The organism is Cryobacterium sp. Y82 (assembly GCF_002929495.1).
GTDB lineage: Bacteria > Actinomycetota > Actinomycetes > Actinomycetales > Microbacteriaceae > Cryobacterium > Cryobacterium serini.
Genome location: NZ_PJJJ01000031.1, coordinates 57,672 through 115,342 on the forward strand (window position 1 = coordinate 57,672; position 57,671 = coordinate 115,342).

The following is a 57,671-nucleotide window of genomic DNA, read 5'->3' on the forward strand; positions in this document are numbered from 1 at the left end:
CTGGTCGTATCCCTCACGAAACTTGGTCGACTGAAACCTTTTGTTGACTACATCTTCCGGAGTTAGCGCCATGGCTTTCCACCCTCAAAACTTGTATTTATTGTGAACATTTGACTGACTCGAGGCGATGAGTGCCTCAAGTGTTGGCTTGACTACGGGCTACCGACGAGCGAGTACAGGCTCGGGGCGAACCAGTCATCCGACAAGGATACATGCCTCCCTAGGCCCGTTGTATTATTCCTGCCACGGTCATGCCGACGATGCAGCAAAGCATCGTCAGCGTGAAGCCGAAATCCAGCGCGATTGGCCCGATGCGAAGTGGGGGGACCAAGCGACGGAAGAAGCGTACCGGCGGGTCCGTCAGCGTGTAGACGAGTTCGATCAGAACAAGCAGGAATCCCTGAGGACGCCAGGCCCGATTAACACCGCGCACGAGGTCGATGATGAATCGACCCCAGAGTACGAGGAAGTACATGAAGAAGAGGAAATAGAGAAGATTCCCCAGAATTGATAAACCAGCCACGCTGAAGTCTAGCCTTGCGCGAAGAAGGAGCTGTCCTCAGCGCCCTCTTCGGTGGTGCTGTCGCCGGAGACGACGACGTGGGACGGCGAGAGCAAGAAGACCTTGGCCGTGACGCGCTCGATCTTGCCATAGAGGCCCTGCGACAGGCCGCTGGCGAAGTCGATGAGGCGGCGAGCGTCACCATCGCTCATCTGTGACAGGTTGATGATGACGGGAATGCCTTCACGGAAGGATTCAGCGATGACCTGGGCGTCTTTGTAGGCGCGCGGGTGAACCGTGAGAATTTCATTCATTTCAGACGCAGCCACATTCTGGGGGGTCGAAGTTTTGCGCAGGGGGGTGACCGGTGCACGACCGGCAGAGTTCTGGCTCGCGTTGGAGGGTGCGCCGTTGCCGTGCGGCGCGTTGTCGTGACCGCGGGATGGAACGGCGCTCACGTGGTTGGAAGCGGCAGCACTCTGGGCGCTGGCGGGCGCCTGGTACTCCAGCTCTTCGTCTGCCAGACCCAGGTAGACCATGGTTTTCTTGAGCGGGTTGGACATGTCGACCTCCGTGTTGGTTTGCTACTTCGAGATTATTAGAGCACCGGGCGATTGCCGGTGATTGCCGTGCCAATTCTTAGGTGTGTCGCCCCTTCGAGCACGGCAGCCGCGTAGTCCTGGCTCATTCCCATCGACAGCGCGGTGGCCGACGGGGCCTGCTTACGGATCTGTTCGCTGAGTTCGCGAACATAGGCGAAAGCACGCCGCGGCTCTTCGCCCAACGGAGCGACGGCCATGAGCCCGAGCAGACGCACGCCGGGGGCGGCGAGAGCGCTGTCTACCAGGGCCGACAGGTTCGTGGGAGGAACGCCTCCGCGCGCCGCGTCATCCGTCAAATTCACCTGGATGAAGCAATCAATCGTCGATTCTTCAGAGGCAAGTGCGGTCACGAGAGACTCGCGATCGACCGAGTGGATGACGTTGGCGTACGCCCGCACCTGGCGCGCCTTCTTACCCTGTACCTGCCCGACAAAATGCCAGACCAGGTCGAGATCGGAAAGCGACGCGGCCTTGGACTGCGCTTCCTGGTGCCGGTTCTCCCCCATGTTGCGCACACCGAGCGCATAAAGCTCTTCAAGCAGTGAGACCGGGTGGAATTTGGTGACAACGATCGTGGTGATGTCCGCCGGCTCGCGGCCCGCTGTTCGGGCAGCATCGACGACACCAACGCGCACTGTGTCCAAACGGGTTGCCAGATCGCGCGGTGCTGACGTGTTCGATGCCGGTTCCAAGGGTGCTCCGTTAGGAAATTCCAGGCTCATGCTGCTCTGTCCGTTGCGTGCGGCCGATGCGTGTGGTTCGAGTGGTGAAGAAAAAGGTGTATCCCGGAGCCGACGTGCTCGGCTCCGGGAGTACCTGACATCGACTTATTTGAGGAAGTCGGGGATGTCCAGGTCGTCGGCCTCTTCTTCAAAGGCCGGGTCGGCAACGGTCACGCCGTTACCAGCGTCAGACCCTCCCCAGACGGAGGCTGCGAGCTCGCCGTCGCTGTAGCTGCCAGAGTCGGTCGCCGGGGCTCCCGTGGCGCTGAGCGCGGATGCTGCCGCGCCGGCCGTTGCGGACCCGGCGCCGGCTGCAATTCCAGCGGCCACCAGGTCGGCACGACGCACCTCGACCGCTTTGGCGCCGGGCTCACCACCGTCGAAGCCGGCAGCGATAACGGTGACCCGTACCTCGTCGCCCAGGGTGTCGTCGATGACAGCACCGAAAATGATATTGGCTTCGGGGTGCACGGCTTCCTGCACGAGGCGGGCCGCATCGTTGATCTCGAAGATTCCCAGGTTGGATCCGCCCTGGATCGACAGGAGTACGCCGTGTGCGCCGTCGATCGAGGCTTCAAGCAGGGGCGACGCGACGGCGAGTTCGGCTGCCTTGATCGCACGGTCGGCTCCGCGAGCCGAGCCGATGCCCATGAGGGCCGAGCCAGCGCCCTGCATGACCGACTTGACGTCGGCGAAGTCGAGGTTGATCAGGCCGGGAGTGGTGATCAGGTCGGTGATGCCCTGCACACCGGCGAGGAGCACCTGGTCAGCGGTCGCAAAGGCCTCGAGCATACTGATGCCGCGGTCGCTGATTTCAAGCAGGCGATCGTTGGGCACGACGATAAGGGTGTCGACCTCGTTCTTGAGCGAGGCCACACCGGTTTCGGCCTGGGCCTGGCGGCGCTTGCCCTCAAAGCCGAACGGCTTGGTGACAACACCGATGGTGAGCGCGCCGATCGACTTGGCGATACGGGCGACGACGGGGGCGCCACCGGTTCCGGTGCCACCACCCTCGCCGGCGGTGACGAAGACCATGTCGGCCCCGGCGAGGGCTTCCTCGATCTCCTCGGCGTGATCCTCGGCGGCGCGCCGACCCACCTCAGGGTCTGCGCCGGCACCGAGGCCGCGGGTGAGGTCACGACCGACGTCGAGTTTGACGTCGGCGTCGCTCATGAGCAGGGCCTGGGCATCCGTATTGATGGCGATGAACTCGACACCGCGGAGGCCCAATTCGATCATGCGGTTGACGGCGTTGACACCGCCACCGCCGATACCGACAACCTTGATGACGGCTAGATAATTTTGATTGTTTGACACGTCCGGCCTCCGGGTGGAACTCTAAACCTCTAGTCGAGGTTTAAAGTTATGCTGAGTATGCAATTCCTGATTACGAAAGTATGCGGGCGCGGCTTGTCGCTGGGGAGGTGCGCCCGCGTGTCGCGAAGAACGCGCAGAATCCGTGGCGAACTAGCGCAACACCGCGCTGTCGGGCGATGACACGTCGTACTCATTGACCGTGCCGGCGGGGTGCCCGACCAGCAGGGCGGCGAGCACGATGGCTTTGTACTCGGATTTTTCCGGGCTGCCCCAGACCACCCGCTCACCACCGAGCAGGCTCAGTGTGACATCGTCGGTGGTAACGGCAGTCACCGCGTCCAACTGGGTACGGATGCTTTCGGGCAGCACTGCGAGAACCGCGGCGGCCGCCTTGAATCCGGCGCTCGAGCTTCCGTCCGGCGCGTCGATGAGAGGGTAGCCCGCCGTGCGCTCCGGCGTCGTTTCAATGATCACCCCGGCGGCGTCGACGAGGTCGAATCCGGTCGGACCGGCGAGCACACCCACGGGTACCCGTTCGACGATGCGCACCACGAGTGTGCCCGGCGGACGACTCTCGGTGACGTAGCTCTGAATCAACGTGAACTGAGACAGTTCACGCTTGACCAGGTTGCTGTCGATCAGGGGCAGCGGGGTTCCGAGCTCCTCGGAAAGCGCTGCCACCACATCCGCCGCCGCAATGCGGCTCGTGCCGACAACCTCTATGGTACGCAGAGCCATCAGGGGTGAATAGGCCGCCCCGATGATGAGCGCGAAAGCGAGAAGAATTGAACCGACACCGAGAATCCACGCGGTGCGCCGACGACGCGCGCGCCCGGTAAACCGCCGCACTTCGGCCCGTTCGAACCGTTTCCGAGCGCGCTGGGCCGCCCGCAGTAACGACCGGGCCGCGCGGGCACCTGCACTGCCGCCGGAGGGCTCCTGGGGCCCGCCTGCCTGCATCGAAACAGCAGGCACCGCGTGAGGCAAAACCGACACGGGCGCAGCGGATGCGTCTCCCCCAAAGAGAACGATCGGCTCCGTCGTCGTGTCGGACGCGTTGAACGGCTTCGGCGCGCGCTTCGCTGGAGCGGCGCCCCCTCCGCGCGCAGCCTTCGGCGCTCTCGACGAGAAAAGCTGCTTCCGTGGCGGCCCCGCTGGCGCCCGCGCCGCGTCAGTATCCGTCGGCGGCGTGGACGTCGGTTTAACTCGCGGCGAGTCCGCAGCCCGTTTCGGGGCAGGAGCGGCCGGGCGAGCCGACTCGGTAGGCGGCTGGCCCGGCCGATCGAAGCTGGCCGGTCGCCTCACCGCCGCCTCATCCGCGTACTTTTTCGAGCGAGGCGAGCAGCTGGGGCACGATACGGTTCACGTCGCCGCAGCCGAGGGTCACGACGAAGTCACCGTCGCGGGCGATACTGGCGAGGTAGTCGGCGGCATCCTGCCAGTCGGGCACGTAGGCCACGTGGGACGGGTCGCGGAACCGTTCGGAGACAAGCGCGCCGGTGACACCGGGTTCTGGGTCTTCGCGGGCGCCGTAAACGCCGAGCACGATGGTCTGGTCGGCGAAGGTCTCGAGGGTCTCGGCGAATTCCTGGGCGAACAGGCGGGTGCGGCTGTACAGGTGCGGCTGGTGCACGGCGATGATGCGGCCAGCACCGACGACGGTGCGGGCTGCGGCGAGAGCGGCGGCGACCTCGGTCGGGTGGTGGGCGTAGTCGTCATAGACGCTGACGCCGCCGACCGTACCGTGTAGTTCGAACCGACGCTGGGTGCCACCGAAGCCGGCGATCGCGTCGAGGCTGGCGGCGGGATCGAAGCCGAGGCCGACCAGCACAGCGAAGGCGCCGGCCGCATTGATCGCGTTGTGTTTGCCGGGGATGCGCAGAGTGGCGCTGTAATCCTGGCCTCGCCAGGCAACGCTGAAGCTGACCGGACCGGTCGTGGTGATGGAGTGCACGCGCACTGTGGAATCGGGGTGCTCGCCAAACGTGACCACGCGGGCAGCGGCATCCGCGTCGCTCAGGCCGGCAATGAGGGCCGCGGTGACCCTCACCGCGCCGACGTCGTCGGAGGAGATGACGACGAGTTCGCTGGCATTCCGACTGAATTCGACGAAAGCGGCCTCAAAGGCTTCGAGCGAGCCGTAGTGGTCGAGATGGTCGGGGTCAACGTTTGTGACCAGGGCAACTGCCGTGTCGTACAGTAGAAAAGAACCATCGGATTCGTCGGCTTCGACCACGAACAGGTCGTCGGCGCCACTCGCGGAGCTCACCCCGAGCGATTCGATCACGCCACCATTGACAAAGCTCGGGTCCTGGCCGAGGCCGAGCAGACCGGTGACGATCATGCCGGTGGAGGTGGTCTTGCCGTGTGCGCCGGCGACCGATACCAGGCGGTGCTGGCGGATGAGCCAGGCCAGGGCCTGCGCGCGGTGCAGCACCGGCAGGCCGCGTTCATTCGCGAGCACGTACTCGGGGTTGTCCTGCCAGAGGGCGCCGGTGACAACGAGCGAGTCGGCGGTGCCGACGTTGGCGGCAGTATGCCCGATGTACACGGTCGCGCCGAGTTCCCGCAGGGCCTTCACGTTCGGTGAATCCTTCGCATCCGACCCGGTGACCGTGTAGCCCCGGTTCAGGAACAGCCGAGCGATGCCACTCATGCCGGATCCGCCGACGCCCACGAAGTGCACACTTCCGAGCTTGTCGGGAATGATCAGGTTGAGGTCTGGTTTGATCACCGTGGTGCGCTCTTCTCGATTGAAGCTAAAAAAACAGTTCGTGTGGGCACTACGTTACGCGTGCCAACCGGCGTTCAGGTCGTGAGCGCCTCGTGAATCAGATCGATCATCTGCGCGGTGCCGTCCAACACGCCAACGGATGCCGCAGCTCTCCCCATTGCCGCCAGCCTTGCTCGGTCACCCAACAGGGTCACCAACTCACCCTGGACGAAGGCCGGCACGAAGTCCTTGTCGTGGACCAGGATGCCCCCACCGGCCGCCAGCACCGGCGCAGCGTTGAAACGCTGTTCGCCATTGCCGACCGGGTAGGGCACGTACACGGCCGCAATACCGAGCGCACACAGCTCGCTCACCGTCGCCGATCCGGCCCGCGTCACGGCGAAATCAGCCGCCGCGAGGGCGAGATCCATGCGGTCGCAGTACGCGACCAGGTGATAGTTCGGCAGGTGCGGGTCGGTAACCTCGGCCGTCGACCCGGTAATGTGCAGTACCTGCCAACCCGCCGCGACGAGGTCCCGCGCGGCAGCGACCATGGTGCCGTTGAGCTTGCGTGCACCAAGTGACCCGCCGGTGACGAGCAGTACGGAACGCTCAGGGGCTAGCGAGAAGAAGGCCAGGGCCTCTGACCGGGTCGCCGCGCGGTCGAGGTGTTCGATCTCGGGGCGCAGCGGCATGCCCACGAACCGCGCGTGCCGAATCGGGGTGCCGGCGAACGCGACCCCGACGTGCCGAGTCAGGCGTGCGCCCAGCTTGTTGGCCAGGCCCGGCTTGGCGTTCGCCTCGTGGATAACGATCGGCACACCGACACGGCGGGCGGCGAGGTACGCCGGCGTCGAAACGTAGCCGCCAAAACCAACGACGACATCGACCTTTCGAGACCGAATGATTGTGGCCACCCTGCGGACGGCGGCGTTGAACTGCGGCAGAAAATCGAGGGCTGCCCGATTTGGGCGGCGCGGAAACGGCACCTTGGGCACGACGATAAGTTCGTAACCACGGGCCGGAACCAGGCGTGCCTCGAGACCCTCAGCCGTGCCGAGAACCAGCACCGTGGCATCCGCTTCGACACTGCGGATGCGGTCGGCGACGGCGAGTAGGGGGTTGACGTGGCCGGCGGTTCCGCCGCCCGCGAGTAAGTACGTGGTCATGCCCGGTCAGCCTCGTTGTCGTCGAAATCATTCTCTGCTTGGCTTGAGCGGTCGCCGCGCGCAAAAGAGAGCACGATGCCGATCGCCACGAGGGTAGTGAGCAAAGCGGTGCCACCGGCCGAAATCAGCGGCAGCGGTACGCCCAGCACGGGGAACACTCCGAGCACCACGCCGATGTTGACGAAGGCCTGGCCGATGATCCAGACCATGGCGGCGGCCGTGGAGACTTTGGCCTGCACGGTCGTGGCCGTTCGCATGATGCGCAAAAAGGCGAAGGCCAACAGAATGAACATGCCGAGCACGACGATGCAGCCGATCAATCCGAGCTCTTCGCCGATGATGGCGAAGATGTAGTCATTGTCGGCGGCCGGCAACCAAGACCATTTGGCCTTCGAATTGCCAAGGCCCACGCCGAAGACTCCACCGTTAGCCAGCGCCCAGGTGCCATGCAGTGGTTGCCAGCAGCTGGCGGAGATTTCCCCGCTCAGCTCGGTGCAACCCTCCTTGAGAAAGCTCATGATGCGAGTCAGACGATTGGGGCTCGCGACGGCGAGCACGATAGCGCCAGCGACACCGACCAACAGGGGTACGGCGAGCAGACGCAGTTTGACTCCGGCGAAGAACAGGGCGCCGAACAAAATGCCGGCCATGATCATGGTGGTTCCGAGGTCGCCGCCGATCATGACGAGCATCGTGGCGCCGCCGCCCACCCCGAACACCGGGATGAATACGTGCCTCCAGTTGTCGAGTTGATGCTGTTTTTTCGACAGGATCATGCCGAGCCAGATGACCAGTGCCACCTTGATGCCCTCAGACGGCTGAAACTGGATGCCAAAGATGTTCAGCCAGTTGGTGTTGCCTCCGGTGCCGCGGCCGAGTCCGGTGGCCACCACCAGAAACTGAAAGAAACAGGTGAGCAGCAGTGACGGCCAGGCCATGCGCCGCCAAAACGCGAGCGGCAGCCGGCTGGCGACGAGCATGAGGGGAATGCCGATCAGCGCGAACATGCCCTGACGGAGCAGCCCGCCAAAGAATCCCATGTCGGCCAGAAAGGAGTCGACCGACGACGACGACAGCACCATGACGAGGCCGAAGATGACCAGAAAGAGGGTGGTGCCCAGCAGTAGAAAGTAGTTGCCGCCCTCAGCCTTGAACACTCGACCGAGGTGGATTCGAACCTGTGGTCCGCCCGGCGTTTGCGCCTCGGCCCGCTGGACGGATGCCAGCGTCGGGCGCCCGGAAACAGGCGCGGTGCGGGTGACCGGGCGTGACGTGGTGCGGGAGGAGGGGTTACGCGGCACCTGTACCATCCGCGTCACCTGCCTAGTAGATCGTGTACTGCCTGATTGAAAAGCCGGCCCCGTTCGGCATAGCTCTCGAATTGGTCCATGGACGCGGCCGCCGGTGCGAGCAGCACCGTATCCCCAGCCTTGGCGATTTCGGCAGCAAGCCGGACCGCCACCGTCATCACCTGTTCGGCGCCGTTGGATACAGTGTCGTCCGGGTCGATCTCGAACACGGTCAGGTCGGGGGCGTGTCGCGCGAATGCCTGGCGTAATGCCAGGCGATCGACGCCGATGATGATCGCGCCGCGCAGGCGGCCCACGTGCTTGCGCACGAGTTGATCGATGTCGACCCCCTTGAGCAACCCGCCGACCAGCCAGACGACTGACTCATAGGCGGCCAGGGAGGCATCGGCCGCATGCGGATTAGTCGCTTTGGAATCGTCGACCCACTCCACGCCGTCCCCGATAGCGACCGTCTCGATGCGGTGCGCGTCGAGGTGGAAGGTCTCCAGCGCCGTGTGGATGGTGGCCGGCGCCACGCCGAACGACCGCGCGAGGGCGCTCGCGGCGAGCACATCCATGATCACGTGCGGGGCGCCGAGGCCGGCCGATACGAGGTGCGGAACGGTGGTCAGTTCGAGGGCGCGTTCGAACCGGTCCGGAAGGAAGGCGCGGTCGCAGACGATGCCGTCGACGATACCCAATTCGCTCGGTCCTGGCACGCCGAGGGCGAAACCGATCGCCCGCGCACCGTCCTGCACGTCGGCTTCCTGCACCATTTCCCGGGTGGCGGCATCCGCTGTGTTGTAGACGCAGGCAACGGCGGTGTTCAGATATACCTTGGCTTTGGCAGCGCGGTAGGCGGCGGCCGAACCGTGCCAGTCCAGGTGGTCGTCAGCGACATTGAGGCAGAGGCTCGCCCAGGGCGCCAGCGCGCCCGGACCGCTCTTTGGCAGGTGGTGCAGTTGGTAGCTGGAGAGTTCGACGACGAGCACGTCCCACCCGGCAGGATCGCGGATGGCGTCGAGCACGGGCACGCCGATGTTGCCGCAGGGGGCAACGCGGCTGCCGTGGGCGGCGAGCATGGTGGCGGTGAGTTGCACGGTGGTGGTTTTGCCGTTGGTGCCGGTGACGAGCATCCACTCGGCAGGAACACCGACCTTGTCGCGCAGCCGCCAGGCAAGTTCGATGTCACCCCAGACTGGAATCTGATTCTCCGCCGCCCAATTGAGCAGCGGATGGTCGGGATGGAAGCCGGGCGACACGATGATCAATTCCGGGATCTGCGCTGCGAGTTCCGCGGGCACCTCCCGCAGGTCAGCCTGCACGAACGGCACTCCAAGCACCGTGAGCAGGTCGAAGCGTTCGTCGGGGCCGACAGACGCCAGAACAAGCACGTCGGCGCCGAGTTCGGCGAGGGTGTCGGCGGCGGCGAAACCGGTCACTCCGAGGCCGAGCACGGCAACGCGCAGGCCCTTCCAGTCCGCGTGCCAGCTGGTGAGGTCATCCAGGCGGTCGTTCGTAGCGGCGTCATCGCTCATTAGCGGCTCAGCCACTCGAGGTAGAACGAGCCGACACCGGCCGCGACGAGCAGTCCGCCGATGATCCAGAACCGCACGACGACCGTGACTTCGGCCCAGCCCTTGAGCTCAAAGTGGTGGTGGATCGGACTCATTAGGAAGATGCGTTTACCGTGGGTGATTTTGAAGTAGGCACGCTGCACGATCACCGATCCGGCTTCCATGACGAACAGTCCGCCGATGAGCACCAGGAGCAGTTCGGTGCGGCTGAGAATGGCGAGGGCAGCCAGCGCCCCACCGAGGGCGAGCGAACCGGTATCACCGAGGAAGATCTTGGCCGGCGAGGTATTCCACCAGAGAAAGCCGATCAGGCCACCGACGATGGTCGCCGCGACGATGGCGAGGTCGAAGGAGTCGGGGCCGAGGTAGCACTTGTACTGGTCGGCGGCATCCGATCCGCCGAAGCAGCTCTGGTTGGACTGCCAGAAGCCGATCACCACGAAAGACCCGATGGCAAAAATGGATGCCCCGGTGGCGAGGCCATCGAGGCCATCCGCGACGTTAACGCCGTTCGACGTCGCGGCCACAATCAGGCAGATCCAGAGCAGAAACACGGCGATGCCGATGAACGTGCCCAATTTGAGAAAGTCGAGGGGTAGATCGCGAATGAACGAGATGCTGGTCGAGGCGGGGGTCTGGCCGTTGCGGTCGACGAATTGCAACGACAGGACACCGAAAGCGCCAGCGACGATGACCTGCCCGAGAACCTTGGACCAGCCACCAAGCCCGAGACTGCGCTGGTGGCGCGTCTTCAGGAAGTCGTCGAGAAAACCAACAAGCCCGAGGCCCACCATCATGAACAAGACAAGCAACGGTGACGGAGTGAACGGCCGTTGCTCGATCAACATGGCCGTGAAATAGCTGATCAGCACACCCAGAATGATGATGATTCCACCCATGGTGGCGGTACCGCGCTTGGCATGGTGACTCTTGGGGCCGTCGTCACGAATGAACTGGCCCCAGCCGAGCTTTTTGAACAATCGAATAAACAGCGGCGTCAGAAACAGGGTGAACGCGAGCGAAAACGCTCCGGACAGCAGCAGGACTCTCACGAGAACAAGTCTCCCAGTCGATCGCCGAGGAATCGCAGACCCGCGGAGTTGGATGACTTCACGAGCACGGTGTCCCCCGGATTCACGCTGTTGCGCACCAGTTCGAAGGCTTCGTCCGGCGTGTCGACATAGGCCGACTCACCGTCCCAGGATCCCTCATTGATGGTGCTGATGTGCATGCGGCGAGCCCGCTGGCCCACCACGATCATCTGGGAGATGTTCAGCCGCACAGCGAGTAGCCCGATGCGATCGTGCTCTTCACCGGCTAGTTCGCCGAGTTCGGCCATCTCCCCGAGAACCGCGATGGTTCTCCGGCCGGGAATGCCGATCTGGGCGAGCGTCTTGAGGGCTGCGCTCATCGAGTCGGGGCTCGCGTTGTAGGCGTCATTGATGATCGTGACGTCGTCCTTTCCGCCGAGCACCTCCATGCGCCAGCGTTCGGCCCTGGTAGTAGCTTGTAGCGCGGCGACGATATCGCGAAGCGACACCCCGAGGACTTCCGCGGCGGCCGCGGCGGCGAGGGCGTTCATGACGTGGTGCTCACCGAGCACCGGGAACACAACCGGGGCGCTCTGCCCGTCGGCGAGGTGCAGGGTGAACGTCGTTCCGGTGCGCCCGGAATGCACATCGCTGGCGCGCACGTCGACCTGCCCATACTGGCCGAACCGCACGACGCGTGCGGGGGTGATCGCGGCCATCTGCGCGACGCGCGGGTCGTCGGCATTCAGCACCGCGACATCCGTGGGAAGCAGGTCGGTGACCATTTCGGACTTAGCCCGCACGGTGCCATCAAGATCGCCGAACTCACCGGCGTGGGCAAGGCCGATGGTGAGCACGATGCCAACGTCGGGTCGGGCCAGGCGCACGAGGTTAGCGATGGCGCCCTCGCTGCTGGCGCCCATCTCGATCACCAGGAAACGGGTGTCGTCGGTGACCTCGAGCATCGTCATCGGCGCCCCGACCTGGTTGTTGAAGGATCCTCGAGGGGCGACGGTGGGGCCAACCCGTTCGAGCATGCTGCGCAGCAGGTTCTTGGTGGTGGTTTTGCCATTGGACCCGGTGACGGCCACAATCTTGAGCGTCCCGGCGGCGCGCACCCTGGCGACAACGGTGGATGCCAGGGCGCCGAGCGCTGCAACGGCGTCGGCGACGACGATTTGGGTGACCGGCAGGTCAAGCAGTCGTTCGACGATGAGCAGCGCGGCGCCCTGGGCTGCAGCGACCGGCGCGAACAGGTGCCCGTCGGTGACCGCGCCGGGCTTGGCGACGAAGATCGAGCCGGGTTCGATCAGGCGCGAATCGGTCTGCACTGATCCGTTGACGAGATCCGATGGCGCGCACGCGCCGGCGAGGTGCAGGGCACCATCGACGACCTGGCTGATTTCGGCCAGGGAGAGTGCGATCATTTACAGCCACCCCGCTTCGCGCAGCGCCTGGCGGGAGTCGTCCCTGGCCGAATACGGCAGTTTCACGCCCTGTACCTCGTGGTAGTCCTCGTGACCGGGGCCCGCGTACAAAATGGTGTCTCCTTCGTGTGCGAGTGACAACGCCGTGCGGAATGCCGCACGCGGGTTGGCCACCTCGTAGAACTCGCCGTCCGGCACGGCTTCGCGCGCTGCTTTCAGTAGAACGGCACGGATGCTCGCGGCGTCTTCAAACCGCGGGTGAAAGTCGGTCACGACCACGATATCGCTGCCTTGGGCGGCGATCCGACCCATATCGGCGCGTTTCGTGGTGTCGCGGTCGCCGTCGGCGCCGAAGAGCATGATCAATTTACCCGGGGTAAATTTGCGCAGTGCCGCGAGCGTATTGAGGAAGGCATCCGGGCTGTGCCCGTAATCGATGTAGACGAGCGGCCCTCGATCACCGGAGATGCGCTCCGCGCGGCCCGGGATGAACGCGACAATGCCGCCGTCGCGGGTCAGCGTGTGCTGAATGGCACCGAGGTCGAATCCGCTTTCCACAAGCATGACGATGGCCAGAGCGGCGTTGGCGGCCATGTACCAGCCGAGCAGCGGCACCCGGGTGTGCAGGCGACGGCCATCGGGGCCGTCGAGCACGAAGTCGGTGTGCGTGGCGGACTCCCCCACAACGGTCATGTGCCAGTCGGCATCGACGTCTGCCCGATTGCTGATGGTCGTCACCGGGATGCGGCATTCGTCGGCGAGTCGGCGCCCCCAGTCGGTGTCAACGGTGACGACGCCACGGTGCGAGCGGTCGGGTTGGAACAGTTCGAGCTTGGCCTGAAAGTAGTCGTCCATCGCCGGGTAGTCGTCGAGGTGGTCGTGGCTGAGGTTGGTAAACGCAGCGATATCGAAGACGAGGCCGTCGACCCGGTAGCGGCTGAGGGCTTGCGCCGATACCTCGATGCCGACGGCGCGCACCTCGGCCTCGTTCATACGGGCCAACAGGGCGTGCAGTTCGCTGGCCTCGGGCGTGGTGAGCGAACTCGTGACGGCGAGATCACCGATGCGGCGTTCGGCGGTCGAGGTGAGCCCCGAGACGACGCCGAGTTGGTTCAGGATGCCGAATAAAAGGTAAACGACGCTGGTTTTGCCGTTGGTGCCGGTGACGGCGAACAGGGTCGCCGGGTTGTCGTCGGTGCGATAAATCCAGGCGGAGACGGCGCCGAGCGCGGCGCGGGCATCCGGTGTGACCAAAACCGGCAGACCGCTGGCCGCAGCGAGCAATGCTCCGGCCTCGTCGGTCAAAATGGCCACCGCCCCGGCCTCGGAGGCCGCGGCGGCGAAGGTCGCGCCGTGCAGGTGCGCACCGGGAACGCCGACATAGAGGTCGCCGGGTTGCACCGTGCGCGAGCTCAGGCTCACTCCGGTGACTTCGAGACCGTCGATGTCTCCACGAAGTTCTAGATCAAATTCGGCAACCAATCCCGACAACGACCGCGGAACGGGATGCTCGGGACGGAGAGCCGACGGCGCCAATTCAGACACGCAGGGCTCGCTTTCTTACCAGGTGGAAGGGAGGTCAGGCGCAGTCGCGCCTGAGGGAACCGCCCGGTACTTTTTCAACACCTGGCTCATGATCTCCTGGAAGACCGGAGCCGGTGCGGCAGATGTGTTCAGTTTAACAGGGTCGGCGATGCTGACCGAAACGACGTACTGCGGATCGTCGGCCGGAGCGTAGCCCGACACCGACACCAGATACCCGTCGGAGTACCCACCCTGACCGTCGGGCATCTGCGCTGTTCCGGTCTTGGCGGCGACCCGATAACCGGGGATGTTCCACTTGCTATGCACCCAACTTTTTTGATAAACCATTTCGAGTACATCGCTGGTCTCGTTTGCTGCCTTCTCTGACAGCACCCGCGTGCCGACCTGGTCCGGCACGTTCGTCATGGTGCCGTCGGCCTGCCTGCAGCCCGCGACCAACTGCACCGGCATGCGCACGCCATCATTGGCGATGGTCTGGTAGATGCTCGCAACCTGCAGCGCGGTCGTGGTCAGACCCTGCCCGAACATGGTCGCGTAGTTGGTCTGGTTGTCCCACTCGTCGAACGGATGCAGAATGCCGCCGTCTTCACGGGGAAAGCCCGTCTCGGTAGGTGTGCCAACACCGAACGCTTTCATGTAGTCGTAGCGCTGCTGGTCGGTGAGCATCTCTCCAAACTTGGACATGCCGGTGTTGCTGGAGTCGATCAGCACACCGGTCATGGTCATGTTTTGGTCGGGGTGGGAGTGACTGTCGTTGATATTGGCGCCGTTGGCCGGCAGGTATCGGTAGGGCGCGACAATCCCGGTTTCCAGGGTGGCCGCTCCGGCATCGAGAACGGATGCCGCGGTGAGCGCCTTGAAGGTCGAGCCGGGTTCGAAGGACTGGGTGAAGGCGCGGGAGCCGCGATCATCCGGGTTCTCGGTACCACCGACGTTGTTCGGGTCTACCGAGGGGTAGTCGGCCACGGCGAGGAGCTTGCCGGTCTTGGCGTCCTGCACCACCGCGGTCGCCCAAGCGGCACCCGTTTCCTGCGCCCGGGCCGCGAGAGTCTGTTGCACGAACCAATTCAGGTCGGAGTCGATGGTGGTGACGACGTCTCCGCCATCGGTGGCGGCGGTGCTCGTGACGCTGCTGCCGGGAATACGTACGCCGTCGGCGCCCTTTTCATAGGTTTCCGAGCCGTCGGTGGACGCGAGGCAGGCGTCCTGCCCGGATTCGAGCCCAGCCTGCGGAACACCCTCCCCCGACAGGTATCCGAGCATGTTGCCAGCTACGGCGCCGTTCGGGTACACCCGGCTCGGGCTGTTCTCGGAGTAGGTCCAGGGAATGTGCAGGTCTTGCACGGCACGCAGCACATCGACGTCGACCTTCTGGGCGATATAGGCGAAGTTCGCCTCAGCATTGGCCGTCAGTGCAGCCCCAATTGTCTGCAGGATGGCATCACCGGTTTGACCGGTTACTGCGCCGATCTCGGCAGCGGCGTCAGCCACCGAAATCTCAATCGTTTTGCCGTCGACGGTGCGCTTGAAAGGCGTCGCATTCACCGGGGACATGGTGATGTTATAGCGCATAACCGTTGCAGCGAGCACGACGCCGTCGGCGTCGATGATCTCGCCGCGCGAGCCGTAGACCACCTGGCCGACCGAGCGGTTTCCCACGGAGTCTTTGGTGAGCGAATCGGCCTGTACGACCTGGATATCCACCAAGCGCACGAGGAATACTGCGATCACAGCGAACAGCACAAGGATGGTGAAAACAGTACGCTGGCGGCTGGACCGAGAGTTGGTCGGATTGCTTCGGGCACTGCTGGTTCGGGCACTACTGTTGCGCACGCTCATCTGCCCATCATTGTCGACTCGAGGTAACTATCGGGTAGTGGGCGCCGCGAGTCCCGCCGGAACTATCGGTGCGCTCGTAATCGCCACGGTTCCGCCGGTCCTCGCCGCATCATCCGGAAGCGCCGAGAGCGGGGTGCTACCGGCCAGCAAGGCGTTGGGAACAAGACTGGCCGCTCCGGCCTGCGAGCCAGACGCTGAGGCCGGAGCGCCCAAAACAGCGCCGTCGGACAGGCGGAGGAAGACGGGGTTGGCATTGCTGACCATGCCCAGGCCCTCGGCATTGGAGGCGAGGCTCTGCGGGGAGGATAGCCGCACGAGGTCTTCACTGACGCTGGCGGCCGTGCGGCCAAGCTCAGACCGGCTGGACTGCAGGCTGGAGATTTCATAGGCACCCTGGGAGATGCCGACGCTGAGCAACAGCTGGGCCAGGATGATGGCTGCCATGCCGGCCACCGCGGTGAGGGCGTAGAAGATGCGCGGGCGCGCCCGGCGGTTCGGAGCTGCTGAGACAAGGCGAAATCCACGCCGCGCCGGCGCCTCGACAGGTTCACGTTCGATGGAAAATGATACGCGTGCCAGGTTGTCGCTCATGCGGCGGCCCTTCTCAGTCGAACAGCAGCGCGCAGCCGAACCGGCGTCGCGCGGGGGTTGAGTGCTTTTTCTTCGTCCGAGGCCAATTCGGCGCCACGCAGCAGAAGGGTGAAGAGCGGTTTATGTTCGGGCAGTTCCACTGGAAGACCGGCGGGGGCTGTTGAGCCGGATGCCGCGGCGAAGGCCCGCTTGACGATGCGGTCCTCGAGAGACTGGTACGCCATGACGACGATGCGGCCGCCGACTTGCACGCGCTCGAGCGCGGCCGGAATAGCCCGTTCCAGTACGGCCAGTTCCTGGTTGACCTCGATGCGCAGGGCCTGGAACACGCGCTTGGCCGGGTGACCGAGGCGCTGGACGGCGACCGGGGTGGCCTTGGTGATGACGTCGACCAGTTGCGCTGACCGAACGAAGGGAGTCGCTTCGCGGGCTTCGACGATGGCCTTGGCGTAGCGGGCGGAAAGTTTCTCTTCGCCGTAGTCCTGAAAGATGCGTTTGAGGTCGCGTTCGCTGTAATCGGCGAGAATGCTCTCAGCGGTCAGGCCAGCGGTGCCGTCCATGCGCATGTCGAGCGGCGCATCTTTTGAATAGGAGAAGCCCCGCTCGACGCGGTCGATCTGCAGGCTGGAGACGCCGAGGTCGAAGAGTACGCCGGCAACCTCGCTGATGCCGAGGTCGTCGAGGGCTTCGCCGATGCCGTCATAGACGGTGTGCACCAGGTGCACCCGGTCTGCGAAGCTCTTGAGGCGATCCTCGGCGATGGCGAGAGCCTCGGTGTCGCGGTCCAGGCCAACCAGGATGAGTTCGGGAAAACGCTTCAGGATAGCTTCAGCGTGGCCACCCATGCCGAGTGTCGCGTCGACGAGAACGGCACCGGGCTTAGTGAGGGCCGGAGCGAGCAGCTCAACGCAGCGTTCCAGCAGTACCGGGGTGTGAATTTCGTTGCTGACCATAATACCGGGCTAGGCCCTGAGGCCTGATTCCCCTCCATTTTGACCTGGCACGGGGGAAGTGTGTCAGGGCAAAAACGGCTGGGAGTCAGGCACCAGGGGCTAGAAGAGTCCCGGAATCACCTCCTCCGTCGTGTTGGCGTACGAGGTTTCCTGCTCGGCGAGGTACGTGGCCCACGCTTCGCTGTCCCAAATCTCGACTCGGCTGCCAGCACCGATGACGGTCAATTCCCGGTCAAGCCCCGCATAACTGCGGAGGTTGCCGGGGATGGTGACGCGGTTTTGTTTGTCCGGTGTTTCTGAACTCGCGCCCGACAAAAACACTCGGAGGTAGTCCCGAGCTTGCTTGCTCGTGACGGGTGCCTGGCGGATTTTGTCGTGCAGGGTTTCAAATTCGCGGGTACTGAACACGTAGATGCAGTGTTCCTGCCCCCGCGTCATCACCACACCAGTGGAGAGCTCATCCCGAAACTTCGCGGGAAGAATAATGCGACCTTTTTCGTCGAGCCGGGGGGCGTAGGTGCCAAGGAACACGCTCACCCCTTTCTTCCGGCCAGATTCAGGTGTAGCTCCACTTTACTCCACCTTCAACCACCAACCTAAGTTTTTTCGGCGAATGTTCCAAATTAGGCGCCAAGAACCCATCACGCTATTGAAGAATCAGGGTGGAGGAAAATGGAGCAATATTTCTAAGAATGCAGGTTGCCGGTGCGTTTTTGGGTACAAAAAAAGGGCCGATCAAATGATCGGCCCTGCGGAACTGCGAATTCTTGAGTTATAACCGCCCGGTAAAGGGCTCGAAATCGGTCGAGCTACTGCCCGTCTTGCCGGCGGTCCCAACGATCATTCAATCGGTCCATGAAGCCCTGGTTGGACTTAGCTTGGGCCGGGCGACGACCGGGCGACGACGGCCCGGGAACCGAACGAATGGCCCTGCCGGGCGTCACGGCGATGAGTACGCCGCCAAACATGACGACGAAGCCGAGAATGCCGAGCCACAATTGCGCAATCGCTACACCGGCGATGAGTGCAACAATGCCAGCGACGGCGAGCAACACACCAATCGCTATGGAACGATAATTCGGGCGAAGCCTCGACGCTCCAACGCTGGCCACAAAATCGGCATCGTTGTGATAGAGGCTGCGCTCCATCTCTTCAAGGAGTCGCTGCTCTTGTTCCGAAAGCGGCATCTCATTCCCTCCAGTTTCGGGATCGAGCGGGTGGTTTGACAAAGTCGGACCGGGCAAGCTCGTCTAGCCTCAGTCTAGCCCCGCCGGGATGGCTAGGCTATACGCGTGCCTGAAAGCAAACGCCTGGTCGACTTGGTTCAATCTCGCATCGACGCGTACCTCATGTCCCGCGAACCAATTGTGACTCTGATCAGCTCCGATTTGACTGCTCTCATCGACTACTCACGGCAGTTTCTCAGCGGTGGAAAACGGTTCCGCGCCCAGTTTTGTTACTGGGGGGCGCAGAGTGTTTTACCGCCTGATTCCGGCCTGGAATCGGTTATGCAAACGACGGGCTTGCCAGCCCCAGCAGGGTTGGCCGCGGTCGTATCAGCCGCCAGCGCTCTCGAAATTTTTCACGCGGCGGCACTCGTACACGACGACATCATCGACAATTCCGATACCCGTCGAGGTGCGCCGAGCGCCCACAAGCTGTTCGAACGCTTACACGAGCGTGAAGGCTGGGCTGGTGACCCCGTCTCGTACGGCCGCGCGTCGGCCATTCTGCTCGGCGATCTGCTGCTGGGCTGGAGCGATGAGCTGCTCGATGAGGGGCTCGATGAACTCACCGATCGATCCTCGGCCCGGCGTGCCAGGCTCGAATTCAACTTCATGCGCACCGAGGTCACCGCTGGCCAATACCTCGACATTCTCGAGGAACGAGCCTGGCTGGCCCAGCCGGAGGCGGAACTACTCGATCGGGCCCTGCGCGTGATCGTCTACAAGTCGGCGAAGTACAGCGTTCAGGCTCCGCTCGTGATTGGGGCGGCGCTGGCAGGCGCCTCGACCGCTCAGCTGGATTCGCTGCGGGCATTCGGCCTGCCGCTCGGTATGGCGTATCAGCTGCGCGACGACCTGCTTGGAGTGTTCGGCGACGCCGCCGTGACCGGCAAGCCGAGCGGCGACGACCTGACGGAGGGCAAGCGAACGGTGTTGATCGCACTAGCGCGGGAACGCCTGAGCACCACCGACCGAGCATCGCTCGATGCGCAGCTCGGTGACGCAACGCTCGATGCCGCACAGATTCGTGCCCTCCAGCAGCTCCTCACAGCCAGTGGCGCCGTCGACCGGGTTGAGGCGCTCATCGCATCCCAGGTTGCCGAGGCACTGACGGCTCTGCACAGCGCGCCGATCAGCGTCGTTGCCCGGCAAAAGTTGCTGGACCTGACCGATCGGGTGACACGTCGAGCGTTTTGATCGACGGCCATGCGGCCGATTTAGGCGATCGCCTGCTTCGGCGAACGCCTGTTCAGGCTAGGGCTTGTGCGACCCGTCGTACTTCGGCCTTGCGACCGGCCCGAAGGGCTTCGATCGGGGGTACTCCCAGGCTGTCATCGACTTCGAGCAGCCAGGTCATGGCCTGCATGTCCGTGAAGCCGTCGTCGGCCAGCACGAACAGCGTGCCGCGAAGTTCGGGGACGGGAGCGCCGTCACGCAGAAACAGGGACGGAACCGACACGACATTGTCGCGCCGGATAGCCAGGAGGTATTTGTCGTCGATCAGGTGTCGAACGCGGCTCTGGCTCATTCCGAGCAGGTTGACTAGGGCAGGGATAGTAAGCCACTCGGGCTCTGAAGACACATCGCTCACTCCTGTAGCCTCCCATGATTTGGTGCCGCGACAAAACTTCCCGGCACTTTGCACACGTGATCGGACCAACTCAGCGCGCCTGATCAATTGACTCCGTCTCCTAATTGTGAAAACCTCGCAGTGGGGATTGCTGCATTCGACCCGATACTGTACGACCTTGCTGGCTGGATCGCGCGTGTGCGCACAATGAACGGAGCACCATGTCGACCAGGGTGAAAACGAATACGGCGGATGCTGCGGCGTCCGCCGCTCGAAATACGACCGTTGACGAGGCGGTCAGCGTCGCTTTTTCTGGTGCTGGTTTCTCCGGTATTAGCACCGCGGCGAAGCGGCGTGCGAAGAAGCCCAGTGATCTGCGTTCCCTGCCGGCATCGCTGACCGTGCCAATCGTGCTGGTCAGCACCCTCGCGATCAGCCTCAATCTGGCTGCTCCGGCCCAGGCTCAAGTTCTGGCGAAGAAGCCGCTCAAGTCGAAGCTCGCCGAGGCCGCTCCCGTCGTGACGGTGGCCGCAGCGGCCGTCCAAGTTGCGCCAGCCCAGTACCCGGTCGTGGACGGTGACACCGTCAGCGGCATCGCTGCCCGGTTCGGCTTGTCGACGGCGGCCGTGCTGGCATTGAACGGTCTCGATTCCCGGGCTCTGATCTTTCCTGGACAGACTCTAACCCTGACCCCGGCAGCGGCGCCAGCCACCGTCGTGGCCGCGCCGGCGGCATCCGCTTCGTATTCGGTGCAGAGCGGCGACACCATCAGTGGCATCGCTGCTGCTCACTCACTGAAGACCGTCGACGTTCTCACTGCCAACGGACTTACCGGGGACAGTGTTATCCACCCCGGACAGGTCATCCTCTTGTCGGCGTCCCCAGCACTGGAGTCGGCGGCATATGTCGTGCCGGTCGCCGAGATCGCCGCTGCAGCCACCCACACCATCGCCAGCGGCGAGACCATCACCGCCGTGGCCAACGCGGCCGGGGTGAGCGTGCAGGCAGTGCTCGACGCCAATGGCCTTGGCTGGTCGAGCATCATCTACCCCGGACAGGTCTTGACCCTGCCGACCACGCCGGCACCGGCCTCCGTTTCTGTAGCCGCAATTATTCCAGTGGCGACGGCGGGTGTGGTAACTCCGATGTCGGAGGAAATGCGACAGAACGCCCAGAAGATCGTGGCCGTCGGCCGGGGCGCCGGTGTGAGCAATGCCGGTCTCGTCATCGCGCTAGCCGCGGCCGCCCAGGAATCCGGGCTGCGCAATGTGAACTACGGCGATCGGGATTCCCTCGGCCTATTCCAGCAGCGCCCGAGTGCCGGCTGGGGAACGCCGGAGCAGGTGATGGATCCCGTGCGGGCCAGTCTTGCCTTCTTCGGCGGCGCGAGCAACCCGAACCCCAACGTGACCCGCGGTCTGCTCGATATCGCGGGCTGGGAGTCGATGACTGTGACCCAGGCTGCCCAGGCCGTGCAAATCTCGGCCTACCCCGACTATTACGCAAAGTGGGAAACGTCAGCGCAATCTTGGCTGAGCGAAATCGGCTAGCCCGGCAGTTGAGTCCCTGGGTCCCGACCTGGATGGCCCCCGTCTGCGCGCCGCGCGCCGGTGCCGCCGCCGAATTCCGTAGAATCTAGGAGTGACCGTTCCTTCGACCGACCCGACGATAGGCCGTCTTATCGACGGCCGGTATCAAGTGCGCTCGCGCATTGCGCGCGGCGGCATGGCCACGGTCTATCTGGCCACTGACCTGCGCCTCGAACGCCGGGTCGCCATCAAGATCATGCACGGCCACCTCGCCGACGACAGCGCGTTCAAGGTCCGTTTCATTCAGGAGGCCAGGTCGGCTGCCCGACTCGCCCACCCGAACGTCGTGAACGTCTTCGACCAGGGCCAGGACGCGGACATGGCTTACCTCGTGATGGAATATCTTCCCGGGATCACCCTTCGTGACTTGCTCAAGGACTACGGTCGCCTCACCCCCGAGCAGACACTCGATATTCTCGAGGCCGTGCTCAGCGGGCTGGCGGCCGCCCACAAGGCGGGCATCGTGCACCGCGATGTCAAGCCGGAGAACGTGCTGCTCGCCGATGACGGCCGCATCAAGATCAGCGACTTCGGCCTGGCGCGCGCGGTCAACAACAACACAGCGACCGGCCAGGCCCTGCTGGGAACCATCGCGTACCTTTCCCCCGAGCTCGTCACCCGCGGTATCGCCGATGCACGCAGCGATATCTATGCCCTCGGCATCATGACCTTCGAAATGCTTACCGGTGAGCAACCCTATGTGGGCGAGGCGCCGATGCAAATTGCTTACCAGCACGCCAACGACACTGTACCGATGCCGAGCAGCAAGGTCGCCTCCGTTCCCCACGAACTCGACGAACTCGTGCTCTGGGCCACTGCGCGCGACCCGGAAGACCGCCCCCGTGACGCCAGAGTCATGCTCGATCAACTGCATGACGTAAGCGCGCTGGTGCGCGGCGGTACTCAGGAATTGGCTCTGCAGTCGACCATGGTGCTACCTGTCAGCCTGCGCACCGGCGCGAACCCGGTCGCGGATGCCGAAACGCAGGTTCTCGGTGCCAAGCTCGCTCCCACAAAACCTCCCGCTGCAACCCTGCTCGGAATTCACCCGATCGGCACCGGTCCGGTCGGTCCGGCCGACAACGGTGATCTACTGAGCAAAAAAGTGGACAAGCGCAAGGGCCGCGGATTCTGGCTTTTCGCCCTCGTTCTTCTCATCGCGGCTGCCCTCGGCGGTACCGGTTGGTATTTCGGCTCGGGCCCCGGGTCAGACGTGTCCGTGCCCGACGTCGCGTCGGCCTCCCCCGAGGCCGCGTCGACACAACTGACCAAGCTCGGCCTCACGCCCGAGCTTGGTGGTGCCTTCAGCGCGACAATCGCCGAAGGGCTCGTCATCGGCACCGATCCGGATGCCGGCAGCCGGGTTCCACAAGACAGCGCGGTCACGATCATCGTCTCCCAAGGCCTGCAGCCCATCACGCTGCCGGCCCTGGCCGGTTTGGCGCAGGAGGCGGCATCCGCTGCCATCACCGATCTGAAAGCCGTCTTGGGCAGCGTCGACCCAATCTTCAACGGTGACGTGGCCGCAGGCTCCGTCATCTCTGCCAGCAAGGAATCCGACGGCGCCGACGTCTCGGCTGGCGGCGAGTACTTCGAAGGCCTCACCGTGAATCTCGTCGTGTCGCTCGGCTCCATTCCAAACGTCGACGGCAAAACCGTGGCCGAGGCCACCGACATCCTGGTCGGCAAGACCCTGATCGTGGTCTCGGGCGAGCAGACGTACAGCGACACGGTCGCAGAGGGCGACGTCATCACTGCGCAGGTGCCTGATGGCACAATTCGCGAGGGTGCCACCCTCACCCTGGTCATCTCCCGCGGGCCCGAGCCGGTCACAGTGCCCAATGTCGTTGGCATGTCCTGGAACGAGGGCAAAGACACCCTGACCGCGCTCGGTTTCGTTTTGAGCTACAACCTTGGCGCTGACGCGATCGCCGCGCTCCTCGACGTTGCATCCACGAACCCTGTCGCTGGTACGGCAGCAGCCAAGGGCAGCACGATCACGCTCAAGCCGACGAACCCGTTCGGCTGATCTCGGGCCCACCTTACGACTCTGGGCCCAGTTTATAAACTGGGCCCAGGGACCGGGCCCGGGCCCCTCCAAGAGGGGGCTAGCGGGCGGCTAGCTCCTCGGCGACCAGGAACGCTAGCTCGAGGGACTGCATGTGGTTCAGGCGCGGGTCGCAGAGGGACTCGTACCGGGTCGCGAGGGCGGCCTCGTCGATGTGCTCAGAGCCGCCGAGGCACTCGGTGACATCGTCGCCGGTGAGCTCGACGTGGATTCCACCGGGGTGCGTTCCCACGGCACGGTGTGCCTCGAAGAAGCCCTTGACCTCGTCGACGACGTCGTCGAAACGACGCGTCTTGTAGCCAGTCGGCGTCGTGACACCGTTGCCGTGCATTGGGTCGCTGACCCACAGCGGCGTGGCTTCGCTGGCCTTGATGGCCTCGAGCAGCGGGGGCAGGGCGTCGCGCACCTTGCCGGCGCCCATGCGGGTGATGAAAGTGAGGCGGCCGGGTTCGCGGTTCGGGTCGAGCTTGTCAACGAGTCGCAGCATGTCGTCCGTCGAGGTGGTCGGGCCGAGCTTGACACCGATCGGGTTGCGTACCCGGGACAAGAAGTCCACGTGAGCGCCGTCGAGGTCGCGGGTGCGCTCTCCGATCCAGATGAAGTGGGCTGAGGTGTTGTACGGCGTTCCGGTGCGGGAGTCGATGCGGGTCATCGGGCGCTCGTAGTCCATCAGCAGGCCCTCGTGGCTGGTGTAGAACTCGGTGCGCCGCATCGCTTCGAAGTCAGCGCCGCAGGCGATCATGAACTTGATCGCGCGGTCGATCTCCTTGGCCACCTTCTCGTACTGCTGGTTGGCCGGGTTGGCGGCGAAGCCCTGGTTCCAGCTGTGTACCTGGCGCAGGTCGGCGAAGCCACCCTGCGTAAACGCACGAATGAGATTGAGGGTTGAGGCAGAGGTGTGGTAGGCCTTGACGAGCCGGTCAGGGTCGGCCTCGCGCGACTCGGGCGTGAACGGGTAACCGTTGACGATATCGCCGCGGTACGCCGGAAGCGTTACACCGTCGCGGGTCTCGAAGTCGCTCGAGCGGGGCTTGGCGAACTGGCCGGCCATGCGCCCCATCTTGATTACCGGCATCGACGCACCGTAGGTGAGCACAACGGCCATCTGCAGCACGGTCTTGACCCGGTTGCGAATCTGATCGGCCGTAGCGCCGCTGAACGTCTCGGCGCAGTCGCCGCCCTGCAACAGAAAACCCTGCCCACCGGCGGCCTGAGCCAGCCGGTCGCGCAGAATATCGACCTCACCGGCGAAGACCAGCGGCGGCTGGGTCGCCAGCTCAGCGGATGCCGCCGCCACCTTGGCGGCGTCGGGCCAGGTCGGCTGCTGCTTGATCGGCAGCGTGCGCCAGTGGTCGAGACCCGTGATGACAGAGGCTTCTGCGGCAACAATGGGCTCGGTGGGGTCTACCACGGGATGGTTCCTGTTTTCTCTGCTGGGCCGTACGAGGCGTATCGACCCGAAATGGATGAGGTGCTGCACCGTCACACGCGCAGACAGCACTTCAAGCAGCTTATCGCGAAAGGCTGGCCCGCTTCTCCTTGACCGAGGAAGCGTAGACGTCGACGTACTCCTGCGTGCTGAGTCGCTGCAACTCGTACATGAGTTCGTCGGTGACACTGCGCAGTACGAACCGGTCCCCCTCCATGCCCGTGAACCGGGTGAAGTCAAGCGGTGTGCCGATCACAATGCCGATCCGACGCACCTGCGGAATCCTGGTGCCGGTGGGCATGGCCTTCTCGGTGTCGATCATGGCGACGGGAATGACCGTCACTCCCGATTCCAGCACCATACGGGCCACACCGGTACGTCCGCGATACAGGCGGGCGTCGGGGCTGCGGGTGCCCTCGGGATAGATGCCGAGGATGCGGCCCTCGCCGAGCACTCGAAGGCCGGTGTTCAGCGAATCCTCCGAGGCCTTGCCGCCGGAACGATCGATGGGGAGCTGTCCCGCCGCGGTGAGAAACTGCCGTGTGGCCCAGCCTTTGAGGCCCTTGCCGGTGAAATAGTCACTCTTGGCGAGAAACGCCACGCGGCGCGGCACGACAAGCGGCAGAAAAACCGAATCGATGAACGAGAGGTGGTTGCTGGCGAGAATGACCGGGCCGGTCTTCGGAATGTTCTCCAGGCCGATGATCCACGGTCGAAACAGCGTGAGCAACAGCGGGCCGATGACGATGTTCTTCATGAACCAATAGAACATTCGCACTCCCTTATCCGACTACGAAAGCTTAGTCCGCCTGCCACAGCAAAGCGGATGCCGCGCGCGGCCGGCGCCCACGGCATCCCCTCAGCGCACCGCGTGTATTCGGGCCAGGTCGGCCGCTCCCACGACACCGGCATCGTTGACGAGCTGGGCAATGGCAAACTCCGCTTCCGGGTGGTAGCCGCGGGCCGGCAAATATTCGAGGTAGGCGGCACGAATCGGTTCGAGCAGCAGGTCTCCGGCTGCCGCCACTCCCCCGCCGAACACGAACACCTGCGGGTCGAGCACGGCACCGAGGCTCGCGCAGGCCTGCCCGAGGGAGCTGCCTAGCTGGCGCAGCGCCGCGCGAGCGCCGCCGTCACCGTCCTGAATCAGCCGCCCCACTTCCTTACCGGTGAGTTTGCCGCGCCGCTCACGGACGGCGGCCAGGCCCAGGCCGATGCCGCCGGCATCCGCGAATTCGTTGGCGATACGCAGCAGGGCCCGACCGGAGCCGTACTGTTCCAAGCAGCCATGGGCTCCGCAGCCACAGGGAAGCCCGTCGGGAACGACCCGGAGATGACCCAGTTCAGCGCCGGCGCCAAAGCCACCGCGAAACAGGGCATTGCCCGACACGATCGCGCCGCCCACGCCGGTGCCGACGGTCAGGGTGACCATGTCGGTGTACGGGCGACCAGCACCGAAGCGAAACTCCGCCCAGCCGGCCGCGTTGGCATCGTTTTCGATAATGATGGGCAGGTCGAGTCGAGCCTCGAGCTTGTCGCGGAACGGCTCATTGCGCCAGCTGATATTCGGTGCGTAGTACACGGTCGACTGGGCGGAGTCGATGAAACCAGCCGCCGCGACCCCGGCAGCGACAACCTCTTCGCCCTCGGGGAGGCCGCGAATCATCGCAACGACGGCATCCTCGATCGCGTCCGGGTTGCCCGGCGTCGTTGGCTGTCGATCAGAGCGGATGATGGTGCCCGCCTCGTCGACCAGCGCTCCGGCAATCTTGGTGCCCCCGATATCGATACCTATGGCGTGCACGGGCCACCTTTCTTTCTCGGCCTGGGAAAAGTCGCGTCCGTCACCCGGACGGCCACGCAGGACACCCTCTAGAGTGTAGTAAACCAGTTTGCCGCTGGACGAAACACCCGCTCACCGCTGAATTTTCTTGCGATTGCGCAGTTGGCACGTTCAGCCGGTACCGAAGGAGTTGCCGTGAAACAGTTTGATATGCCCGCCGTCGTTCCCGCCGATCCTGGCGCCAATATCACCGACCTGCTGATGGACCGCCTGACCGCGACTCCTGATCTTGTACTTTTTTCCCTGCCGCGTGGCGGCCAATGGCTTCCCGTCACCACTCGGGAGTTCCACGCGCAGGTCGTAGCGCTGGCCAAGGGTTTCGTTGCCGCTGGCATTGAGCCCGGCGACAAGATCGGGCTCATCTGCAAAACCCGCTACGAGTGGACCCTGATCGACTTCGCCGTATGGTTCGCCGGAGCAGTCCTGGTGCCCGTTTACGAGACCAGCTCGCCCAAGCAGGTGCAGTGGAACCTCAGCGACTCCGGCGCCATGGCGGTCATCGTCGAAACCGCCGATCATTTCGCCCGCTTCGATGAAGTGCATCCGGAGCTGGCCGAAATCCGTTCGGTCTGGCAGATTGATCTGGGCGACCTCGACAAGCTCGTGGCCGGGGGCGTCGTCGTGACAGACGCTGAGATCGAACGTCGCCGTAATCTCGCCGTGGGCAATGACATGGCTACCCTCATCTACACTTCCGGTTCGACGGGCAAGCCCAAGGGCTGTGTGCTCACCCACGCGAACTTTCTCGAGACCAGTCGAAATGCCGCGGTCGCGCTCAAGGAAGTCCTGGTGCACCCCGAAGGCGCCTCGACCCTGTTATTCATCACCACCGCCCATGTCTTCGCTCGTTTCATCTCGGTTTTATGCGTGCATGCTGGCGTGCGCGTCGGTCATCAGGCCGACACCAAGACCCTCCTGGCCGCGCTGGGCAGCTTTCAACCGACTTTTCTGCTCGCGGTACCGCGGGTCTTCGAAAAGGTCTACAACTCGGCGCAGCAGAAGGCGGTCGCCGGGGGCAAAGGCAAAATCTTCGATGCCGCCACACATGTGGCGGTTGAGCATTCCAAGCTGGTGCAGGCGGGAACATCGATTCCGTTCGGGATGAAGATCAAATTCGCTCTGTTCGACAAGCTGGTTTACAGCAAACTGCGTGCCGCCATGGGCGGCAAGGTCGTCTGGGCGGTCTCCGGTTCCGCTCCGCTCGGCGCCCACCTCGGTCACTTCTTCAAAAGCCTCGGCATCGTCATTTTGGAAGGCTATGGCCTTACCGAAACGACTGCCCCCGCCAATGTGGGCCTGGCCACGCGGGCCAAGATCGGCACCGTCGGCCCTCCCCTGCCCGGCGTTTCGGTGCGCGTGATGGACGATGGTGAGATTGAGGTCAGGGGTGTCAACATTTTCAAGGAGTACTGGAACAACCCACAGGCCACCGCAGACACCTTTGACGACGGCTGGTTAAAGACCGGCGATATCGGGGACTTTGATTCCGACGGTTATCTCACCATCACCGGGCGTAAAAAGGAGATCATCGTCACGGCCGGCGGCAAGAACGTGGCACCGGCCGCCCTCGAAGACCCCATCCGCGCGAATCCGCTCATCAGCCAGGTCGTCGTTGTGGGCGACCAAAAGCCGTTCATCGGCGCGCTCATCACCCTCGACCCCGACATGCTGCCGGTCTGGCTCAACAACAACCACGAGGACGCCGGGATGTCGCTCGCGCAGGCATCCGTCAATAAAGCCGTGCTCGCCGAAGTCCAGCGCGCGGTCGACCATGCCAATGAGGGTGTGTCGCGGGCGGAGTCGATTCGCAAATTCTCGGTGCTCGCTATTGAGTTCACCGAAGACAGCGGGCATCTGACGCCGAAAATGAGCATCAAGCGCAACATTATTATGCGGGACTTCGCTGGCGAGATCGAGGACATGTATTCGGGGGCGCCGGTCACCGAGGGGATTTCGCTGCGCGAGTAGTTTGTTCGGTGGACTGCTGCCCGGCCAGCTACTTTGGCGGGTCGGTCGTGGGAAAAGCATTCCGCTCCCCGCTCAGACATCGAGGTCTTCCGGGAAACACTTTCCCCGTGCCCCCACGTGATGGGAACACTCGAGGCTTTGCCCGTACCACGACGGAGGTGAGTGGTTCTGGGAGCTAGAACCAGGTGGACTCGCGGATTTCCTTCATCGCGGCCTTGCGGTTGATGGTGTCGAGGCGGTCGATGTAAAGAAAGCCGTCGAGGTGGTCAGTTTCGTGTTGGAGGGCCTGCGCCATGATGCCGGTGCCGAAGAGTTCGACCGGATTATTGTCGAGGTCGATGCCGGTGACCCGAGCGAAAGGGTAGCGCTTCGTGGGGTACCAGAGGCCGGGAACGGAGAGGCAGCCCTCGTCGACGAGGTCGGGCTCGCCGGAGAGTTCAACGACCGTTGGGTTCAAAATGTAGCCGATGACACCGTCAACGTTGTAGCTGAAGGCGCGCAGGTTGACGCCGATCTGCGAGGCGGCAACGCCGGCCCGACCGGGCAGTCGCACGCTGTCGACCAGGTCCTGTACGAGACCACGCACCCGGTCGTCGATCCCGTCGATGGGATCGGAGACGGTTTTCAGCACCGGATCTCCGAAGAGACGGATCTGGCGTTCGGGCACGGGGAAGCTCCTCGGTAGGGCGGATGGTGACAGGCGAATGAGTCGGCGACTCGGGGTTCGCCTGGCTACAGGTTGCGGTCGGCGGGGAGGCCCTCGACGACCAGCTCGGCGAGGGTGCGTGCGGCCAGCCGGGTGATCGGCTTCAGATCCTTGTACGACACGACGCTGCCGGCAGCGAGTTGCGGGTCGTAGGGAATCCGCACGATTTCGCGCACACGGGAGCGGAAGTGCGACTCAATCTCTTCAAGCCGAACCAGATTGGTGCCCTGAGTAGCGGTGTTAAGCGCGACGATCGCGTTGCGCACCAGCTCACCGTAGCCGTTCGCTTCGAGCCAGGTCAGCGTTTCCGACGCCAATCGGGCCTCATCGACGCTGCCGCCGGAGACGATCACGATGGAATCGGCACGCTGCAGCGTCGCTCGCATAACCGAGTGCACGATGCCGGTGCCGCAGTCGGTCAACGCGATCGAGTAGTACCGCGCGGCGAGGTCGGCGACGACGTTGTAGTCGTTCTCATCGAATGCTTCGGAGAGAAGTGGGTCGGTGTCGGAGGCGAGGATGTCGAGGCGGGTCTCATCGCGGGAGACCAACGCGGAGAAGTCGGTGAAGTTGCCGATCGATGCGGCCTTAGAGACGACGTCGCGCACGGTCGAGCGTGTCTGCTTGCTGACGCGCTCAGACAGGGTGCCGCGGTCGGGGTTGGCGTCGATGGCAATAATACGGTCATCGCGGGCATCGGCCAGGGCCATGCCGAGCAGGGTCGTGACAGTGGTCTTGCCCACGCCGCCCTTGCGGGTGAGGATCGGCACGAACCGGGTGCCGCCTTCAAACTGGCGACGAATGCGTTCGTCCATTTCTTTATACGCGCGCACCTTGGCCGAGTCGCCGAGGTTGACCAGGTGCAGGGTCAGCGCGTAGACGAATTCAGGCCAGACTCCCCGCGGCGCCTTGCGGGTCTTGCGGTTGACCGCGAGCAGGCGATCAGACGTGAGCATGGCTGCAGACTCGGGGGCCGTGCTGTTTTCGGTGCGGATGCGGTCGCGCCGGACGGAGGAGGCGGCATCCGCTCTTGAAAGTGATTCGATGGCGGAACTGGAGCCTGCTGCCCTGGCCGGTGCTGGCGTTGAGATTTCGACGGTGTGGGTGGCCGGGGTCGACATGATCCGCGTTGTCTCGATCCCGTTGCTCGGGAGGGATGCGGGCCGAACAGCGGCGGCCACCGAGCGGCGGGGCCCGACCGTCACCTCGATCGGAACGCTCAGGCTTTCGGGCAACGACGCGGCGAGGTTGTCGATCGTGTGCGGTGGCAGCTCACTGTGGTAATCGTCACCGCGCGTGTCCAAACTGTCGCGCTCGTCGCGGGTTCGCTTTGCGGCAGACACCGGGCGGGCGGGCGCGCTCTGATCGTCAATACGTTTGTCTGGCACGGTACATCCTCAACTGGTCGATAACGGCCCTAATCTTAGCGTGGACGCACCGAGACGAGCAGATCGCCCGCATCGACCTGCTGGGTGAGCGGGATGGCGACGCGTTCGATGGTCCCGGCGATCGGCGAGGTGATCGCCGCTTCCATCTTCATGGCTTCGATCGACGCGACGCTCTGGCCGGCTTCGACGTGCGTACCCTCTTCGACCTGCAGGGTGACCACGCCGGAGAACGGGGCGGCGATCTGGCCGGGCTGGTTGGCATCCGCTTTCTCGGCGACCTTGGTTTGCACGGTGATGCTCGTGTCACGCACGAACACCGGGCGAAGCTGGCCGTTGAGAATGGTCATGACGGTGCGCATGCCCTTGTCGTCGGCCTCACCGATCGCTTCAAGGCCCACGTAGAGCCGCACACCCTTGGCAATTTCAACGGCATGCTCCTGGCCCTGCTGAAGGCCGTAGAGGTAGTCGACGGTGTCGACAACCGAGAGGTCGCCGTAGCTTTCCCTGACCTGTTCGAATTGGCGGGTCGGCGCGGGGAACAAGAGCTGATTGAGCATGGCACGACGTTCCACACTCGAGGCGCCGAGCGCGGCGCGCTCCCCCGCGGTGATCTCGGTGACGCCGACGCGCACGTCACGTCCCGCGAGCACCTTGGTGCGAAACGGCTCGGGCCAGCCGCCGGGCAGGTCTCCGAGCTCGCCCGCCATGAAGCCGATGACCGAGTCGGGGACATCGTAGTTGCCCGGGTTTTGCTCGAAGTCGGCCGGATCGGCCTTCACCGCGGCGAGGTAGAGGGCGAGGTCGCCGACCACCTTGGACGAGGGAGTGACCTTGGGAACTCGTCCAAGAATCGTGTTCGCGGCGGTGTACATGTCTTCGATCAGTTCGAAGTGGTCGGCCAGGCCGAGCGCGACGGCCTGGGTGCGCAGGTTCGACAGCTGCCCGCCGGGGATCTCGTGCGAATACACCCGGCCGGTCGGTGCGGACAGGCCCGATTCGAACGGGGAGTACAGGGTGCGCACGGCCTCCCAGTACGGCTCGAGGTCGGTCGTTGCCTTGAGCGAAATGCCGGTGTCGCGTTCGGTGTGGGCGAGGGCGGCCACGAGAGAGGATGCCGACGGCTGGCTGGTTGTGCCGGCCATCGGAGCGGATGCGACGTCGACGGCGTCGGCGCCGGCGCGAGCTGCGGCCAGCAGCGTGGCGAGCTGGCCGCCCGGGGTGTCGTGGGTGTGCACGTGGACGGGCAGGTCGAAGCGTTCCCGGAACGCGGCCACGAGCTTCTCGGCGGCGCTCGGCCGGAGCAACCCGGCCATGTCCTTGATGCCGATCACGTGCGCGCCGCTTTCAACGATCTGATCGGCCAGGCGCAGGTAGTAGTCGAGGGTGTAGAGATTCTCGGCCGGGTCGAGCAAATCTCCGGTGTAGCAGACAGCGACCTCGGCCAGGGCAGTGCCGGTATTCAGCACCGCGTCGATAGCCGGCCGCATCTGCGACACGTCGTTCAGTGCGTCGAAGATGCGAAAGATGTCCACGCCGGTGTCGGTCGCCTCGCGCACGAACGCGTCGGTCACCTCGGTCGGGTAGGGGGTGTAGCCCACTGTGTTGCGGCCGCGCAGCAGCATCTGCAGGTTGATGTTCGGCAGGGCCTCGCGCAGGCTCGCGAGGCGCTCCCACGGGTCTTCGCCGAGAAAACGCAGCGCCACGTCGTAGGTGGCGCCGCCCCAGGCCTCGACCGAAAGCAGCTGCGGCGTAAGCCGCGCGACATAGGGTGCAACGGCGACGAGGTCCTTGGTGCGCACCCGGGTCGCCAGCAGCGACTGGTGTGCATCCCGGAACGTCGTGTCGGTCACGGCCAGCGCGGTCTGGGCACGTAAGGAGGCGGCGAACTTGGTGGGGCCGAGCAGCTGCAGCTTCTGCCGCGAGCCGTCGGGGGCGGGCTGGGTGATGTCGAGCTGTGGCAGCTTGTCACGCGGGTGCACCGTGGTCGGCGGAGCGCCGTTGGGCTGGTTGACGGTGACCTCGGCGAGCCAGTTGAGAATCTTGGTGCCGCGGTCCTTGGATTCGCGGCCGCGCAGCAGCTCCGGGCGCTCGTCGATGAACGAGGTGCTGAGGTCGCCGGCAGCGAAGTCGGCGTCGTCGAGCACGGCCTGCAAAAAGGAGATGTTGGTGGACACGCCGCGAATGCGGAATTCGGCCAGCGCTCGCTTGGAGCGCACAACGGCGGCGGCGTAGTCCCGGCCGCGACAGGTTAGCTTGGCGAGCATCGAGTCGAAGTGTGGGCTGATCTGCGCGCCCGTGTTGATGGTTCCACCGTCCAGGCGGATGCCGGCGCCACCGGGTGAGCGATAGGTGGTGATCTTGCCGGTGTCGGGGCGGAACCCCGCCGCGGGGTCTTCGGTCGTGATGCGGCACTGCAGGGCTGCGCCGCGCAGGCGGATCTCGCCCTGGGTCAGGCCGATCTCTTCGAGGGTCTCCCCCGCAGCGATGCGAATCTGCGCCTGCACGAGGTCGACATCGGTGACCTCTTCGGTCACGGTGTGCTCCACCTGGATGCGGGGGTTCATCTCGATGAACACGTGCTGCCCGGCGCGTTCACCGACGGTGTCGAGCAAAAATTCGACGGTGCCCGCGTTGACATAGCCGATCGACCGCGCGAATTTGATCGCGTCGGCGTAGAGCTGCACCCGGATCTCATCGCTGAGGTTCGGCGCGGGGGCAATCTCAATCACCTTCTGGTGCCGACGCTGCACCGAGCAGTCGCGCTCGAACAGGTGCACGGTTTCGCCAGAAGCATCCGCCAGAATCTGCACCTCGATGTGTCGGGGGCGCAGCACCGCAGCCTCCAGGAACATCGTCGGGTCGCCGAAGGCACTGGTGGCCTCACGCATGGCCTCTTCAAGAGCCCCGCGCAGCTCGCTCTTCTTCGCCACCCGGCGCATGCCGCGTCCGCCACCGCCAGCGACGGCCTTGGCGAAGATGGGGAAGCCGATCTCATCGGCCTGGCTGATCAACAGTTCGACATCGGTCGACGGTTGTGTCGACTTGAGCACGGGTACGCCCGCAGCGATAGCGTGTTCCTTCGCGGTGACCTTGTTGCCGGCCATTTCGAGTACGTCGGCGCCCGGACCGATAAATGTGATGCCGGCAGCAACGGCCGCATCGGCCAGTTCGGGGTTCTCCGACAGAAAACCGTAGCCGGGATAAATGGCGTCGGCGCCACATTCCCTGGCCACGCGGATGATTTCGCTCACGTCGAGGTAAGCGCGAACCGGGTGCCCGACCTCACCAATCTGGTACGCCTCATCCGCTTTCAGACGGTGCAAAGAGTTGCGGTCCTCGAATGGAAACACCGCCACGGTCTTGGCTCCGAGCTCGTAAGCCGCGCGCATGGCACGAATCGCGATCTCTCCGCGGTTGGCAACAAGGATTTTCTCAAACATGCAAGCCTTTCGAGGGCGTACGTGGCACACAGCTAACGGTTAGGTTCTCTAACACTAGTGAAGGTAACGTTGCTACTCATGCACGTACTCAGCGTAAGTTCCCTCAAGGGTGGTGTCGGCAAGACCACTGTGACCCTTGGTCTGGCTTCTGCTGCCTTCGCCCGTGGCGTGCGAACACTCGTCGTGGATCTCGATCCGCAGTCCGATGTGTCAACCGGCATGGATATCCAGGTTGCCGGTCACCTCAATGTTGCCGATGTCCTTGGTTCGCCCAAAGAAAAGACGGTTCGCGCGGCGATCGCCCCGAGCGGATGGACCCGCAATCGCCCAGGCACCATCGACGTCATGATCGGGAGCCCTTCGGCGATCAATTTTGACGGGCCGCACCCGAGCATCCGCGATATCTGGAAACTCGAGGAGGCTCTCTCGACGATCGAGAAAGACTATGAGCTCGTGCTCATCGACTGTGCCCCCTCCCTCAACGCCCTTACGCGTACCGGCTGGGCTGCCAGCGACCGAGTTGCGGTCGTCACCGAGCCGGGGCTGTTCTCGGTCGCTGCTGCCGATCGTGCGCTACGTGCGATCGAAGAAATCCGTCGTGGCCTGAGCCCGCGACTGCAGCCGCTCGGCATCATCGTGAACCGGGCCCGTACAGCTTCGCTCGAGCACCAGTTCCGGATCAAAGAGTTGCGCGACATGTTCGGGCCGCTCGTGCTGAGCCCGCAGCTGCCGGAGCGCACATCGCTACAGCAGGCGCAGGGCGCCGCGAAGCCGCTGCACATCTGGCCGGGTGACAGTGCCCTCGAAATGGCCGGCTATTTTGACCAACTGCTCGACCGGGTGCTGCGTACAGCGCGCATCGGTGAGTACGCCGAGGCTCCCGTGGGTTAAGAGCTGTCTTCGGGTGCTGCGGCGTTCGAACCTGCTCGTCTGCGTCGTCGCCGAAACGGACCTGCACCAGGTGCGGTAGGTTGTTCGCCTCCCTCCAAACGGCGCAACTGCCGCGTACCGCGCTTTGGCGGCTATCGCGGCGGGGACAGCGAGAGCTAGGAGATTTTGCGGGTGGTACGGCGGGCAGCTAGCTCGTCGGTGGGGTCGACGGGCTGCATGTCGAGTTCGACCAGACTGGTCTCGACTTCGCGGAGCACCTTGCCGACGGCAATGCCGAAGACGCCCTGGCCACGGCTGACCAGGTCAATGACCTCGTCGTTGGAGGTGCACAGGTAGACGCTGGCGCCGTCACTCATGAGCGTGGTCTGCGCGAGGTCGCTGATACCCGACTCGCGCAGCTGGTTGACGGCGGTGCGAATTTGCTGCAGGGAGATGCCAGTGTCGAGCAGACGCTTGACGAGCTTGAGCACGAGAATGTCGCGAAAGCCGTAGAGGCGCTGGGAGCCGGAACCGGCCGCGCCGCGCACCGTGGGTTCAACCAGGCCAGTGCGGGCCCAGTAGTCGAGTTGACGATAGCTGATGCCGGCGGCGCGCGCGGCGACTGCACCGCGGTAGCCGGAGTTCTCATCAAGCTCGGGCATGCCATCGGTGAACAGCAGTCCTAACGAGTAACGCGAAGCGTCAGCATCAGGCTTGAGCTCACTCATAGGGTTGCCTCTCGGGGGTTCCATCGTGCGGTGACTGAACGCTGCAATCAAGCGAGACTCGGTCACGGTGGTGCGGAATCAAACTGGTGCGGACGTGCGGTAGTGCTGGTTTACGAAAACGTTGTGCTTGACGGCACTCCCTACGGTACCGAGGTGCAGGGCTTGTGGGCCTGACATCCGCTTGACCGGTTTGGCGTGTCGGTCGACTACAGTAAGCGGCAGCCGACGCGATTGGAACAAAGGCCGCTGGCGCCGCCTGTGCCTGCGCCAGTCTACGACCTACTTGGTCAGTCGGCCCAGTGCTGACCGAATCAGGCTGCCTCGAATAATCTCAAGCTGCCCGGCAATTTCCACGGCCATTTCAGCCGCCTTGGCCCGACTGGAGGCGTCTTTGCGACGGGAAAGCGGTACGAGAGCGCTTTCGATGAGGCCGAGTTCACGTTCAGCAGCCCCGCGAAAGCCCCGGAGGTGCCGTGGCTCGATCCCGCTGCGCTGCAGTTCGACGAGGGCACGCAGCACGCGCAGCACGCCGTCGCCGTAGTGTTCGGCGGGCAGAATAATCGACGCGGATACGGCGTCATGGAGGAGAGAGGCGGAGGCTCCGGCCTCGCGCAGCAGATCGTCGCGGGTCAAACGTCGCAACGTTCCTAGCATTGACGGTCCGGGGGTGGTTCCGCCCGGCAGCACCGGCGACAGCCCGGCATCCAGGTCGGCAAGATAGGAGCGGATGACTTTCAACGGCAGGTATTGATCGCGCTGCATCGACAGGATCAGTCTCAAACGATCGACATCGCTGGCGCAGAACTTACGATAACCGGATTCCGTGCGGGCCGGTGCAACGAGGCCCTGTTCCTCAAGGAAGCGCAGTTTCGATGGGGTCAGATCGGTAAATTCCGGCGTGAGTCGCGCCAGCACCTGGCCGATACTCAGCAGCGGCACTGATCCCGAAGCGTGCCCGTGAGCTGCCGATGAAGACACAGGCACGGAACGAGCCTGGGCGGAGTTTGCCGCCACTACTCGCTCGTCGCGCGGGCGAGGTCGAGGCGCGAAGCGTAGAAGGTGAGGCGAAACTTGCCAACCTGCACTTCGGCGCCGTCGGTCAGAGCAGCCGTTTCGATTCGTTCACCATCGAAGTAGGTGCCGTTGAGCGAACCGAGGTCTTTCACCGTAAATGATGTGCCGTTGCGCAGAAACTCGGCGTGCCGACGCGACACCGTGACATCGTCGAGAAAAATGTCAGCGTTGGGATGGCGACCGACGCTCGTGAGGTCAGCGTCGAGGAGAAAGCGGGCACCGGCATTGGGCCCGCGACGCACGACCATAAGTGCCGAACCCGAGGGCAAAGCCGCGATGGACTCCTGCTCCTCCACGGTCACGTTGGAATCGATGAACGCGATCTGGGCGGCGAACTCCTGGCTGAAGTTCATGGTTGTGTCGGTGCTGAGCATGTCGTGCACCGTCGTCGATTCGCCGGGCGTCTCGTCACCGGGCGAGCCAGGGTTGGAGGATGCTGGGGTTGACTGCGCCTTGCTGGGCATTGCTTCGCCTGTCGTCGGGTTTTCGCTCTGATCTGCGGGCACGGGCTCGTTCTGCTCCTTGAAATTGTTCTTTCCGGATTGATCGACCATCATGCACCTCCTATCATTCCAGCGTATCGGAAGATCCACCCGGGCCGACCCTCGGCAGTCGAATCACTCGCATCGCTTCAATGGCGTAGACGATGCCGGCCCACCAATACAGGAATGCGCCCCACAGGGCAAATGCCCACCCCACCGGTTGCGACCACCATTCCAGTTGCGGAAAGGCCTGCCCGAGCATGATCATCGGCAGTGCGTAGAACAGGCAGAAGGTAGCAACCTTGCCCAGGTCGTGCACCGGCAGCGGGCCAAACCCAAAGTTGGCGAGGATAACCCCGAGGATCAGCAGAAAAATGTCGCGTCCAACCACGATCAGCACAATCCACCACGGGACCAGATCACGCCAGGCGAGTCCGATCAGAGCGGCAAAGATATAGAGCCGATCGGCGGCCGGATCCAGCAACTGCCCGAGACGAGTGATCTGGTTCCAGCGCCGCGCGAGAAAGCCGTCGAGCCAGTCGCTGAAACTGGAGATGCTGAGCACGACCAAGGCCCAGGCATCCTCTCCCTGGGCGAGGAGCACGAGAAAAACCGGCACCAGCAGCAACCGCAGAAAGCTCAGCATGTTGGGTAGGTTGAACACCCGATCGCTCACCACGCCGTTCGTTGCCCCTGTCACAGTGCGAGTCTATCGAGTAGGGCCAGATTCAGCCCAGCTGCCCGCGCAGTGTGGGCCAGCTGGCGGCAAAACCAGGATGGAGGGCGAGGAGGTCAACGGTATCGGTCGATACCCAACGCAGGGCGATGCTTTCCTGGTCGCTGATGACGGGTGTAAATTCCTGCGTCGCCTCCACGACGACGGTGGTGTATGACCAGAATCCGAGGTCGAGTACAGAGATGAATTTAACCTGCACCAGGTCGGCTGGCACGCCGGCTTCCTCCCTGGCTTCGCGCAGAGCAGCGTCGATCGCGCTTTCATTTTCGTGGCGAGCACCACCGGGCAGCCCCCAGGTGTCGCCGAAATGGCTCCACAGCGCGCGGTGCTGCAGCAACACTCCCCGGCGGGGGTGGTGCACGAGAAGTCCGGCGGCACCGAATCGGCCCCAAAATTTGCGGCCGTCGGGAGCGTGCACCCACGCATCGCCGCTGTCCAGATTGGGGCTTGCCGGGGGGATTGCAGCCCCGTGCGCCCGGTTTGCATCGACACCCGAACTGTCAGTCATGTTTCAAGCATGCCCCACACACGCGCCAGGTTCGTGCGCAACATCGTCCGATCCACCTAGATCGACATGATCGCGTGCACCGGCGCAGTGCCGAGCCGTTCACGGCCGTGCAGGTCGATGAGCTCGAGCACGACGCCGACACCGGTGAGGGTATAGCCAGCCCGCTCGATGAGGCGGCTCGTGGCCGCAATCGTGCCGCCGGTGGCGAGTACATCGTCGAGGATGAGCACGCGAGTACCGGCCGGAAGCTGCCCGACTTCGAGTTCGAGACGGGCCGAGCCGTACTCCAGGTCGTATTCTTCGATCAAGACGGTGCCGGGCAGCTTGCCGCCCTTACGCACGGCCAGCACGGCGGCATTGGCCGCATAGCCGACGGCGGCGGCCAGCAGAAAGCCGCGTGCTTCGATGCCCGCTACGGCGTCGAACTGTCCGCGGTGCTGATCGGCGAGGTCATCGACGATCGCGCGAAAAGCGACGGCATCGGCAAAGACCGGGTTGAGGTCGCGAAACAGGATATTTGGCTGAGGAAAGTCAGGGTAGGAGGCCAGCAGAGCCTCGACGTGGGCGGCGGCCGATGACGGCGAAGCGTTAGGTGCAAAGAGATGAGTCACTGCTTCATCTTAAGCGGCACGGGTATCACCGACAGAACGGTGTCAAGACTCAACTGACTGCTCGACAGTGGTCGCTTCGGCACGTGGCATGACGGCGATGGCGCTCATGGCGTCGAGAAAGTGCACCACGGCCGCCTGCTGGTCGGCCGTAAGGTCGAGGGCGACCTTCATCAGCTGCTCGTGGGTACCCGACAGCGCCCGTCGCATCTGGATGTGCGATGTCTCTGTGGCGAACAGCCTTTGGGCACGGCCGTCGTCGGGATCCACCTCACGGCGAATGTGACCGGAGGCCGTGAGCCTGGAGAGGAGTTTTGCCGTGGCGGCAGACGAGATATTTAGGAATTCGCTCAGGTATTTGGGGCTGGCAACCTGGTTCTCGCGTTCGCAGGCGATGAGGTGACGAAGGGCCACTAGGTCGGTTTCGTTGATGCACATGTCGGCCTGGGCGCGACGACGCATCATGGCATCAGCAACTCGAAACCGACGTACGGCGCGCAAAACCACTGTCGCCGAAGAAACTCCAGCATTCTTCGGGTCGTACCAGTACGTCCCTGCTGCTTGCGGGATACTCTCATCGTGGGACATATGCCCATGGTAACGTGAGCACTCGCTAACTTGGTTAGTTATTCTAATCAAGATCAGGCTAAAACCGACAAGGGGGCCCGCGTGGAGACCACAAACGCTCTTGATGAACATGTAATTCTTCTCGATGAGGAGGGCCGTCACATTGGCACGGCGCCGAAGTACAGCGTGCACGGAGCGGACACTGTGCTGCACCTGGCATTTTCCTGCTACGTCTTCAACCCGCTTGGCGAGGTGCTCGTCACCCGCCGCGCGCTGACTAAGAAGGCGTGGCCGGGAGTATGGACCAACTCCTTTTGTGGGCATCCGCTGCCCGCTGAACCACTGACGCAGGCTGTCACCCGCCGGGCCACCTTTGAACTCGGACTTGAGCTCGAGCTCGACACTCTCGACCTGGCGCTGCCTCTGTTCCGTTACCGTGCCACTGACAGCAGCGGAGTCGTCGAAAACGAAATCTGCCCGGTCTACCTCGCCACAACCGTGCAGGAGCCGACTCCGAACCCTGACGAGGTCGCCGAGTTCACCTGGACGCGACCGGCAGACCTGTCCCGTGCGGTGGCGGATGCCCCGTGGGCCTTTAGTCCGTGGATGGCGTTGCAGGTGCAACAGCTGGAGAGTTTTCGTGCTTGACACGGTTGCGAAAGGCGTCGAGACCGAGCTCACCCGTTTTTTTGCCACGGCACGACTGCGGGCGACTGACTATGGCGAACACTATGTTGCCCTCTGGGATTCTCTGGAGCAGGCCAGCAGCGGCGGTAAACGGGTACGGCCCGCCCTCGTACTGGCGGCTTATGCCGGTTTCGGTGGGCGCGATCAGGCCCTAGTGTCACCGGTCGCGGTGAGCTTCGAACTGTTACACACGGCGTTCCTGATTCACGACGATGTGATTGACCGCGACCTGGCCCGGCGCGGAGTGGCCAACATCGCCGGCCGATTCAACGACCGCGCTCTCGCGCACGGAGCCGCCACTGATCAGGCCGGTGTTTGGGGCACCGCTGCGGCCATTCTCGCGGGCGACCTCGCGCTGAGTGAAGCGCATCGCGCGCTCGCGAAACTGCCGGTCGACGTGCCCACTCGGCTGCGGCTGCTCGACTTGCTCGACCGAGCAGTCTTCGTCTCGGCCGCCGGGGAGTTGGCCGACGTGACCAACAGCTCGGCGGAACATCCGCTCACCGTGGCCGAGGTCATCGCCACGCTGGAGAATAAGACCGCCGTCTACTCGTTCGAAGCGCCATTACAGGCCGGGGCCGTGCTGGCCGGCGCGTCGGCCGAGGCAATTCGCCTGCTCGGGCACTACGGACGCCTCGTCGGGGTGGCTTTTCAGCTCACCGACGATTTGCTCGGTGTATTTGGCGACCCCGTCAAGACCGGCAAGAGTGTCACCGCCGACTTGCGGGAGGGCAAACAGACCGCGCTGATCGCCCACGCCGGCGGCACCCAGAGTTGGTCGCTGATTGCGCCCTACCTCGGCAAGATCGATCTCAGCGACGAGGAGGCCGAGCGGGCGCGGGAGCACCTGCGGGCGTGCGGTGCGAAAGCGGCCGCTGAGGGGCTTGCCTACGACCATTCCCGTCTGGCGGTCGAAACACTCAACCCGGCAATCATCCCCAGAGACCTGCGGGCGAGCCTGATCGAGCTGGCCGAGACCGCCGTGAATCGGGCCCGCTAGTGAGCCAACGCATGAGCCACCTGCCAGCCGTGCCAGTGCGAATGCGCTCTGATACGAATTTATACAAGTACGCGCAGACGGCGCAGGCCAGTTCGACAACGGTGATCGGACATTATTCCACCTCGTTTGGACTCGCCGCTCGGCTGCTGAGCGCCCAGGTGCGCACGCCCGTACGCACGATCTATGCCCTGGTCCGTATTGCCGACGAGATCGTCGACGGAGCTGCGGCGGAGGCCGGCGTCTCGGTTGCCGAACAGCGGCAGCTGCTCGACGAGCTCGAAATCGAGACCGAACGCGCGATCGTGCGCGGCTACAGCACCAATCTCGTGGTGCACGCTTTCGCCTCGACGGCCAGGCAGTGCGGCATCGACTCCAGCCTGATCGCACCCTTTTTCGCGTCGATGCGCCGCGATCTCGATCCGACCCCATTTAGCGCCGAAGGCGTCGCCGAGTACATTTACGGCTCTGCGGAAGTGATCGGGCTCATGTGCCTGCGCTGTTTCGTGCACGGAACCCCGCGCAGCGCCACCGAACTGGGCTTGCTTGAAGATGGCGCACGCCACCTCGGTGCTGCGTTTCAGAAGATCAACTTTCTGCGCGACCTGTCATGTGATCGCGAGATACTCGGCCGCAACTACTTTCCGGGGGTCGATCCCCTCAACCTCAGCGACGAACAGAAGAACGTCATTCTGGATGACATCGACGCCGATTTGTCCATTGCCAGCGCTGTTTTGCCGTTGTTGCCGCCCGGTTGCCGGCGGGCCGTGGCCGCGGCCCAAGGGCTGTTCACTCGGTTGTCCAAGCGGTTGCGGTCGACCCCGGCCGATCAGTTATTACGCTCCCGCGTGCGGGTGCCAGATGGAGAGAAACTCATGATCGCACTGACCTCGAGCATCGGCCCCGGCGCGTGGAAGCGATGACACGCACCATCGTGATCGGTGGCGGTATCGCCGGTCTGGCCAGCGCCGCCCTGCTGGCCCGCGAAGGCCACGACGTCACGCTGCTGGAATCCCAGGCGGAACTCGGCGGGCGTGCCGGACTGTGGGAGGCCGAAGGATTCCGCTTCGATACCGGCCCGTCGTGGTACCTGATGCCCGAGGTTTTCGAGCACTTCTACCGTTTGTTCGGCACGAGCGCGGCGGAGCAGCTCGACCTCGTGAAACTGGATCCCGGCTACCGGGTGCTCTTTGAGGGCGATACCCAGCCGGTTGATATTCGCAGCGACCGCGCCGCAAACATCCGCTTGTTCGAGTCGGTGCAACCGGGCGCCGGCCGAGCGCTCGACCGCTACCTCGACTCGGCCATCGAAACCTACGACATGGCCGTGAAACGGTTTTTGTACTCGAGCTTTGAGTCGTTCCGACCGTTTCTGGTACCCGACGTGCTGCGGCGCCTGGCGCGGTTGGCTCGACTGCTGATGCAGCCACTCGACAAGTTCATCGCCGGGTATGTGCGGGACCCGCGACTGCGTCAGATTCTCGGGTATCCGGCCGTTTTTCTGGGGTCCGCGCCGAACCTGACACCGTCGATGTACCACTTGATGAGCCATCTCGACCTCGCCGACGGGGTGCTCTACCCGCAGGGCGGCTTCAGCACGCTGATCGAGAGCATCGCCTCAATCGCCCGCGCCGAAGGTGTTCAAATTATCGCCGAAGCGCGAGTGAGCGCCATTCGAGCCCGCGCCGACAAGACGGTGCACGGGGTCAGTTACATCGACAGCTCCGGACAACAGCAAGACCTCGACGCCGACATCGTGGTGTCGTCCGCCGACCTGCACCATACCGAGACCGAACTGGTTCCCGCCGAGTTGCAGACGTATCCGGAGCGTTGGTGGGACAAGCGTATGTCGGGTCCCGGTGCCGTGCTGGTCATGCTCGGCGTGAGCGGCCCACTGCCCCAGCTGCAGCACCACTCCTTGTTTTTCACGACCGACTGGGGCACGAACTTCAAACAGATCTTCGGCAAGAAGACCTCCGTACCGTCCCCGGCCTCGCTGTACGTGTGTATGCCGAGCGCGACCGACCCCTCGGTCGCGCCTGCCGGCGACAGCAACCTGTTCATGCTGGTGCCCGTACCGGCCGATGTCGCTCTCGGTGCTGGGGGCATCAACGGCACCGGTTCGGCCACGATCGAGCTCATAGCGGATGCCGCCATCGCGCAGGTCGCCCAGTGGGCCGGCATACCCGACCTCGGCGAACGCGTCACGGTGCGACGCACGGTCGGCCCGGCCGACTTCGCCGACGACCTGAACAGCTGGAAGGGCGGCGCCCTTGGCCCAGCGCACACCCTGCGGCAAAGTGCTTTCCTGCGCGGAACGAACATGTCCAAGAAGATTGCGGGTCTTTACTATGCCGGCGGTACCACCATCCCCGGTATCGGCCTGCCGATGTGCCTGATCAGCGCTGAAATCCTGCTCAAAAGGATTCGGCATGACACCACGACGGAACCGCTCGCCGAGCCGCTGCCGGCACGCTACGCGGGCCCGGACGCGGCCTCAGCGGAGTCTGCGCACAGGCGGTCGTGAGCGTTCTGTACCTGCTGGCGTTGCTCGTGGCGCTAGGAGGTATGACCGTTCTGGATTGGCGCTTCCACCTCTTCTTCTGGTGCTCGCCCCTCCGGGCCACCCTGGTGCTCGGCATCGGGGTGTTGTTCTTTCTCGTCTGGGACCTCGCCGGTATCGGCCTCGGCATTTTCTACCGGGGTGAGACCACGCTGATGACCGGCGTGCAGCTGGCGCCGGAACTGCCGCTCGAGGAACTCTTCTTCCTCATTTTTCTCTGCTATCTGACGATGAATCTCGTGCAGGCTACCCGACTCGTACTGGCGCGGCGGGCAGCGCGATGACGTATTTGTTGTTGAATGCGGTCTTCCTCGTCGTTGCCGCGCTGGTGGCCGTCGTGGCGGCGAAGCGCCGGCTCATCCCGGTTCGTCTCGTCTCAGCCGTGGCTGGTGCGCTCACGCTCACGCTGCTGCTCACTGCCGTGTTCGATAACCTGATGATCGGGGCTGGACTGTTCAGCTACGACCCAGAGCACATTTCGGGTGTGTTGATCGGCCTCGCCCCGATCGAAGATTTTGCGTACCCACTGGCCGCGGCGATTCTGCTTCCGGCGCTGTGGGTGATTTCGGGCGGTACCAGGTTAGGACGAACGGATGACTGAGCAGATCGGTACCACAGGATGGAAAACCCGGCAGGTCGTGTTGTCGTCGCGGCCGCTCAACTGGGTCAACACGGCTTTTCCCTTTGCCGCCGCGTATGTGGTGACCAGCGGGCGCATCGACGCGATGTTGATCGTGGGCACGCTGTTCTTCCTCATTCCCTACAACCTGCTCATGTACGGCATCAACGACGTCTTCGACTACGAGTCGGATTTGCGCAATCCACGAAAAGGCGGCGTTGAGGGCGCACTCCTGCACCCTGCACTGCACCAAACGGTCATCGCTGCGGGGGTCGTTTCGGCGGTAATTGTGGGCGGGGCGATGGTCGTGTTGGCGGGAGCGGGGCATCCGCTCTCCTGGGTGGTGATTGCCGTAAGCCTGTTCGCGGTCGTGGCCTACTCGGTGCGCGGGCTGCGGTTCAAGGAACGGCCCCTCCTGGACTCGATCACCTCGAGTACCCACTTTCTCAGCCCCGCCGTGTACGGGCTCGTGGTGGCCGGCGCCACAGTCGACTTCGGGCTGCTCGCCCTACTCGCGGCGTTCTTTCTATGGGGAATGGCCAGCCACGCCTTCGGCGCGGTGCAGGACATCGAGCCCGACCGCCAGGCCGGGATTGCGTCGATCGCAACCGCGCTCGGTGCCTCGCAAACCGTGCGGCTCGCAATCACTTTCTGGACCGTGGCCGGCCTGCTCATGCTCGCCACCCCTTGGCCGGGGCCGCTCGCGGCGGCGCTGGCCGTTCCCTACATTCTGGCGGTGCTGCCGTTTTGGTCGGTTCGGGACGAGCAGTCGGAGCTCGCGAACCGTGGCTGGAAACGTTTTCTGTGGCTCAATTTCTTCACCGGTTTTCTCTCGACGCTGCTGCTGATCGTGTGGACGCGGCAGGGCGCCTGAGCGTTCGATTCGAGTACTTTCTATTACAGTGAACAGATGGAGCTAACATCTGCCCGCGTCGACAGTTGGAGCTGGGGTGTGCGCCTGTTCAAGACCCGCTCGATGGCCACGACCGCCTGCCGCGCCGGACATGTGCGGGTGAACGGCGACAAGGCCAAGGCCGCGCAGGCCCTGCGTATCGGCGATGAGGTGCGTGTGCGCTCTGATGGCTTCGACCGGGTGCTGATCGTGTCACGCCTCGTGGTGAAACGGGTTGGAGCCGGTGTGGCTGCCGAATGCTATGTCGATAAGACTCCCCCGCCGCCGCCACGCGAGGAGGTAGCTCTGGTGCCTATGCGTGACCGCGGCGCCGGGCGGCCGACCAAACGTGAACGCCGGGAGATTGATGAGCTGCGCGGGCACGTCAACGAGTGACGGATGCTGTAGCAGCCGTCACTGGATCGGTTTCAGGCCTCTGCAGTCGGGTTCGGCAGCCGAGGTGTCGCGGTTTGCGGCTGGGGCTGACTCGACTGGGCTGATTGCAACGCGGCGAGAACTTCCAGCGACCTCTTGATTCGATCTTCGGCTGCAGTGTCGATCTGGCTTGCTGCGAGGTTGGCCTCACTGACCGCGCGCACGACCTCGTCGCGTTGAATCTTCACGCCCCGTGGTGCGTCGATTCCGATGCGCACGCTGTCGCCGCGGGCGTCAAGCACGGTGATGACGATATCGTCACCGATGAGGATCTTTTCCCCCGGTTTGCGTGTCAGAACGAGCATCTTTCCAGCCTACCGTTCGCGCTCGCCTGGTCGGGAATGCGGCGCGGCCGCGCGACGGCCAGTCGGCGCCGCGGCCGCCCGCCCGTCCATCCACTCCACCGGCAGGCCCAGGTCGTCGACAGTGGCCGGTGAGGTCGTGAACTGCCGGCCGAGCGCAGCGACCGCGTGCACCTGAACGCTGGTGAGCACCATGTTGACCCAGCGGATGGTGTCCTCTGCTTTTCGACTCGCGTCAACGACCACCCAGACCTGGTCCGCACCGATCTCGGTGAGCGCTGCCGCACGCGCAAGCGCGTCAGAGGCGGGTTCGAGCCCGTAGGCGATGAACGTGCTGTGGCCGATCTCCACGCCCTGGGCCCTGGCCAGCATGGCACCGCGCCGGTCATAGACCCGCTCTGTGCCGTCCTGCGGCAGCGTGCCGGAGGTGCGAAGGTCGCCCGCACCGGCCACGCGCAGCATCAGGCGCGCGATCGTGAGGGGGTCGTCCTCCAGTCCAATGATCAAGACCAGGTCCCCCGGCCTCGTAAGCGGGGTCGGTACCGGCGGGCGCGTAAGTGTCGGCGCTGGTGCAACGGGTGTAGGGGCAGGTGCCGAAGCGGATGCCGCAGTCGGAGCTCCTCGTGCTCCCCTGACCGGCTCAGGTTCCACAGCCGCAACAGCACCGCGGCCGGTGGCAAAGGTGAGTTCGTCCATGAGCCTGGCGAACGTGTCGGACGCGGTCGACAGCTGCGGCGACACCTGAGTGGGGTGCATCCTTAATTCGGTCTCGTCGGCGTCGTCGAGCAGCGCCGCTATGCCCAGCCGGGCCGAAATATCAAGGCCGGTGTGCGCCGATTTCTTGCGCTGTTCCGGTTCCTTGACCTCGACCGTGATCTCATAGTACTGGCGCGCGAAGAAGCCGCGGATGCCGCCGACGGTGACCCGCTCCGCGGCGATGATGGTGGCATTGGCGCCGTGCTCGGCGACGGCGCGTTCCTTCAACTCCCGCAGTGTTGGACCCTCAAGCAGAAATCGTTTCGGCTCCACGCACCACACCCACAGTCTCAATGGTCACGTTCGCCGATGTTACTTCCTGGTACGACAATACCGGCAGGCCACCGGTCTGCGTCGAAATAAGGCGACGGATAGCCGGTCGAAGCGCCGGTGCACACACCAGTACCGCGGTCTGACCGCTCGCCTCGACCTTGGCCACCGAGGTGCGTACCGAGGCGAGTACGTTCTCCAGGCGCGTCGGATCCATCAGAATCTGCGTTCCCTGATCTGAGGGGCGCAGGCCCTCGAGCATGGATTGTTCGAGGGTGGGGTCGATCATGATCACGCGCAGCAGCGTGCCGTCGAGATACTGCGCTGTCAGTGCCGGACCGAGAGCCAGGCGAGCGGCTTCGACGAGGCCCTCGGCATCGTTGGAAGCCTTAGCGCGCAGGGAAAGTGCCTCGTAGATGCGCGGCAGGTCATTGATCGGAATTTGCTCGACCAGCAGCCCCTGCAGCACCCGCTGAACCTCGGCGAGGGAGAGCAAGCCCGGAATGAGGTCGTCGACGGCCGATGGATTGACCTGTTTGACGCCATCCGTCAGCACCCGCACGTCTTCCCGGGTGAGCAGCCGGGCGGCGTTGGTGGTGATGATCGAGGAGAGGTGGGTGACCACGACCGAGACCCGATCGATCACGGTGGCTCCGGTCATCTCGGCGCTGTGCCGCATCTCGCTCGGCACCCATTTTCCGGCCAGGCCGAACACCGGTTCGATCGTGACCTGTCCTGGCAGGGTGTCGAGGGTGTCGCCGAGGGCCAGCACCTTGCCGGCTGGGGCCAGGCCACGCCCGTACTCGACGCCGGCAATGCGAATGACGTAGGTCGCTGGTGGCAGATCGACGCTGTCCCGGGTGCGCACCGGCGGCACGACCACACCGAGATCCATCGCGATTTTACGACGGAGACCGCGTACCCGGGCCAACAGATCGTCAGAGGCACCGGAGACGAGGTCGACGAGGTCGGGCGAGAGCATGATCTCCAGCGCATGCACGCGCATCTGCTCGATCAGGTCTTCGGTCGTGTCGGTTTTGGGAACGCTTTTCTCCGAGGCGGTGGTGGCCGCGATACTCGCCTGTTTGGTGACCTCGCCGGCCTTGATGCGTTGGGCGATCAGCATCAGCGCCATGCCGACGATGAGGAACGGCAGCACCGGCATGCCCGGAATGAGCGCCATCAGCACAGCGGCCGCCCCGGCAATGGTCAGCGCATTGCGCGACTGCATCAGCTGAGCGGATGCAGTCGAACCGATGTCGGTCTCCGCATTCGAGCGGGTCACGATCATACCGGTGGAGACGGCCATGAGTAGGGCCGGAACCTGGGTGACGAGGCCGTCGCCGATGGTTAGCAGCGCGTAGGTATTGACCGCCTCGCCGAGCTCCAGTCCGCGCTGCAGCATGCCCATGGCGATGCCGCCGATCAGGTTGATGATGATAATTATCAGTCCGGCGATCGCGTCGCCCTTGACGAACTTGGACGCACCGTCCATGGCGCCATAGAAATCGGCTTCGGCCGATACCTCGGCACGACGGTCCTTGGCCTCGGTGTCGGTGATCAGGCCAGCGTTGAGGTCGGCGTCGATGGCCATCTGCTTGCCGGGCATGGCGTCGAGGGTAAATCGGGCCCCGACCTCGGCTACACGCTCGGCGCCCTTGGTGACGACGACGAACTGGATGACGACGAGAATCATGAAGATGACCGCGCCGATGATGATCGAGCCGCCAACGGCGACGTGCCCGAAAGCCTCGATGACCTGGCCAGCATAACCTTCGCCGAGTACCAGGCGAGTGGAGGCCACATTGAGGCCGAGGCGAAACAAGGTCGCGACCAGAAGAAGCGATGGAAAAACCGAGAAGTCGAGCGGTTTCTTCACGAACATCGTGGTGAGCAGGGTGACCAGACCCAGCATGATGTTCAGAATGATCAGGACGTCGAGCAGGCCGGCTGGAATGGGCACGACCAACAGCAGGATGATGCCGACCACACCAACCGGAACAGCGAGCTTGATGAGATTGCGATTCACGAACGGCCTCCGGCAGTCTGCAGTGTTGATGTGGGTGTTGATGATGGCGCGGTCGCCAGCGCGCTCATGGTGTGGGTTCCCGCCGTGCTTCCCCGTTTCTGCAGGGCCATTACGAAGGCGAGCACCCTGGCAACGGCGCTATACAGTTCCGTGGGAATCTCTTCGCCGATTTCGCACGCCGCGTGCAGCGCCCGGGCGAGTGGGACATCCTGCACGATCGGCACCTGGTCGGTCTCGGCCTGCACGCGGATGCGGGCGGCCACGTGACCGATACCCTTGGCCACCACGCGCGGCGCGGATTTGCCCGGCTCGTATTTGAGGGCCACGGCCACGTGCGTGGGGTTGACCAGCACGACGTTGGCATCGGCGACCGAGGCGATCATGCGATTGCGACTCATCAGCAGCTGGCGGGAGCGGCGCTGCGATTTGATCATCGGGTCACCCTCTGCGGCCTTGTTCTCGTCGGTGACCTCCTTCTTCGTCATCATGGTTTTCTTGCGGTTGCGTTTCATGATGACGAAGATGTCGGCGACGGCAAGCACGAGGCCGGCCGCAACGGCTGCCTGCAGCAGTCCGGCCGTACCGCTGCTGGCGGCACTGAGTAATTCCGATACCGGCAGCCCCCCCGCAGTCAGCAACACCGGCATCAGTCCCTGAATCACCCACCAGAGTACGATTCCGACGGCGGCCGTCTTGGCGAGCACCTTGACGCCCTCCCATAGCGCCTGGGTGCCGAATACGCGTTTCATACCGGTGACGAGGTTGAACTGCTCGTATTTTCCGGTGAATTTCTTGAAGTGGATACCGCCCTGCAACGCAGCACCGCCCAGCACGACCACGAGCACCACGACAAAAAACGGAGTCAGGATATCGGTGAGCGACGCCAACCCGTTGCCGAGGGCTTCGACCGCCACGCTCGGGTCCGGAGCGCTGGCCAGGGTACCGATCAGATACATCTGGTCGGTACCCGCCGCACTGGCCGCTGCGATAGTGGCTGGCAGCATGAGGCCGGCGGCGCCAACGCCGACCCAGGCCGTGACATCCTGCGATTTAGACAGTTCACCCTTTTCGCGCACCCGCTTCATGCGTTTTTGGGTGGCCGGTTCGGTCTTTTCACCGGAATCAGTTTCGGACAATTACCTCACCCCCATGAGGGCATCGAGGGCTTGCCCGGTGAGTGAGGACACGATGCGCGGCAGGGCCATGAAGACCGTCCCAGCGAGCATCAGCGTGATGAGAATCTTCAGCGGAAAACCGAGGGCGAACGCGTTGAGCGCGGGGGCGACCCGGGTGAGGAGGCCGAGGCCGGCATCCGCTAAAAACAGCACGACAAGCAGGGGGCCGGCGATCTGCACGGCGGCGAGGAACATCTGGGTCGTGCCCGCGATTATGGCCTGCGCCGGAGCCGCCAGGTCCAGGCCAGAGCCGAGCGGGATGGCGGTGTAGCTGCGAAACAGGCCGCCGAGCACGAGTTGGTAGGCGCCAGAGGCGAACATCAGCGCGAGGGCGGTCATGTGAAACAGGCGGGTGAACTGGGCACCGTTGATCATGGACTGGGGGTCGAAGCCCTGCGCCATCTGGAACCCGCTGAACATGTCGATAAGACCACCGGCCGATTGCACGGCAGCGAAGACCAGGAAGACCAGAAAGCCCAGGGTGGCACCGACCAGAATTTCCAGAATCAGGGCGCCGACGAAGCCGGCGGTGTCTTGGGACACGTAGTCGGCGGTGACCCGCGGCGACACGGCCAGGGCCAGTCCGATGGCAAGCATGGCTTTGATCCGTGCGGGGATTGCGCGATACGAGAACGGCGGCGCGATGACCAGAAAGGCGACCATGCGCACACTGGCGAGCATGACCGCTTCGATCCAGGCGAAATTGAGGGTGAACTCCACGTCAGCCTCCGCCGAGCAGCGAGGGGATCTTTTCGAACATCTGGTTGGTGAATGCGATCGATTCGGCGATCATCCAGTGGCCGCAAATCAGCAGGGCCAAGGCAACGGCCACGGCCTTGGGTACAAACGACAGCGTGACTTCCTGAATCTGGGTGATCGATTGCAGCAGCGAGATGGAGAAGCCCACCACGAGAGCGGTGATGAGCACGGGGGCCGACAGTTTGGCCGCGAGAATGAGCGCCTGCAGGCCAATGTCGAGTACCGCATTGGTGTTCATGTGGCCATCTGATAACTGCCGATGAGGCTCGTGATGATGAGTCCCCAGCCGTCGACGAGCACGAACAGAAGAATCTTGAACGGCAGCGAGATCATGACCGGCGGCAACATCATCATGCCCATCGACATCAACGCCGCGGAGACGACGATATCGATCACTAGGAATGGGATGAAGATGACAAACCCGATGATGAAGGCGGCGCGCAGTTCCGAGATCATGAACGCGGGAATGAGTGTCAGCAGGGTGACGTCATCGGGATTGTCTGGGTTGGGTTGATCGGCAGCCCGGGTCATCAGGGCCAGGTCCTCGCCGCGCGTGTTGGCGAGCATGAATTGGCGCAGCGGCTCCGAACCCAGATTTAGCGCGTCGGTGAAGTTCAGTGAACCGTCGAGGTACGGCTGCAACGCGATGTTGTTAATGTCGGTGAGCACGGGCGCCATGATGAAGAGGGACAGAAAAAGGGCCAGTCCGGCGAGCACCTGGTTGGGCGGGATCGACGGGAGCGCGAGGGCGTTGCGGGTCATGGCGAGCACCACGAAGATCTTGGTAAAGCTCGTCATCATCAGCAGCAGCGCCGGTGCGACCGACAGTAGGGTAATGCCCAGCAGGGTGACGATCGCCGATGAGGGCGCACCGTTAGGACCATTGATGTCCACAGTGAGGCCGCCACCACCGGGGTCAGTCGGATCGGTCGGATCGGTCGGAGGCGTCGGGTCGATCGGCATGGCGTGGCCGGCCGTAGCTCCCAGCCAGAGCAGCACCGTCGTGGTCAACACGATCAGAACGATGAACAGGCCGATGCGCGCGGAAAAGGCCCGGGAAGTGAACCGATACGGCGGGGTATTCACCGGCCCTGCCGAAGGAGTGCGGCGGTCTGGCGCCACGTCGACGGCGACAGGATCGACCCGACTAGCGGAGCAGAGGGGACGGGCGGCGCTACGCGAGCCGCGTCATCCGCTTCAGCTGCGGCCAGGGATCGGGCGAACGCCGTCGCTGGTGCCGATTGCGACCCGCCCAGCACCGAAATGGCGGCGTCGAGGGTCGACGTTGTCGTGGGCACAAGGGATTTCTCGTGCAGCACGGTCACGGCCTGCTCGGTGACGCCGAGAACGAGGCGCGTTCCGTCGACCTCGACGACGACAACGGATGCCTTCTGCCCGATGGGCTGACGGCCGACGACGGTCACCGGGTTGGCGATACCCAATGCGCGCGCCCCGCGCGACAGGCGTCGCTGCAGGTACCAGAGCAGTGCGAGAACCACGCCCAGTGACAGGGCGACTCGCACCGCAACAATGAGGGTGTCCACTTACGACAGGCCATCCGCTACATCGAGAATTTGGGTAATGCGCACGGCGTAGTCCTGGTCGACGACGACGATTTCGCCGTGGGCAATCAGTCGACCGTTCAGGAGAATATCGGCCGGGGCTCCCGCCGAGCGATCCAGCTCGATGACAGCACCCGGTTTGAGCGACAAGACGTCACGCACGGACATACGGGTGCGCCCGATTTCAACCGTCAACGACATTTCGACGTTGCTGATGCGCCCGAGGTTGCCCAGAGCTGTGCGCTCTGGCATCGATCCCGGCCCGCCGACAACTCCGTTCTGACGCAGCCGAATGCCAAACCAACCGGTCACGACCCCGCCCGCGCTCAGTTCAAAAACCTCAGTCTCTTCCGCGGCGAACAATGCGGAGGCGTCTTCGACCCGGGAATCGCCGAGCACGCCGATTCCGAGCACTCCGGAGGCGCTCTCCAGGGCGGGACGCAGAACGTCCTGGCTGGAGACGAGCTGCGAGTTCGCCCCTGCAGCGGCGTCGAGTGACGCAGAGTCGGTGAGCACAACGGCCAGGTCCGCGGAAGTCGTACCCACAAACGAGGCCACCACGGCCGAACCAATGCGCGATGTTAATTCGGCGCTGCCGAGGTGTGGCAGTGCTTGTAACGGTACCGTCGTAGGCAACACGCGAATGAGCGCGTCGACGGCAACTTCAGGAATAGATCGGGTAGAAATCATTGGGCTGTTTCCTCGGTATCAGTGACGATGCAGGCCAGCCGGGAACCGTTGACTCCGACGGCCGCGCGGGCCAGCGACTGGCCGTCAACGGTCAGATTGAGCGGACGATGCTGGGGATGCGGAACGTGCAGAACATCGCCGACCGCCAGCGACAGAATGCGACTGGGCAGTACGTGGGCGGTCTCGAGTCGAAGCGATACGTCAACCGGTACGGCCGCGATCTGGGCCTGCAGAAGTTCCGCAGCGTTCGACATGGTGCTCGTGGGGTTCGCTTCGCCGAGTTGCGGCATCAGGGCCGCAGCGGGAATCGCCACCGTTGCCGTGGCGGTGACCTTTTCCACTCGAATCGCGAAGGTCGCGACCACCATCAGGTCGCCGGTTGCCGCCGCCTGCGCGAACTGCGAGTTGTACTGAATGGCTTCGACGCCCATTTCATCAACGATCAACGGCCCGAAGGAATAGCGCAGGTCTTCGAGGCTTTCCGAAATGAGCTTGCGAATCAGGGCCAGCTCGATCTGGGTGAAGTTGCGTTCAGCCAGCACCGGGATGCTGCTGTTGCCGCCGAGCATATGGTTCACCCAGGTGAGGGCCGACGTGGTCGGAAACTGAATAACTGCTCGGGCTTCCAGGCCGGCGACCGTGCACAGCACCATGGCGGTTTTCGGCGGCAGCGATCCCGCGTACTCGTCGTAGGTGGCCATGAGCACCTGCTCGCAGGTCACCGTGCAGAGCACGCGTACGCGTGCGGTCAGCTGGGTGCCCCACTGCCGCGCAAAAGTCTCAAAGGCCAGTTCCAAAACGCGGGCGTGTTCACGCGCCAGGGTGGTGGGCCGCCGAAAGTCGTACAGCTCAATGCTTCTTACCGCTTTAGCGAGCGCACTGTTGCCGACCTGATCCTGGACTGTCACGTTGGGACTATCGACCGGCCCGGCCGAAAAGTAAGAGATCTCTGCTAGCGGATGCCCCGCGTCGGTTTACGGTCAGTTCTCGGCGGCCAAGCCGGGAATGAGTGCCCGCACGCTGTCCGGCTGGTTTGACAGCAGCACGATATCGACTCGGCGGTTCTGTGCCATGTCCGCGAGTGTGGATCCGGTGTTCGCCGGCTGGGCCGATCCAAAAGCGACGGCGGATATCAGGTCTCCGGCGACGCCACCCTGCTCCACGATGCGACGCAACACCTGGGTAGCTCGGCTCGCCGACAATTCCCAGTCGGTAGGGAAAGTGGCGGATTGACCGTGTTTGTCGGCGTGCCCTTCAACCGAAATTTTCTGCGCGGTGGCCACGAGGGCCGGCGCTGCGGCATCGAGCACCGTGATCGCAGCCGCAGTGAGCTGGGCGCTGTCCGGTGCGAAGAATGTTTCACTCCCGACCAGCCCCAGGGTCAAGCCACGGTCGGTGATGTGAAATTCCACGAGGTCGGCGACCCCGGCTTCAGTCAGGCTAGCGGTGACGGCAGTCTCGAGCTGATTCAGCTTCACGACCTCCTGCGTGGCTGCTTCGGCGTTTGCCAGTGCCTGGGCGGTCGCGTCGGCCGGGTCGAGAGCATCGGCTGAGTGGGTGACTTCCGTGGGTGATTCGCCCTTGTTGTCGACGAGGTCAGCCGGAACGACGACTCCCTCAGCGGTGTCGACCTTGCCCGCATCCACCGCTCCAAAACCGGTGGCCAGGGAGTTGGCCAGCTGCTCGTACTTGTCCTGGTCGACGGTCGACATGGCGAACAGCACGATGAACATACACATCAGCACGGTGACCATGTCCATGTACGAGGCCATCCACCGTTCATCGGGGTGAACGTCCTCGTCGTCAACCATTTTGCGGCGCCTGGCCCGCACGCTCATGCCGCTTCGGGAAGGTCTTTGTCCTTCCCCTTACCCTTGCCGCTGGTCTTGGTCTTGGACTTGGCGGCTGCACCGGCGGTATCCGCAGCGCCGTCCTTGCCCTTGGCACCGACTTTCGGCAGCAGCTCAGCGGGAACCATGGCGCGCAGGCGTTCCCCGAGGAGGCGTGGCTGACTGCCGGCCTGCACGGCCAGGGCGCCTTCCATAACGAGAGTCATGCGGTCGGCCTCGAGGTCGGCCAGGCGGCGCAGGCGCGAGCCGAGCGGTAGCCAGATGAAGTTGGCCGAGAGCAGGCCCCAGAGTGTCGCGACGAAGGCGGCCGCGATCATCGGTCCCAGTGTCGCGGGCGTGTCCAGGTTCTCAAGAACGTGGGTCAACGATACGACCGTGCCGATGATGCCAACCGTCGGGGCATACCCACCGAGGCCGGTGAAGAATTTGGCGGCATTCCGATTCGACCGAGCCTCTGTCGCGATCTCGTCCTCGAGGAGCATCCTCAGTTCATCTCCGTCGGTCCCGTCGGCGATGTTCTGCAGGGCGCCGCGCAGAAACGGATCCTTGACGTTGTCGGCCTCCTGGTCGAGCGCGAGCAGGCCGGAACTGCGGGCGGTTTCGGCCAGTCCAACGACCTGGTCGATAACGGACTGCGGCGGCGTGGTCTTGCCGAGGAACGCTCCGGGGAGTGCCTTGAAGGCAGACGTGAAGTCTTTGATCGTGCCGCCCGCGAGGCCGACCGCAATGGTCGCACCGAAGACCAAAATCATGGGCGCCGGCAGAAGGATGGACATGACAGAGGAATGTTCGAGGGTGATCATGGCAACGAGGGCACCGAAGGCGAGTACGAGGCCGATCAGAGTTGCGGGATCCACTAGAGCTTCCTGGGGCCTCGTGGCAGGTCCCCGGCGCTCGGGTCGTATGCTAGTGCGATGACGTGGGCACGGTAGCTGGCGATTTTCTCGATTACGTCTTCCATAGATTCGGTGACGATGAAGTTGGCGCCGTCGACCATGACCAGGGTTGTATCGGGGTTCGCGTGGATGCGCTCGATCAGGTCCGGGTTAATCGCAAAGTGACTGTCATTCAGCCGCGTAAGTACGATCATGTGCTCATCCTGTCTCGAACGACTCGAGGGAGGCGTCATGGTGTACTGTCGGCCGCCGCGCCGCTCATGTTAGCTGGCGCGGCTAGCCAGTTCGTCGGCCGCTTGCGTACAAAGACGCCTCTGGCCCCGACAGGTGCGGGGCCAGAGAACTTCAGGATCGAGCGATTACCGCTTCAGGTTGGTCAGCTCCTGCAGAACCTCGTCTGAGGTGGTGATGATTCGAGCGTTGGCCTGGAAGCCGCGCTGGGCGACGATCAGGTTGGTGAATTCCTGCGACAAATCGACGTTGGACATTTCGAGCGCTCCGCTGGTCAGCGAGCCGAGGCTGCCGGTGCCGGCGGTTCCGAGTTCGGCGCCGCCGGAGTTGAAGGTGGCGCGGTACGCGGAGGAACCGGCCTTTTCGAGCCCGCCCGGGTTGACGAAGGTGGCGAGGGCGATGCGACCGATGGCCTGTTGCTGGCCATTGCTGAACAGGCCAACGAGGGTTCCGTCAGCGCCGAGCGTGTAGGAGTTGAGGGTGCCGGCCTCGCTGCCATCGTCGGTGTCGCCGGCAACGGTGTCGAGTTCGGCGAAGCCCCTGACATCGTCAAAGTTCATGAGAATACCGTCGAACGTGAAGTTGGCGCCGGCGACGGTTGTGAACTTGCCCGTTGGTCCATTGGCGTCGGTCTCGGCGGTGAGTTGAAGCGGTGTCGTCGAGGGATTCTTCGGATCGGATACGGTCCAGCCGGTGGCGGTACGAGTGAAAGTCAGTGACACCGTGCGGGCTACTCCCAGCTCGTCGTATACATCGATGGTGCGCGGCGCGAGTGTGGTGTTTTCTGCCGTATCCGACGGCAGGTTGCCGCTGAAGGTCGCGGCGGTCGAAGCGGAAGCCGGCACGATCGCGCCAACCGGCAGGGTCATGTTTCCGGTGGC

The 57,671-nt window shown here is 63.9% G+C and carries 59 protein-coding genes (2 of these 59 cut by a window edge); 13 read left to right on the plus strand and 46 right to left on the minus strand.

What is annotated here, in order from left to right; genetic code table 11:
* The 18 genes from CXY70_RS08165 to CXY70_RS08250 all read right to left on the minus strand — a co-directional run.
* Nucleotides 1–72: the 5' end (the start) of a DivIVA domain-containing protein gene (locus CXY70_RS08165; protein WP_104191878.1), read on the minus strand. It extends 582 nt beyond the left edge of the window; 72 of the gene's 654 nt are visible here — the first part of the coding sequence; the start codon lies at nt 70–72; its stop codon lies off the left edge, out of view.
* A gap of 148 nt (nt 73–220) precedes the next feature.
* A complete protein-coding gene (locus CXY70_RS08170; protein WP_233205830.1) occupies nt 221–523 on the minus strand; it encodes a YggT family protein in 303 nt (100 codons plus the stop codon).
* 8 nt (nt 524–531) lie between these two features.
* A complete protein-coding gene (locus CXY70_RS08175; protein WP_104191879.1) occupies nt 532–1,065 on the minus strand; it encodes a cell division protein SepF in 534 nt (177 codons plus the stop codon).
* Nucleotides 1,066–1,100: 35 nt separating this feature from the next.
* Nucleotides 1,101–1,826, minus strand: a complete 726-nt coding sequence (locus CXY70_RS08180) for a YggS family pyridoxal phosphate-dependent enzyme (RefSeq protein ID WP_104191880.1) — start codon at nt 1,824–1,826, stop codon at nt 1,101–1,103.
* A 105-nt stretch (nt 1,827–1,931) separates the two neighbouring features.
* The gene (gene ftsZ / locus CXY70_RS08185; RefSeq protein ID WP_104191881.1) at nt 1,932–3,143 is read right to left on the minus strand and encodes a cell division protein FtsZ; all 1,212 of its coding nucleotides are present in this window, start codon (nt 3,141–3,143) and stop codon (nt 1,932–1,934) included.
* A 150-nt stretch (nt 3,144–3,293) separates the two neighbouring features.
* Nucleotides 3,294–4,118: an FtsQ-type POTRA domain-containing protein gene (locus CXY70_RS08190; RefSeq protein ID WP_146066092.1), complete on the minus strand. Its 825-nt coding sequence runs from the start codon at nt 4,116–4,118 to the stop codon at nt 3,294–3,296.
* A 337-nt stretch (nt 4,119–4,455) separates the two neighbouring features.
* On the minus strand, nt 4,456–5,877 hold the full coding sequence (gene murC / locus CXY70_RS08195) for a UDP-N-acetylmuramate--L-alanine ligase (RefSeq protein WP_104191883.1): 1,422 nt from the start codon (nt 5,875–5,877) through the stop codon (nt 4,456–4,458).
* A gap of 74 nt (nt 5,878–5,951) precedes the next feature.
* A complete protein-coding gene (locus tag CXY70_RS08200; protein WP_104191884.1) occupies nt 5,952–7,025 on the minus strand; it encodes a glycosyltransferase in 1,074 nt (357 codons plus the stop codon).
* Complete coding sequence (ftsW, locus tag CXY70_RS08205) at nt 7,022–8,335, minus strand: putative lipid II flippase FtsW (RefSeq protein WP_104191885.1); 1,314 nt, start codon at nt 8,333–8,335, stop codon at nt 7,022–7,024. The genes CXY70_RS08200 and ftsW overlap by 4 nt, the downstream gene beginning before the upstream one ends.
* 5 nt (nt 8,336–8,340) lie before the next feature.
* Nucleotides 8,341–9,852, minus strand: coding sequence for a UDP-N-acetylmuramoyl-L-alanine--D-glutamate ligase (gene murD / locus CXY70_RS08210; RefSeq protein ID WP_104191886.1), 1,512 nt, complete (start codon nt 9,850–9,852; stop codon nt 8,341–8,343).
* Entirely contained in the window at nt 9,852–10,943 is a 1,092-nt protein-coding gene (mraY, locus tag CXY70_RS08215; RefSeq protein ID WP_104191887.1) for a phospho-N-acetylmuramoyl-pentapeptide-transferase, read from the minus strand. The genes murD and mraY overlap by 1 nt, the downstream gene beginning before the upstream one ends.
* Entirely contained in the window at nt 10,940–12,349 is a 1,410-nt protein-coding gene (gene murF, locus CXY70_RS08220; RefSeq protein WP_104191888.1) for a UDP-N-acetylmuramoyl-tripeptide--D-alanyl-D-alanine ligase, read from the minus strand. Before murF ends, mraY begins: the two co-directional genes overlap by 4 nt.
* Nucleotides 12,350–13,894, minus strand: a complete 1,545-nt coding sequence (locus CXY70_RS08225) for a Mur ligase family protein (protein WP_104191889.1) — start codon at nt 13,892–13,894, stop codon at nt 12,350–12,352.
* Nucleotides 13,895–13,909: 15 nt separating this feature from the next.
* Nucleotides 13,910–15,733, minus strand: a complete 1,824-nt coding sequence (locus tag CXY70_RS08230) for a penicillin-binding protein 2 (protein ID WP_104191890.1) — start codon at nt 15,731–15,733, stop codon at nt 13,910–13,912.
* Between the two features lie 27 nt (nt 15,734–15,760).
* Nucleotides 15,761–16,324 carry a hypothetical protein gene (locus CXY70_RS08235; protein WP_104191891.1) on the minus strand — a complete coding sequence of 188 codons (564 nt, stop codon included), beginning with the start codon at nt 16,322–16,324 and terminating at the stop codon, nt 15,761–15,763.
* On the minus strand, nt 16,321–17,277 hold the full coding sequence (gene rsmH, locus CXY70_RS08240) for a 16S rRNA (cytosine(1402)-N(4))-methyltransferase RsmH (protein ID WP_104191892.1): 957 nt from the start codon (nt 17,275–17,277) through the stop codon (nt 16,321–16,323). Before rsmH ends, CXY70_RS08235 begins: the two co-directional genes overlap by 4 nt.
* Before the next feature lie 99 nt (nt 17,278–17,376).
* Nucleotides 17,377–17,808 (minus strand): division/cell wall cluster transcriptional repressor MraZ, encoded by a 432-nt coding sequence (gene mraZ, locus CXY70_RS08245; RefSeq protein ID WP_092110083.1) that lies wholly within the window; start codon nt 17,806–17,808, stop codon nt 17,377–17,379.
* A 278-nt stretch (nt 17,809–18,086) separates the two neighbouring features.
* Nucleotides 18,087–18,464, minus strand: coding sequence for a DUF3040 domain-containing protein (locus tag CXY70_RS08250; protein WP_104191893.1), 378 nt, complete (start codon nt 18,462–18,464; stop codon nt 18,087–18,089).
* Nucleotides 18,465–18,569: 105 nt separating this feature from the next.
* Between CXY70_RS08250 and CXY70_RS08255 the strand changes: the two genes are divergently transcribed.
* Nucleotides 18,570–19,700, plus strand: coding sequence for a polyprenyl synthetase family protein (locus CXY70_RS08255; RefSeq protein WP_104191894.1), 1,131 nt, complete (start codon nt 18,570–18,572; stop codon nt 19,698–19,700).
* Nucleotides 19,701–19,752: 52 nt separating this feature from the next.
* Here the strand turns inward: CXY70_RS08255 and CXY70_RS08260 are convergent, their stop codons facing one another.
* Complete coding sequence (locus tag CXY70_RS08260) at nt 19,753–20,085, minus strand: Rv2175c family DNA-binding protein (protein WP_369827365.1); 333 nt, start codon at nt 20,083–20,085, stop codon at nt 19,753–19,755.
* A 209-nt stretch (nt 20,086–20,294) separates the two neighbouring features.
* Between CXY70_RS08260 and CXY70_RS08265 the strand changes: the two genes are divergently transcribed.
* Together CXY70_RS08265 and pknB are read left to right on the plus strand one after the other, a co-directional pair.
* Nucleotides 20,295–21,623, plus strand: a complete 1,329-nt coding sequence (locus CXY70_RS08265) for a LysM peptidoglycan-binding domain-containing protein (RefSeq protein ID WP_233205831.1) — start codon at nt 20,295–20,297, stop codon at nt 21,621–21,623.
* A gap of 91 nt (nt 21,624–21,714) precedes the next feature.
* Nucleotides 21,715–23,691: a Stk1 family PASTA domain-containing Ser/Thr kinase gene (pknB, locus tag CXY70_RS08270; protein ID WP_104191895.1), complete on the plus strand. Its 1,977-nt coding sequence runs from the start codon at nt 21,715–21,717 to the stop codon at nt 23,689–23,691.
* A gap of 79 nt (nt 23,692–23,770) precedes the next feature.
* Here pknB and CXY70_RS08275 read toward each other — a convergent pair whose 3' ends face one another.
* The 3 genes from CXY70_RS08275 to CXY70_RS08285 all read right to left on the minus strand — a co-directional run bounded on the left by CXY70_RS08275 (nt 23,771) and on the right by CXY70_RS08285 (nt 26,963).
* Entirely contained in the window at nt 23,771–25,141 is a 1,371-nt protein-coding gene (locus CXY70_RS08275; protein WP_104191896.1) for a class II 3-deoxy-7-phosphoheptulonate synthase, read from the minus strand.
* A gap of 100 nt (nt 25,142–25,241) precedes the next feature.
* Nucleotides 25,242–25,931 (minus strand): 1-acyl-sn-glycerol-3-phosphate acyltransferase, encoded by a 690-nt coding sequence (locus tag CXY70_RS08280; RefSeq protein ID WP_104191897.1) that lies wholly within the window; start codon nt 25,929–25,931, stop codon nt 25,242–25,244.
* Between the two features lie 87 nt (nt 25,932–26,018).
* Complete coding sequence (locus CXY70_RS08285) at nt 26,019–26,963, minus strand: ROK family glucokinase (protein WP_104191898.1); 945 nt, start codon at nt 26,961–26,963, stop codon at nt 26,019–26,021.
* 174 nt (nt 26,964–27,137) lie between these two features.
* On the opposite strand from CXY70_RS08285, the gene CXY70_RS08290 reads away from it, so the two are divergent.
* The gene (locus tag CXY70_RS08290; protein WP_104191899.1) at nt 27,138–28,970 is read left to right on the plus strand and encodes a long-chain fatty acid--CoA ligase; all 1,833 of its coding nucleotides are present in this window, start codon (nt 27,138–27,140) and stop codon (nt 28,968–28,970) included.
* 175 nt (nt 28,971–29,145) lie between these two features.
* Here the strand turns inward: CXY70_RS08290 and CXY70_RS08295 are convergent, their stop codons facing one another.
* From CXY70_RS08295 to CXY70_RS08305, 3 genes are all read right to left on the minus strand, one after another.
* Nucleotides 29,146–29,637: a peptide deformylase gene (locus CXY70_RS08295; protein ID WP_104191900.1), complete on the minus strand. Its 492-nt coding sequence runs from the start codon at nt 29,635–29,637 to the stop codon at nt 29,146–29,148.
* A 65-nt stretch (nt 29,638–29,702) separates the two neighbouring features.
* Nucleotides 29,703–31,064 carry a MinD/ParA family protein gene (locus CXY70_RS08300; RefSeq protein ID WP_104191901.1) on the minus strand — a complete coding sequence of 454 codons (1,362 nt, stop codon included), beginning with the start codon at nt 31,062–31,064 and terminating at the stop codon, nt 29,703–29,705.
* Between the two features lie 35 nt (nt 31,065–31,099).
* Complete coding sequence (locus tag CXY70_RS08305; protein WP_104191902.1) at nt 31,100–34,504, minus strand: pyruvate carboxylase; 3,405 nt, start codon at nt 34,502–34,504, stop codon at nt 31,100–31,102.
* 78 nt (nt 34,505–34,582) lie between these two features.
* Here CXY70_RS08305 and CXY70_RS08310 point away from each other — a divergent pair, with 78 nt between their 5' ends.
* Nucleotides 34,583–35,395, plus strand: a complete 813-nt coding sequence (locus CXY70_RS08310) for a ParA family protein (RefSeq protein ID WP_104191903.1) — start codon at nt 34,583–34,585, stop codon at nt 35,393–35,395.
* Between the two features lie 155 nt (nt 35,396–35,550).
* On the opposite strand, the gene CXY70_RS08315 is transcribed toward CXY70_RS08310, so the two are convergent.
* From CXY70_RS08315 to CXY70_RS08345, 7 genes are all read right to left on the minus strand, one after another.
* Nucleotides 35,551–36,102, minus strand: a complete 552-nt coding sequence (locus CXY70_RS08315) for a MerR family transcriptional regulator (RefSeq protein WP_104191904.1) — start codon at nt 36,100–36,102, stop codon at nt 35,551–35,553.
* Between the two features lie 279 nt (nt 36,103–36,381).
* Nucleotides 36,382–37,080, minus strand: coding sequence for a MerR family transcriptional regulator (locus CXY70_RS08320; RefSeq protein WP_104192005.1), 699 nt, complete (start codon nt 37,078–37,080; stop codon nt 36,382–36,384).
* Between the two features lie 35 nt (nt 37,081–37,115).
* Nucleotides 37,116–37,550: an FHA domain-containing protein gene (locus tag CXY70_RS08325; protein ID WP_104192006.1), complete on the minus strand. Its 435-nt coding sequence runs from the start codon at nt 37,548–37,550 to the stop codon at nt 37,116–37,118.
* Between the two features lie 193 nt (nt 37,551–37,743).
* Nucleotides 37,744–38,358: a CDP-alcohol phosphatidyltransferase family protein gene (locus CXY70_RS08330; RefSeq protein WP_233205832.1), complete on the minus strand. Its 615-nt coding sequence runs from the start codon at nt 38,356–38,358 to the stop codon at nt 37,744–37,746.
* Nucleotides 38,359–38,386: 28 nt separating this feature from the next.
* Nucleotides 38,387–38,902, minus strand: a complete 516-nt coding sequence (locus CXY70_RS08335) for an NUDIX domain-containing protein (RefSeq protein WP_199183402.1) — start codon at nt 38,900–38,902, stop codon at nt 38,387–38,389.
* A 56-nt stretch (nt 38,903–38,958) separates the two neighbouring features.
* Nucleotides 38,959–39,513: an adenine phosphoribosyltransferase gene (locus CXY70_RS08340; RefSeq protein ID WP_104191905.1), complete on the minus strand. Its 555-nt coding sequence runs from the start codon at nt 39,511–39,513 to the stop codon at nt 38,959–38,961.
* A 42-nt stretch (nt 39,514–39,555) separates the two neighbouring features.
* Entirely contained in the window at nt 39,556–40,098 is a 543-nt protein-coding gene (locus CXY70_RS08345) for a MarR family winged helix-turn-helix transcriptional regulator (RefSeq protein ID WP_158250935.1), read from the minus strand.
* A gap of 81 nt (nt 40,099–40,179) precedes the next feature.
* Here CXY70_RS08345 and idi point away from each other — a divergent pair, with 81 nt between their 5' ends.
* From idi to CXY70_RS08385, 8 genes are read left to right on the plus strand one after another with little or no spacing between them, the layout of a single operon-like run.
* Complete coding sequence (gene idi, locus CXY70_RS08350) at nt 40,180–40,725, plus strand: isopentenyl-diphosphate Delta-isomerase (protein ID WP_104191907.1); 546 nt, start codon at nt 40,180–40,182, stop codon at nt 40,723–40,725.
* The gene (locus CXY70_RS08355) at nt 40,718–41,764 is read left to right on the plus strand and encodes a polyprenyl synthetase family protein (protein WP_158250936.1); all 1,047 of its coding nucleotides are present in this window, start codon (nt 40,718–40,720) and stop codon (nt 41,762–41,764) included. Before idi ends, CXY70_RS08355 begins: the two co-directional genes overlap by 8 nt.
* Before the next feature lie 11 nt (nt 41,765–41,775).
* Complete coding sequence (locus CXY70_RS08360; protein ID WP_233205833.1) at nt 41,776–42,684, plus strand: phytoene/squalene synthase family protein; 909 nt, start codon at nt 41,776–41,778, stop codon at nt 42,682–42,684.
* Nucleotides 42,681–44,288, plus strand: a complete 1,608-nt coding sequence (crtI, locus tag CXY70_RS08365; protein ID WP_104191909.1) for a phytoene desaturase family protein — start codon at nt 42,681–42,683, stop codon at nt 44,286–44,288. The genes CXY70_RS08360 and crtI overlap by 4 nt, the downstream gene beginning before the upstream one ends.
* The gene (locus CXY70_RS08370) at nt 44,285–44,608 is read left to right on the plus strand and encodes a lycopene cyclase domain-containing protein (RefSeq protein WP_104191910.1); all 324 of its coding nucleotides are present in this window, start codon (nt 44,285–44,287) and stop codon (nt 44,606–44,608) included. Before crtI ends, CXY70_RS08370 begins: the two co-directional genes overlap by 4 nt.
* Complete coding sequence (locus tag CXY70_RS08375; protein WP_104191911.1) at nt 44,605–44,925, plus strand: lycopene cyclase domain-containing protein; 321 nt, start codon at nt 44,605–44,607, stop codon at nt 44,923–44,925. Before CXY70_RS08370 ends, CXY70_RS08375 begins: the two co-directional genes overlap by 4 nt.
* The gene (locus CXY70_RS08380; protein WP_104191912.1) at nt 44,918–45,817 is read left to right on the plus strand and encodes a prenyltransferase; all 900 of its coding nucleotides are present in this window, start codon (nt 44,918–44,920) and stop codon (nt 45,815–45,817) included. The genes CXY70_RS08375 and CXY70_RS08380 overlap by 8 nt, the downstream gene beginning before the upstream one ends.
* A 36-nt stretch (nt 45,818–45,853) precedes the next feature.
* The gene (locus tag CXY70_RS08385) at nt 45,854–46,231 is read left to right on the plus strand and encodes an RNA-binding S4 domain-containing protein (RefSeq protein WP_104191913.1); all 378 of its coding nucleotides are present in this window, start codon (nt 45,854–45,856) and stop codon (nt 46,229–46,231) included.
* Between the two features lie 32 nt (nt 46,232–46,263).
* Here CXY70_RS08385 and csrA read toward each other — a convergent pair whose 3' ends face one another.
* The 14 genes from csrA to CXY70_RS08455 all read right to left on the minus strand — a co-directional run.
* Entirely contained in the window at nt 46,264–46,575 is a 312-nt protein-coding gene (csrA, locus tag CXY70_RS08390; protein WP_104191914.1) for a carbon storage regulator CsrA, read from the minus strand.
* Between the two features lie 9 nt (nt 46,576–46,584).
* On the minus strand, nt 46,585–47,601 hold the full coding sequence (locus tag CXY70_RS08395) for a hypothetical protein (RefSeq protein ID WP_146066094.1): 1,017 nt from the start codon (nt 47,599–47,601) through the stop codon (nt 46,585–46,587).
* Nucleotides 47,576–49,627, minus strand: coding sequence for a flagellar biosynthesis protein FlhA (locus CXY70_RS08400; RefSeq protein ID WP_104191916.1), 2,052 nt, complete (start codon nt 49,625–49,627; stop codon nt 47,576–47,578). The genes CXY70_RS08395 and CXY70_RS08400 overlap by 26 nt, the downstream gene beginning before the upstream one ends.
* A complete protein-coding gene (locus tag CXY70_RS08405) occupies nt 49,624–50,763 on the minus strand; it encodes a flagellar biosynthesis protein FlhB (RefSeq protein ID WP_104191917.1) in 1,140 nt (379 codons plus the stop codon). The genes CXY70_RS08400 and CXY70_RS08405 overlap by 4 nt, the downstream gene beginning before the upstream one ends.
* Nucleotides 50,764–51,522 (minus strand): flagellar biosynthetic protein FliR, encoded by a 759-nt coding sequence (locus tag CXY70_RS08410; RefSeq protein ID WP_104191918.1) that lies wholly within the window; start codon nt 51,520–51,522, stop codon nt 50,764–50,766.
* A gap of 1 nt (nt 51,523) precedes the next feature.
* On the minus strand, nt 51,524–51,799 hold the full coding sequence (fliQ, locus tag CXY70_RS08415; protein ID WP_104191919.1) for a flagellar biosynthesis protein FliQ: 276 nt from the start codon (nt 51,797–51,799) through the stop codon (nt 51,524–51,526).
* A complete protein-coding gene (gene fliP / locus CXY70_RS08420) occupies nt 51,796–52,575 on the minus strand; it encodes a flagellar type III secretion system pore protein FliP (RefSeq protein ID WP_369852296.1) in 780 nt (259 codons plus the stop codon). Before fliP ends, fliQ begins: the two co-directional genes overlap by 4 nt.
* Nucleotides 52,576–52,643: 68 nt before the next feature.
* Entirely contained in the window at nt 52,644–53,105 is a 462-nt protein-coding gene (fliO, locus tag CXY70_RS08425) for a flagellar biosynthetic protein FliO (RefSeq protein ID WP_104191920.1), read from the minus strand.
* Nucleotides 53,106–53,813 carry a flagellar motor switch protein FliN gene (gene fliN / locus CXY70_RS08430; RefSeq protein ID WP_104191921.1) on the minus strand — a complete coding sequence of 236 codons (708 nt, stop codon included), beginning with the start codon at nt 53,811–53,813 and terminating at the stop codon, nt 53,106–53,108.
* A complete protein-coding gene (locus CXY70_RS08435; RefSeq protein WP_199183403.1) occupies nt 53,810–54,721 on the minus strand; it encodes a flagellar motor switch protein FliM in 912 nt (303 codons plus the stop codon). The genes fliN and CXY70_RS08435 overlap by 4 nt, the downstream gene beginning before the upstream one ends.
* Nucleotides 54,722–54,793: 72 nt before the next feature.
* Nucleotides 54,794–55,624 carry a flagellar motor protein MotB gene (locus tag CXY70_RS08440; RefSeq protein ID WP_233205835.1) on the minus strand — a complete coding sequence of 277 codons (831 nt, stop codon included), beginning with the start codon at nt 55,622–55,624 and terminating at the stop codon, nt 54,794–54,796.
* Between the two features lie 23 nt (nt 55,625–55,647).
* The gene (locus CXY70_RS08445; protein WP_104191922.1) at nt 55,648–56,520 is read right to left on the minus strand and encodes a motility protein A; all 873 of its coding nucleotides are present in this window, start codon (nt 56,518–56,520) and stop codon (nt 55,648–55,650) included.
* Complete coding sequence (locus tag CXY70_RS08450) at nt 56,520–56,753, minus strand: flagellar FlbD family protein (protein WP_104191923.1); 234 nt, start codon at nt 56,751–56,753, stop codon at nt 56,520–56,522. Before CXY70_RS08450 ends, CXY70_RS08445 begins: the two co-directional genes overlap by 1 nt.
* Before the next feature lie 165 nt (nt 56,754–56,918).
* Nucleotides 56,919–57,671, minus strand: the 3' portion of a protein-coding gene (locus CXY70_RS08455; RefSeq protein WP_104191924.1) for a flagellar hook protein FlgE. The gene runs 444 nt beyond the window's last position; only the last 753 of its 1,197 coding nucleotides appear in the window; its start codon lies beyond the right edge, outside the window; its stop codon occupies nt 56,919–56,921.

Excerpts from the sequence above, each read along its gene's own strand:
- CXY70_RS08175 (WP_104191879.1), bottom strand. The coding sequence starts at position 1,065 with ATGTCCAACCCGCTCAAGAAAACCATGGTCTACCTGGGTCTGGCAGAC.
- CXY70_RS08180 (WP_104191880.1), bottom strand. The coding sequence starts at position 1,826 with ATGAGCCTGGAATTTCCTAACGGAGCACCCTTGGAACCGGCATCGAAC.
- CXY70_RS08200 (WP_104191884.1), bottom strand. The coding sequence starts at position 7,025 with ATGACCACGTACTTACTCGCGGGCGGCGGAACCGCCGGCCACGTCAAC.
- ftsW (WP_104191885.1), bottom strand. The coding sequence starts at position 8,335 with ATGGTACAGGTGCCGCGTAACCCCTCCTCCCGCACCACGTCACGCCCG.
- murD (WP_104191886.1), bottom strand. The coding sequence starts at position 9,852 with ATGAGCGATGACGCCGCTACGAACGACCGCCTGGATGACCTCACCAGC.
- murF (WP_104191888.1), bottom strand. The coding sequence starts at position 12,349 with ATGATCGCACTCTCCCTGGCCGAAATCAGCCAGGTCGTCGATGGTGCC.
- CXY70_RS08230 (WP_104191890.1), bottom strand. The coding sequence starts at position 15,733 with ATGAGCGTGCGCAACAGTAGTGCCCGAACCAGCAGTGCCCGAAGCAAT.
- CXY70_RS08235 (WP_104191891.1), bottom strand. The coding sequence starts at position 16,324 with ATGAGCGACAACCTGGCACGCGTATCATTTTCCATCGAACGTGAACCT.
- rsmH (WP_104191892.1), bottom strand. The coding sequence starts at position 17,277 with ATGGTCAGCAACGAAATTCACACCCCGGTACTGCTGGAACGCTGCGTT.
- CXY70_RS08250 (WP_104191893.1), bottom strand. The coding sequence starts at position 18,464 with ATGCCGCTTTCGGAACAAGAGCAGCGACTCCTTGAAGAGATGGAGCGC.
- CXY70_RS08265 (WP_233205831.1), top strand. The coding sequence starts at position 20,295 with ATGTCGACCAGGGTGAAAACGAATACGGCGGATGCTGCGGCGTCCGCC.
- CXY70_RS08280 (WP_104191897.1), bottom strand. The coding sequence starts at position 25,931 with ATGTTCTATTGGTTCATGAAGAACATCGTCATCGGCCCGCTGTTGCTC.
- CXY70_RS08305 (WP_104191902.1), bottom strand. The coding sequence starts at position 34,504 with ATGTTTGAGAAAATCCTTGTTGCCAACCGCGGAGAGATCGCGATTCGT.
- CXY70_RS08310 (WP_104191903.1), top strand. The coding sequence starts at position 34,583 with ATGCACGTACTCAGCGTAAGTTCCCTCAAGGGTGGTGTCGGCAAGACC.
- CXY70_RS08315 (WP_104191904.1), bottom strand. The coding sequence starts at position 36,102 with ATGAGTGAGCTCAAGCCTGATGCTGACGCTTCGCGTTACTCGTTAGGA.
- CXY70_RS08325 (WP_104192006.1), bottom strand. The coding sequence starts at position 37,550 with ATGCTCAGCACCGACACAACCATGAACTTCAGCCAGGAGTTCGCCGCC.
- CXY70_RS08335 (WP_199183402.1), bottom strand. The coding sequence starts at position 38,902 with ATGACTGACAGTTCGGGTGTCGATGCAAACCGGGCGCACGGGGCTGCA.
- CXY70_RS08345 (WP_158250935.1), bottom strand. The coding sequence starts at position 40,098 with ATGTCCCACGATGAGAGTATCCCGCAAGCAGCAGGGACGTACTGGTAC.
- CXY70_RS08360 (WP_233205833.1), top strand. The coding sequence starts at position 41,776 with ATGAGCCACCTGCCAGCCGTGCCAGTGCGAATGCGCTCTGATACGAAT.
- crtI (WP_104191909.1), top strand. The coding sequence starts at position 42,681 with ATGACACGCACCATCGTGATCGGTGGCGGTATCGCCGGTCTGGCCAGC.
- CXY70_RS08375 (WP_104191911.1), top strand. The coding sequence starts at position 44,605 with ATGACGTATTTGTTGTTGAATGCGGTCTTCCTCGTCGTTGCCGCGCTG.
- CXY70_RS08380 (WP_104191912.1), top strand. The coding sequence starts at position 44,918 with ATGACTGAGCAGATCGGTACCACAGGATGGAAAACCCGGCAGGTCGTG.
- CXY70_RS08385 (WP_104191913.1), top strand. The coding sequence starts at position 45,854 with ATGGAGCTAACATCTGCCCGCGTCGACAGTTGGAGCTGGGGTGTGCGC.
- csrA (WP_104191914.1), bottom strand. The coding sequence starts at position 46,575 with ATGCTCGTTCTGACACGCAAACCGGGGGAAAAGATCCTCATCGGTGAC.
- fliQ (WP_104191919.1), bottom strand. The coding sequence starts at position 51,799 with ATGAACACCAATGCGGTACTCGACATTGGCCTGCAGGCGCTCATTCTC.
- fliN (WP_104191921.1), bottom strand. The coding sequence starts at position 53,813 with ATGATTTCTACCCGATCTATTCCTGAAGTTGCCGTCGACGCGCTCATT.
- CXY70_RS08440 (WP_233205835.1), bottom strand. The coding sequence starts at position 55,624 with ATGGTTGACGACGAGGACGTTCACCCCGATGAACGGTGGATGGCCTCG.
- CXY70_RS08450 (WP_104191923.1), bottom strand. The coding sequence starts at position 56,753 with ATGATCGTACTTACGCGGCTGAATGACAGTCACTTTGCGATTAACCCG.